The sequence below is a fragment of the Shewanella sp. SW1 genome (genome assembly GCF_025653545.1).
Taxonomy (GTDB): Bacteria; Pseudomonadota; Gammaproteobacteria; order Enterobacterales; family Shewanellaceae; genus Shewanella; species Shewanella oncorhynchi.
Genome location: NZ_JAKKSG010000008.1, coordinates 1 through 57,671, shown reverse-complemented (window position 1 = coordinate 57,671; position 57,671 = coordinate 1). Strand labels below are relative to the sequence as shown.

Here is a 57,671-nt window from a genome sequence, read left to right as displayed (position 1 = left end):
AGCGATTTCAACCCTGGTTCATCCCCCATTTGCTCAACCCTGTTGATGCTAAATATGGGCTGCACCTTGTTCCGCTTAACGCCAGAAGAAGCCCTAACTGGACTCACCTTAAATGCCGCCAAAGCACTCGGAATTGAAGACACGGTTGGCAGCTTAGTCGTTGGCAAACAAGCCGATTTTTGTCTTTGGGATATCGCTACGCCTGCGCAGTTGGCCTACAGCTACGGCGTCAATCCCTGCAAAGATGTAGTGAAGAATGGCAAGCTAGTTCACCAGTAGCCTAAGTGCATCAATAATAGGTGCATCAGCAGCAAAAACGGCATAAGCGAAAGGTTAGATAAGGTCGTTAAGTCAAACTTGGCGACCTTATCTGGATTTAAACACTGGCCCCATTTTCTAACTGTTCATCTTCTTGTTTTACCAGCTTATGCTCACCTTCGTTACAACCTATTTTCCAATAGCTCGAGGTATAAAAATGACTCTTAGGCAATGAATGCGCTTGCTTAAAGTGTCTTCTTAACGCGCGCATGCTATTAAATTCACAGGCAATCCATACGGCGGGCTCGCTAGCAAGCCAAGGTAATTGGGCAATTCGCTCGATCAAAGGGCGACCTTCGGGATCGGCCTCAGGATTGATCACCCAATGCAGCTCCACGTGTTCAGGATGTACGAGAGGCTGAATGTCAGCCTCGCTTAGCACTTCAATCACAGCGTAACCCACGGCATTGTTTGGTAATTTTGCCAGATTCACGCTAATGGCGGGTAAGGCTGTCATATCACCTGCGAGTAAAAACCAATCCGCCTCAAAATTGATCAGTTTTTTAAGCCCGGGTCCACCAATTTGAATGAGTTCGCCCACCTGCACCGTTTTCGCCCAACTCGATGCGGGGCCGTCAGTATCGTGCAGCACAAAATCCACATCGATTTCATCATCGCGTTGCTGGCGGATAGTGTAAGTTCGCATTAATGGACGCTCACCCGCTTGTGGGAATAACAACTTGATATAGGCACTCTCTTGATCGACAGGAAATCCAGCCAATCCCGCACCGCCTAAGGTGATGCGTAACATATGCGGAGTGATATAAGTCGCGCGGATCACTTCTAGCTCACGTGGTGCAGGTTTATTCATTATGATTTTCTCCTATTGCGTTTTCTGCCGTTAAGCGCAACTCAATGGCTCCGTTTCCAGCCGTATCTTTTGGCTTACTAGATGGTCTTTTTTGAGTAAGGCAATCAGTTTCACTTTTGGCGGCAGCGGCATCATCCACACTTTTACTGATCCTATTGGCAAGTTTAATAAAAGTATCAACTTCGTCTGAACTGAGCGCCTGCGTCATGCGCGCCACGGTTTTACGTTCTGAGGCATTGATCTGAGTCATGATCTTTTCCCCCTCAGCCGTAGGTCGCAGTAACTGGCTGCGGCCATCCTTAGGGTTATCGATTTTAGTGATCAACCCGCTCTGCTGTAGCTCATTAAGAACACGGGTAATTTGTGCTTTATCCCGCTGCATACGCAGGGCGATAGACTGGGCCGTCGATTCAGGATTACGACAAACCCCCTTCAAGGCACGGATATGAGTGACAGGTAAATCAATCTCTTGTGCAGCAATATCACTACGCAATTGCTTTTTGTAGGCATGCACTAATCTGTGTAAGGTTTCACTGAGTGACAATGACGACATAGAAGGCTCTCGATATAGTTGACTGTATCAACAATATCGAGATTAGTTGATTGTGTCAACTAATCTACTCCCGCACCTTTTTAGAGAGTGTTTATAACGGAACATAAATCAAAGTTTATATTTCGCTCTAATCTCATTCAGCAGTGCTTGCCACTTAGGGTAAATCGCTAACTCATTATTCCATGGCGCCATGGTCTGTGCCATGTTGGGATTTTGGCCTTGTTTTAACTGATATAAATAAGCAAACGCTGAGGCTCGATAATTAGCGAGACAATGCACTAATACATCTTTCCCCTTATGCTGATCCATAGCCGCAAAGAAGGCTTCCACATCTTCGACCTTTGGATTTTGCCAGTCCACGGGAATATACACATAGTCCATTCCGGCCTGAGTCACGAGTTTACCTTCATCAGGGTGGGCATCTTTACTGCTGTCCGGCATAAGATTGATCACCACATCCACACCAGCTTGTTTAAGCAGTGAAAATTGCTGCTCATTTGGTAAACCTGAGCTTAATAACTGCGGCGCTTGCTGTTGTAATGCACGAATACCCTGAAGATTTTCGATCGATTCTATATTGGCATTCGCCAGTGGAGCCCCCAAAAACAGGGCAAGAACAAGGCTTGAAAGTACGGGATTTCTCATCAATAACTCCTTGGCTAACATAAAAATCAGAGGCTTGCTTAATCCTCTGATAATCCTGTACCACCGAAGTTCAGCAAATATCATCCCAATCCACCACAAATGCACAAACCTTTGAGCTAGCACTCATTTTTCGCGCCGAATTAACGATGGTTGCGTTTCATCTTGGGAGATTTAGCAATCGGTTGCAAATATCGATGACTTACCTCTCAACATTTTTAAAAGCAACGGGCTAAAACATATTAAAAATCAACCATAAAAACAAAATAGAAGGTATTACCATCAGCGTGCTCACAACCACATATACCCAATGTTTGAAATAGATAAAGATCCCGATACCCACAATATTGGCAACAACAATAGAAATCACCAGCAGCAAAGGGGAGGCAATATGTGCAATATTATTCAAAACTCGAGATGTTGGGATATGGATTATCACTCCCGTAGAATTCAGCACAATCAACACTGCCAGTAATGAAAATGCCATCAGTACCCAAAAAAACTTACTCATTGTCCCTATCAACCTGTTATCCCTACATCCATCAGGATTATAAAGGTTCGTACCCCTATATGGCATACACTATTGAGTGTAATTATCTGTTTTACAAAGCACACCACCGAAAGCAACAGACAGGCATAAATCATCATCTTACCCAAGGTAATAAATTCGATGACTAACCGTCAACCAGAAACGCTGCTAAATTACAGTCCTAAACTCGCACGATTAAGGAAGCTGCATGCTCAATCCTGAACACAGTTACTGGCATGACACGCTTAAAGCCATTCGTCGCTGCGGTAGAAAACTCATTGAATTTGAACTGTTATTCACCTTAGTGTCGGCGGGTATTGTCGTCCCGTCTTTTGGCTGGCTACTGCGCCATCTGATTGCCAAAACGGGCAATGTCACCATTACCAATTACGACTTAATCGCCTTTGCCATGTCTCCCTATGGCTTGCTGTTTATGGTCATTACTCTATTCAGTAGCTTTACCGTGTTTTTTACCCAACGTGCTGGAGTCACAATTCTCGCAGCATCTGGCTTATATGATATTCCCATTGGCCCAGTGCGGGCGCTGATTTTCGCGACTGCGCGCTTACCCGTATTTATTCGCCTTGGTAGCATTTATGCGGCTTGCTTGTTGCTGCTCAGCGTACCTTTTATCGGACTAGGATATCTGATTTTCAGCGTGTTTCTACAGGGACACGACATCAATTACTACTTGTATTTTAAGCCTATAGACTGGTATCTCGCCTTAACGAGTATGGCCTTCTTAGCGATAATCTATGTCCTTGTTGCCTTATATCTGTGGGCCAAAGCGGCCTTTTCACTGACGATTATTGTGAGTGAAACGACCGATGCTTTGACGGCACTCAAACGCAGTTGGCAATTAAGCGCAGGCAATGAACGCCCGATTATGTGGCACGCTGCGGGTTGGTGGTTGAGGATAGGTGCTTTGGTGTATCCCTTAATACTGCTGATCTCCTGGGGAGCCGATACTTTACTCGATAGGGTTACGCTGACACTTTCGGCAGAATTAGCCATATTGGCCCTCGTTTCTGCACTGATTTTTATGCTCAGCGCGGCATGGTCCTTACTCGGAATGTTTGGCGAAGCCTTTATCATATTGCTGTTATACCGCCAGCTGGGAGAAAAACCCGCAGGGTTAGAACGCCTTGGGCGACAAACAGTAAAAAGAACGTCTGAACTGTCGCTTTATACAATAAGCGGGGTGTTGGTCGGCACTTTTTTAATCATGTTGGGATTAGGGGTATATGCCCTAAATAGTGAACCTCAAAGGGATGACATCCTGATTACTGCCCACCGTGCTGGTGCTGCTAGGGCACCAGAAAATACCCTTGCGGCTTTGCGTTTAGCGATTGCAGAAAAGGCGGATTATGCCGAAATCGATGTGCAAACGGCATCCGATGGCACCTTAATGGTATTGCACGATGCTGATTTAATGCGCATAGCGGGCGATCCAAGGCGAGTTGCTAACCTCAGCGCGAGTGAAATGCAACAGCTTGATGCGGGGAGCTGGCACAGTGCTGCCTTTGCAGGGGAATCCGTACCAACACTACTAGAGATGCTTAATGAGGCACGCAACAAAATCGGTTTGAACATTGAGCTTAAATATAATCAAGCCGATCCCAGCTTAGCGCAGGCCGTTGTCGCCTTATTGCAACAAGAGAAAATGACACAACAAGTGGTGATTACATCGCTCGAAGCAAGAGCCATTGAAGAAGTGCAACGACTCGACCCTTCCATTCACACTGGCCTTATCGTCACTCAATCCATTGGCGATCCCATTAAGGCAAATACACAATTCTTAGCGGTCAATCAATCGATTACTAACGAAAAATTTATCGCCAGAGCACACAAAGGAGGTAAGCAAGTGCATGTATGGACAGTAAATAATCCACGGCAAATGCTGCGCATGTTGGCGCTGGGAGCCGATGTGCTCATTACCGACTATCCGCAGGAAGCCGTGGAAATCCGAGAACAGTGGCTCGCGCTATCCCCTGTTGAACAAACGGCACTGCGCCTACGCTATGTACTGTAAATTCTGCTTATTTACTCAACCTAGCTTCGAAGCGCTTAGCTCTACGTTGAAGCAACCAAAAGAGGCTTAGCCCCCCAAATGAAGCCGCTAAAGTGGTCAGCGTGAGTGCAAGAAATCCGGCCTCCCAAGTTAAAGCAACATCATTCACTCGGAGTTTAGATTCAAGCAACGACAAGTCATTAGGTCGCAAATAAACCGATAAGGTATAGTTCAAGTGGATGATGGCTAAATAGTGCTATTTAACTGAAAAATAGTGATTTTTAGTCAGAGTCACCCAGCCCATTGTTTGGTTGGCGGTGTAGAAAGGTAAAGCCAATGACTAAGTTTGAAGTCAGCCACTTTGAGGTACTGGCAACAAAGCGCAAAGTGTCATCGTCACTTTTCTAAGTGTTCGCAATGATTATCTGAATCTGAGGTAAATTCTTGCAAGGTTTCAACAGGGCCATGAAACAACTTGCCAAGCTCAGCGATGGTCATAGTTTTTAGCCGAAAAAGCATCATTACCCCATACCCCATACCCCTTATCTACAAAAGAGTGCACGCCAAATGACACGACTGCAGTAATGATAGAAATGGGGGATATTAAATAAGCAGTTCGACACTCATCTGAGTTCTTCTTGGGCGCGGCATAGCAAGTCCTCCACATCAAGACTTTTGTTGAGTCGAGGATCCTAAATAATGCGATTTAAGCTGAGTAGCTCGATTTTCGGCGCGGACACAGTCAGATAACTGCGCACACATAAAAAACCCCGCAACAAAGGCGGGGTCAACAATAGAAAGCTGCCAGCGACTAAAACTGTAATTTGCCAGCAGTTAACAAGATCAAAAATGCCACTGAATACCGACAGCGGTCAGATTACTGACTTGTGGTGATGTCTGATAGCTACCATAACTAAGCTGAACGGACCATTGTTCTGACAAGGTCCAGCTTAGACCCGCGGTGTAGGCAGCTTGCCAATTTTGCTGCGAGCGTGATTCAGCAGCAGTATCAAATAACTGCTGCCGCTGCATTAAATACCAGCCACCAGCAGTGCCAAACACGGAAACCGGGCCAGCCAGAGGATAAGACAAACGCACCGCCAATGTTGGACCATAACCTGAACCGCTGACCAGTCGTGCAACATCAGGCAACTCAGTCTGTTGCAACACACCAGGCAGGCGCACCGTTAACTCACCAGCATCCAACCAACCGCCTTCCAGCGCCAGGTATGTATTTAACTGATAGCCCCCATGCAGTTGCCAGGCCAGCCGCTGCTCCTGCTCCGCGCTGAATTGCTGACCTTGTAACTGAAAACGGCTGTCGGTATCCATCTGACCAACAGTCGCACGCAGATACATCTTATCCAGCGCCATGGGCTCTGCGACCACAGGTGCAGAACCCGCCACTAGCAACAGCAGTCCTACCCGACGCCGCAGCACCAATGCCAACAAACCGACCAAAGACCACCAGCCGGTGCTGCCACCCGCAGTGTTATAGACTTTATCGGTCCGTACTACCTGCGCCAGTACTCCGGGATCAACAATGACACAATTGGCTTTACCATCAGCATCATTTGGACCGCCATCTTCAATAATTAACCGCACACATTCATCCTTCGCAGTTAAACCCGGTGTCCACACCACATCTGACACCAACGGACAACGGCCTTCACTATTTTTGCCTGCACTAAACAACTGATTACGGCTGTTTTGCACAAAATCAAACCAGCGGCCATTGTGATGTTTACGCCAGACACTTTCAGTATTGATCTGACGGCCTTGCGGCAACGGGATCACAACAGGCACACTTTCACCCTGATTATTCAGGTTTCGGATCTCAAAATCGACCAACTGGCTTTGTTGCTGGTAGCCTTGATCAGGTAAAGCGCCGTCATTCAACGCCACGCCAAACTGGCCACTGGCCCAGGAACTGGCCTCACTTTGTTGACCCAGCGTCAGTTGATATTGCGCCGGAATTTCCAAATAACTAACGCCTGCTTCGGCCGGGGTACAGCTACTGACTCGGCCATTCTGGTCCTGTTCAACTTTTGGACAAAGCGGTAACCGGCCAGGCTGGGCAGTGAATAAATTCGCTGCCGCTGGCAAACCGCTCTGGTCAAGCTCGCTGCCACAATGATCATGCGCGCAACCAGCCACCACCAACAACACCAGATCCGTTTCCAGAGTTTGATTATTGTCAGTCGCTTGCAGCTTAAACTGATAACGGCCTTGTAACTTGGCAGGATCCAGCATCACCACATCAGCTTCCACCACAGCAGCGGCAGCTAACTCGCCTAACTCCCAGCGATAATCCAGCACTTTGTCGTGACTATTGCCTGCCTGCAACCTGATCAAACCAGCTTCCTGCCGGACGGCATAACCAGATAAACCGTCCTGTTCTATGCTGACCTGCAACGCAGCAGTGCTGGCCATAGCGCCAGTCTGCAGTTGATGGATCGCCGGTGTGCCCAAAACCGCATTGCCTGAACTGACTGCGGTCAGCTTGATCGTGGCATTATTACTGGTTTGCTCCGATAACTGATAACTGCGACGCCGCTCGTCCTGCAGATCAATCAACAACTTCTCCTCGCTAAGCTGAACGCCTTCAGCGCTAAACTCTACCGTCACCGGATAGCTGATCGCTTCATCACTGAGCCAAATACTGATTTTGGCTGCCGTTTGCTGTGCAACCTGTTGTGAGGCGGCAGTAAAAGCAACAAATGGATGCACTTCCAGCGTCAGTATCTGAATTTGCTGGCTTTGTTCATCCTGCAACTGCAACTGATAACGACCGGTTTGCTGACTGCTAAAGATAAATTCAGTGGCGGAAACCGCCTTGAAGAGAGTGCTGACTTGTTCTGGCGATAGCTGCTGCAGCTGGTTCGCTCGCAACACCTCACCACCCAACCAGCGGAACTGGCCACTGCCACCGCTGACAGTTACCGCAACAGACTGATTGGCAGTGACCAGATTCGTCTGGACGGCTGCTTGCACCGCAAAAGCAGCGAAACTTTGCAATTCGACCATACAATCTGCCGTAATGGCGGCGGTGTGGATGGTTTGTTGTCGCAGCACAGCACCGCAACCACGCACTTGCAGATAAAGCGCCGGATCGGTTTGCATCAGACTAAACACCGCAGATTGGCCATGGGGAATTGCTTGTTGCGCTGGGCTGATCGTCACCCCTGCGACCGTATTGACACTGACCTGATACAGACGCTCTTTGTACAGGGCATTTACCGTTAAGGCGGCAGTGACTTTGCTAAAGTCCGCATCCCAGCCAGTGAAGGTATAACCTTCCCGCTCTGGTGCCGTTGGTGCAGTCGCTGCTTGGCCATGAGTGATTTGCTGAGTCGCAATCTGCTTGCCATCGGCATCAACAAAGCTTACGACATACACATTCTGACTGTATTGCGCTGTCACTGTTAAAGCTGAAGTGATATTAGCAAAACTGACATCCAACCGGTGAAGGTATACCCTTCCCGCGCTGGCACAGCTGGCGCTGTTGCCGACTGACCATGAGTAATTTGCTGGGTCGCAATCTGCTTGCCATCGGCATCGACAAAGCTGACCACATACATATTCTGGCTATATTGCGCCGTCACTGCTAAAGCTGAAGTCACGTTAATAAAACTGACATCCCAACCGGTGAAAGTATACCCTTCCCGCGTCGGCACAGCTGGCGCTGTTGCCGCCCGGCCATGAGTAATTTGCTGGGTTGATAACAACTGACCTTCAGCATCAACAAAGCTGACGACATACACATTCTGGCTGTATTGAGCTGTCACGGTTAAAGCTGAAGTGATATTAGCAAAACTGACATCCCAACCAGTGAAGGTATACCCTTCCCGCGTCGGCACAGCTGGCGCTGTCGCCGCTTGGCCATGAATGATTTTCTGGGTCGATAATAACTGACCTTCGGCATCAACAAAGCTGACGACATAAACATTCTGGCTGTATTGCGCCGTCACTGTTAAAGCTGAAGTGATATTAGCAAAACTGACATCCCAACCGGTGAAAGTATACCCTTCCCGCGCTGGCACAGCTGGCGCTGTTGCCGCCCGGCCATGAGTAATTTGCTGGGTCGATAATGACTGACCTTCGGCATCAACAAAGCTTACGAAATATACATTCTGGCTGTATTGCGCCGTCACTGTTAAAGCTGAAGTGATATTAGCAAAACTCACATCCCAACCGGTGAAGGTATACCCTTCCCGTGTCGGCACAGCTGGTGCTGTCGCCGCTTGGCCATGAGTGATTTGCTGGGTCGATAATGGCTTGCCATCGGCATCGATAAAACTGACCTGGTAAACAGGAGCCTTCACGTGAATAGAAAATGCTGCTAATGACGCACTCAACAATCCATCACTGACACTGATTTGGATATTGGGATAGTCACCAACATGCTCAAAATCTGGACTGCCGGATAGGCCGCCAGTGGCAGTATCAAAAGTTGCCCAAACGGGTTTGTTGGCAATGGAAAATGTTAGTCTGTCTCCCTGAGCATCCAACGCTGTTGGGGTAAAACTATATAAACTACCTGCAAACACCGTTGTTGCTGGCTGACCTGAAAGAATCGGTGCTGTATTCTCAGGCTTTGGAATAATACCAAAGCCTTTGAGGTAAACCTCGGCGCCCTGACTCAATTGAATTGATAAGTCGCCAGTATAACCATGAGCAGCGCTCAAACTTAGTCCATTAGTCCCGGGCTCAATCGTAAAATTTTCATGAAAAATTTCATTATTATCTTTGTCCAGAGAGGTAACAGTAGCAACGAGTTGCTTATCTGCTTTGTTAACTAACAGAATACTTTTCGGGATAAAAGTGGCTCTGGAATTTTCGATGCGAAATCCAGTTGTATTGAACGCATTTGCATGACTCACCAACCCTTCTTCATTGATTGCACAATAACCGCCTGGTCCCGATAGCGCCAAAATTAAAACCCCGCCGCCCGGGATCGAAGGATAGAAACCGCTGGAACAGTAACCGTTTACGGCGAGCGGACCTTGAAAAAGGTAACTATCAGGCAACAGCATGATTAATTTACTTTCTTTGCCAATGTTGTAATCAGCTAAAGTGTAAACATCGTTTGCCATTTTAGTTTGCTTAAAAAACAAAGCATAACTGTCAGGCGGATAACCCTCTTTATCCTGAATTTTAGCTTTCACGTTTTCAGTGGTGTCAGAACCTTCCACATCCAGCGTAATAGTTTTACCGGTCAGCGTTGTGACAAAAATTTGCATCGCCCAGCCGGGCCATGCGGTCAGGGCAATACACAAAATAGCTAACTGCAAGAGGCGAATCATATCTGCTCCATAGCAAAGTAATAATCAGTGGTGAGTCATTCACCAGAATAAAAAATTGCCGGATGCTAACATGTTGGTTCCAATTTCTGAACAAAAAGGCCGGATGCTGTGTAACGTCATGTAACAGCTGTCGATGATGTAGCAGTCGGGAAAGTAGAAAAGTAACGGCAGCGCTGGTTTGTTATTAAACCCGCAATAGGTACGAAAGTTACCCTATGATTCCTCACTAAACAGGGTAAAATAGCTAGGTTGTAGTAGTCAGAGATGCCGATTGAAGGCATTCCAGGTGTGGTAATGTTGGATCCGCTCGCGCATTCGTTAGCTTCGGTCATGGTGACTTTGGCCTGTGCTTTATTTATCTGGCCGTTATATCTGCTGAATAAAGATTTTGCTGGCCCGAAACAGTGGGCGATTGGCAATAGCCTGCTGCCGCTAGGGTTGTTATTACTCAGTACTCAAAGCAAGACACCGGTTTGGCTGGGAGTGGTGTTAGCCAACCATATTTTGCTGGCCGCAGTGTTAGCCATTTTATGGGGCACCCGCTTATTCTTCGGCTACCAGCGCAACAAAAACTTGTTAACCTTACTCACGCTCAGCTTTAGCCTGACTTTTTTGTATTTCACCTATATCACGCCTTATACCGATGGCCGCATTATCCTGGTCAGTCTGATGTTTTCCCTTTGTAGCTTGCTGAGTATCCGGGTGCTGAGAGCCAAGCAAAAAACAGGGTTTTCGTTAGGAGTCAAACTGTTTCAGGCGGTCCTGATGTTATTAATCATGCTGATGAGCTATCGTATTGCATATATCCTGTTGGTCGGTGACTTAGGCGGCATCTTTCGCCTCAACCTGTTAAATGTGGCGGTGGCGGCTTTATCATATTTTGTGGTCTATGGTTTGACACTGAGTTATTTTCTGCTCTGTTCCGAACGACGCATTCAGATGTTGGATACTTTACAACAGCAAAGCAAAGCCGAAGCCGCGTTAAAAAGCCGCTTTCTGGCGTCATTGAGCCACGAATTACGAACCCCGTTAAATGCCATTGTCGGCAAAGCACAACTGATGAAATTGCGGCAACAGGATCAGCAATTACAGCAGGACTGCAGCATTATTATTGACGCAGGCATGGCATTATCGACGATGGCGCAACAAGTGCTGGAGCATGCCAGTCTGGAGCATGGTCAGGTGCAAATCCAATCAAAGGACACCTTATTAGTTCCCTGGTTGCACAGTATCGTCGACAGTATGCAGCCACTGGCGCAATCACGGCAATTACACTTGAGTTTGCAAACAGAACAGCTGAGTTCGCAGCAAATCTATAGTTTTGATCAGGGCAAAGTACGGCAGGTGCTAATCAATTTGCTGGGGAATGCCATTAAATATACTGATCATGGCTTTGTCCGGCTGCAGATGCAACTGACGGATCAGACCGGACCACAACACAGCATCCACTTTGCGGTCGAAGACAGTGGTATTGGCATCAACCCTGACGACCAGCGCGATATTCTGACGCCTTTTATCCGGGCTTCGCAGCAGGAACTGCGGGAAGGTACTGGCCTGGGTTTATCTTTATGTCAAAAAGCACTGCAATTATTGGGGGCGGAATTAAAATTTACCAGCCAGCCCGGTGTTGGCAGCTGTTTTTACTTTCAGTTGCCGCTGACACCGATCAGCGCTTCGGATTCCATAGCGACTGTCGCCAGCAGTACCATACCACCTCTGCATATTTTGCTGGTAGAAGATGTTGAATTAAATCAGCAGATCATTAAAGCACTGCTACAACACGATGGTCATCTGGTTTTGGTGGCCGCCACTGCGGCAGAAGCGCTTGGTCTCTGTCAGCAACACAGCTTTGAGCTGATATTGCTAGATATGAATCTGCCAGACAGTGATGGCCTGAGTTTGTTCCGGCAGTTGCAACAACAGCTGGCTGGCCCCCTGCCAAGCACACTGCCACCTGTGCTGGCATTAACCGCCGATACCAGCCGGCAATTGCAGCAGGATTGTTTGGCTGCAGGCATTAAACAAGTGCTGACTAAGCCGGTAGAGCTGGCACAGTTACAACAAAGTATTCGTCAATTGTTGCCCTGGCCGTTAATAGCCAACAGCCTGACCTTTCAAAGTTTCGCCTGTTATTTACCGGCGCAACTGGTGCAACAAAAATTAGCCGGGCTGGCTGCCGAATTACAACAGCAGATCAGCCAGTGGCCCAGTTTGCATGGCGCTGAACTGCAGGCCAATCTGCATCAATTGCGTGGTATGGCAGCTACTTTGGGATTGGAATTGCTGGCGGAGCGGCTGGCAGCACTAGAAACCCAGCTCAGTCGAGTGTCCGCATCACAACAGCCATTAAGTCAGCTTGCCAGCCGCAGTGCGCAGTTGCTACGGCAAAAAATCGAAGGAGTGCGGCATGACTGAACAAATCCGGGTGTTGTTGGTTGAAGACGACGAATGGCTTGGGTTGGCGCTCAGTGCCTTCCTGCAACAACAAGGTTTCCAGGTCAGCCTGGCACATTCGCTGGCTGCCGCCATGTCCATGTTGTCACAACCAGATTTACGACTGCTGATCGCCGATGTGCAATTACCGGATGGTTGTGGTATTGAACTGTGCCGCCAGCTATGCAAACCCCACATCGGTAAAATTTTGATCTCGTCCAACGCGTCGGAACAAAGCCGGGTGCAAGGGCTGGGCGCTGGTGCTGATGACTACATTTGCAAGCCAGTATTTCCGCAGGAGTTATTGCTTCGCATCCAGGGTTTATTGCGTCGCTTGCCGCCGCACGCTGTGACTGTACCCGATCTGCGGTTTTTACAGTTCCGGCTTAATCTGGAAAATCGTCAACTGTGCTATCAACAGCATGCACTGCAATTGAGTGAAAACGAGCAACAGTTGCTGATTAAACTGATTGCCCATCAGGGAAAAATTATCAGCCGAACAGAATTAGCGCTGGCATTGGGTGAAACAGATACTTATCTGGCAGGCCGGGCACTGGATATTGCCATCAGCCGGTTGCGGAAAAAGTTAGTGCAGCTGAGTGGTCAAGCGGAAGAACTGCTGGTGACTTACCGTAATCAGGGCTACTTATTAGTGCAGGAATGGCCGGAAGTAGGCATCAAAGAAGGAACAGCACGCTAAACCAGTCGTGCTGCTACGATAGCGCTTAAATCAGCTTATTTTTTGATTTTGACCAGTCTTTGCCAACCGCTGATATGCCGTTGTTTGGTCCGTGCGACCACCAATTCGTCGGCAGCGACGTCATGTGTCACCACAGAGCCAGCGCCACCAGTGAACTGTTGGAACCCAAAAACACACCATCTTCAATCGTGGTCTGGAATTTGTTGGCGCCATCGTAGTTACAGGTGATAGTGCCAGCACCGACATTCACTTTACTGCCGATAACCGCATCCCCCAGATAAGTCAGATGATTGGCTTTAGAACCTTAGCCTAACACGGTTTTTTTCAGTTCAACAAAGTTACCGACATGGCTGGATGGGCAGTAGCGATTTCAACGCCATCCCGATGTGCCATCGCAATAATATCGGTTAGATAAAACTCACCCTGGGCATTGTTATTTTGCAAATTCGCCAGCCAATGTTTCAGCTGTTTGCCCGGCACCGCCATAATGCAAAATTATATCGACACCACACCTTATATGTACAACATTGTCGATGGTCAAAAAGTACCAGCTTCCCCAACAGAAGCCACACATAGAGATTATTCCAGTAAAAATATTGGCATGCTCTATTCGAGCGGTATCGAAGCAGAATTAACCCATCAATACAACAGTCTTGATCTATTTGCTAATTACAGCCAAGTGAAAATGGATGTCGAGGGCATGCCCAACTTTTACCTTGGCACTATTGAAGATATTCGCCAGCCCTATAACAGTACTCCACAAGATAAAATCAATCTTGGGATCATCTGGCAACTGATCTCAGCATTACGACTGCCATGGATATGACCCGTCTTCCGGAGGCTCAGCTCAAAAGAGGAATGGATGCAGAAGGCTATCAACTTCACAGCGTATATCTTACATATCAAGCCCCTTGGTTAGCGAGCCTAGAACTCAGGATGAGACTTACTCGGTTTGGCCTGATGATGAAGAAAAAACCTTACCGGGACGTAACTACAAGCTGGCCCTCAGCTATCAATTCTAGAACATACATCAACGAACACTCTCTACTGACTAAATTGTAAATTCACAAAATCAAGGCCATTGAAAACAACTTTAATGGCCTTATTTTTTGGTCTTCTCAATTTTTTAGCTCAACCTCGCCTCGAAGCGCTTAGCTCTACGTTGAAGCAACCAAAAGAGGCTTAACACCCCAAATGAAGCGGCTAAAGTGGTCAGCGTTAGTGCAAAACCTTTGAATGAAAAAAGGTTTAAAGTAAAACCATCTAACACCAGTACCGCCAAGCCAAGCGGCATTTGGATAAGCACAGCGGTAAACCAATCGAAGGGAAGTTTAGGAAAGATCCTGTGGTAAGCATAAAGCACTAAACCTGCAAGCAATATCAGCAAACTCGCATCGTGAGCCGCCAACAAAAGATACTCCACACTGTTATGCGAGATGTGAGGCACCGCACTCAACATGTCCAACATATAACCCGCGCTGGCAACCAATGAGAAGCTGATAAAACTCAATAAGGCTAATAGGATACCAAAGCCAAGTGCGGGTAAATATTTCATGTAAGGTCTCTCTATTCGCAGGTGAAATATGCTGTCTCGTCTCCCGAAAACCACAGCATGCAAGGTATAAAGGAGTAAAGAGACTTTAACTACAATAGCAGCCTAAATTTCCCTTAGCTATTAAGACCATAGTCTTATGTCTACCACAAACTTGTGCGCAATAAACGAGATGAAATCCAGTATCAAGTTAGTGTTTTCTCGGATAATCAGTGGATAAGCTTTTAAAATTACTAGATTAATCAAATTTCAATCTTATCGCTTAGTGATATCACCCACAATTTGCCCATGTGTTTGGGTGAAATAGACTAGCCAATTTCACCAATAACGCTTAGGATCGGAGTTGCATTTTTTAGCCAACATATTGTGGAGTATCAAAACATTATGGGTATCAGAGCCATAGTCGTAGACACAGCAGGCACCACGACAGACCTAAACTTTATCCAAGATGTACTATTCCCCTATTCTGTCAAAGCCTTGCCAGACTTTTTAGAACAGAACCAACACAATGTATTGGTTGAAAACTGTATTTGTGACACTAAAGATATCGCCCTAGAGCCCGAGGCTGACTTAGCGCGTGTAACTGAGATCCTGCAACAGTGGGTCAACGAAGACCGTAAAGCTACGCCACTTAAAACCTTACAAGGGTTAATTTGGAAACAAGGCTATGCCCATGGCGAATTTAAGGGCCATATCTTCCCGGACTTTATTGAAGCGGTGAAACGTTTTAGCGCACAAAATCTGCGTATTTACAGTTTTTCATCCGGCTCTGTCGACGCGCAAAAACTGTTGTTCGGCCACAGTGACGGCGGCGATTTAACTGAAATGTTTAACGGCCATTTCGACACTCGCACGGGCAACAAATTAGATAAGCAGGCTTACTGCAATATCCTCAACACCATCAGTTTAAGCCCCAAACAAGTACTGTTTGTGTCTGATGTTATTGAAGAATTAAAGGCTGCCGACGCTGCGGGCATGATGACCTGCCAAATGGTTCGCGACAGCAAGCAACGCACTGGCGAGTTCCGCAAAATCAGCAGCTTCGATGAGCTGCTGATTGAATAATGCGATTGTTGAATAACGTGATGGTTGAATAACGTGATGGTTGAATAACACGATAGTCAGCTCAAGCTAGCCGATAAAACGAAAGCGACCTTGTGGTCGCTTTTTTATTAATTGACTCAATTGCCCTTCACCGCCAACGGAAACGCGGCCGAGATACATTTTTCCACCTCAAAACGATAACCATAATCCGCATTCTTATCGGGTGTGATCAACAAAATCTCGTAATCATTTAATTCAATCACATTCGACTCGGCAGGCTTTTTACAACGCGAGCGGCCATTGGCTTCAAGTGAAAATGCGAACGTAGCTAGCCATTGCCGCACTAAGTACTGATATTGAGTTCGCACCGAGGCGTAGGCCTTTTTGCGCTCTTCCTCTTCCAGCTCGCCGTCATCATTACTATTCTCAGCCTTGCTCGATTTATCGCTTTCAGAGTCAAGAGCAGTCTGAGTTAGCTCTACAATCGGTACCGTCAGCACATCGGTCGCATCCGGCAACCGTCCCGATTTAGGCTCGCGAGGCGCATGCTTAGCGGCTTCTTGGGGAGAGGTAATAAAGTTGCCAAATGAGGTTTCAATGCGCGTCTCTAAATCAATTAACAGGCTCAAGTGATACAAAACCACAGTCGCTAGCACGATACGGATCAAAAAAGTCGTTTTACGGAATGAAGTATGCGAGGTAAGCCGTAACGATTTGACACCTAAAGGTTTAAGCAAAAAGATCAATATTAAATAGATAGGAATAATCAACTGTAATGCCAGCAGCACGATCGCGCTTACCATCAAAAACCAAGCGGGCATATAGAGTAAAATCGCTAAGTTATGGGTGTAATTGAGATCGCTTGCTGATACCCCAACCACTTCGTTAACTATCGCGCCAGACCAGCCCAAAGCAAAGTTGGCAATCATCGCATAAAACAGCAACAACACAGCTTTGCCCGCCAAACTGTGCCAAACCCGCTCGAACACAGGCCAAAACTCGATGGCCATAGCGATTACGGCAATCACAGCGACCAACCCCATTAACTCGCTACTAAAAGCCAATATCAAAGCAATAAGATACAGCTTTTGCGCAAAGGATAACTTAGCAACCCCTAGGATAAGACAGCGCCAGAACTTGCCCAAACCTAAACGGATGTCACTCAGTGATGGTAAGCTGAGCTTTCGCAAGTATTGGCGAGCTGACCCAATGTAACCGATTAAATTCATTATTATTTTACATTCCATTGAAATAGTAAGACGGGCAACATTTGCCACTGTAATGTGCAAAGCACAGTGATGGCAACTGTGCCACTCAATCTCGGTATATTGGTCACTTTGGCTATCTCTAGCCAAAGTCGAACGTTCTGTTTAGAGTCGAATGAAAGCTCTGCAACACCCCATCGCCCGTTTAAATCCAACTAAAATGAACTTGAGAGAGGAAATCAAAGCGGCCTTATGGTCACTCTTGCAAATCGATAAACCTGACTCAGGACTAACTAAACGACGCTTAACTCCCGCTCAGAAAATACGGTTTTAGCGACAAACATGCCATTAAGTGCAGCAGGAAAGCCAGCATAAACCGACATTTGCAATATCACCTCAACAATTTCCTGCGGCGTACAACCCACATTCAATGCGCCATTAATATGTACGTTTAACTGTGGCTGGCAATGCCCTAGCGCCGTGAGTGCGGCAACTGTCACTAGCTCCCGCGTCTTAAGGTCGAGCCCTTCACGCTGATAAATATCCCCAAAAGGATATTCGATAATGTACTTGCCTAAGTCAGGGCAAATATCGGCAAGACTGCGGATGACTTTCTCCCCCGCCTCACCGTCGATTTCAGTCAGTTTAGCGAGGCCCTGCACATATCTTTGATTACTCATTTTTAGCTCCTGCTGGATTAAATCACAGCAAGCAGCCTAAACCTTAGAGTTAACTCTAAGTCAATGGTTCATTGATGCATGACACAGGCAATGCGGATCAGTAAGACTGCCCCTCTACTTAACTCGCTGGCTAGAGGCACAAGCAAGCAAATAGAAAAGTAAATAATATTAGCTTTTTAGCATTTAACCACAAATGTTAGCGACTGAGCTTAGCCACTAAAAATGAGTTTGGTAATAGTGAATTTTTTGCTTAAGAGCAGCCAAATGCTCCTGCTCTTGGCGAATACGCTCAGCCAATTGTGTTGCATGTTGCTCGAGCAACTGCTGTCGCTGGCCAGCGGTTACATCGCCTTGGGCACGCAGCTCGGCATAGGTCAATATCTGCTTTAACGGCATGCCCGTTTCTTTTAAGCGATTGATAAACCCAATCCATTCCGCTTCTTTCGCCGCATAATCACGATGCCCGCTGCCATTTCGCACAACAGACTGCAGTAGGCCAATTTTCTCGTAATACCTGAGCGTATGCGCCGACAGCCCTGTGAGTGCAGCAAACTGACCTATGTTCATAATCTAACGATCCGCAGGATGGTTAACGCCATCATTCGTGGGCACATTTTCGAGATCGAATGGATTGACCCCTTCGAGGCAACCAATGTTGTAACCATACTCATGGGGATTGGAACGCCGCTGGTGATGGGTGTAAATACCGCAGATAGAGCAGAAGTAGTGTTTGGCAGTTTTGGTATTGAATTCATAGAGTTTCAGCGCATCCTCCCCCTTGAGGATCTTAATCCCCGCCAGCGGCACAGAGCCAACCATTGCGCCCTTACGGCGACAGATAGAGCAATCGCAACGGCGTGGATTTTCGATGCCATTAGACAATGACAGCTCCAATACCACGGCACCGCAATGGCAGGACGCTCTGTGTTTTGGCTGAATAAGAGTATTGCCCACTTGTTTAATCACACCCCACTCCTTGTGTCGCCTAGATTCTATAAACCTAAATTCCCCAGCCGCTGCACCAACGCTCGCCATTGTTGCAATTGCGGCTCCTTAGCACTCATCACTGGTCCCAACATATTGGACTTAGCCCGCTTAAAACCACTAAATACTAAGGTGGCGGTATCAAGCTGTTTGAGCGCGGGAGCGCCTTGAAACCACTTGTAATACCAAGGCGGCGTGTCCATAGTCATGATAATTCGCGAGGTTTTATGGCGCAGCAACTTAGCGGGTATCAATTTACCTTTCTCATATTGAAATGCAAACCCAGATAAAAATGTCCTATCGATTAAGCCTTTAAACTTAGCAGGAATACCGCCCCACCAAATCGGGGTGACAATCACCACATGCTCCGCCCACTGGATATTCGCTTGAAACGTCTGCAAATCGGCTTCGAGTGGCTGAGGTTGACGATAACCATAGCTCAAATTCGGGTCAAAATTCAGCTCAGCTAGTTTGACGATTCTCACTGAGTGTTTATCTGCCGCCGCTTGGGCATAGGTTTCAGCCAGATGCTCACAAAAACTCTGCGCCTTAGGATTACCACAGATCACTAAAATCTTTTTTGCCACGATGAAACTCCATAACAGTCAATGTGACAAATAGCATAAACTCTGCCCCTAAGGGGAGAGTCAAGACCTAAGGTAACAGCTGCGACTCACAGGAGGTGAGCCCATCAATACAGGCATCTAACTGAGTGACTTTATGTTCTAACTCACTTATCTGGCGTAAAAAATCCGCTTTTATACCCAACAAAAAAGCCTGCACTGTGGCTAACTGAGCATGCTTATCGCCTTGTTCGAGTAAATCTTTTAGTTGGACAAGCTTAATGCCGAGGGCTTTGGCCTCTTTGATCAGCAACAACAGCCTAATATCCGCCGCACTATAAATACGATAACGCCCCTGACGTGCGGGAGTGTCGATTAGCCCCCACTCCTCATACAAGCGAATCGCTTTTATCGACAGCCCAGTTTGCTTTGCCGCTTGTCCAATATACATAGCTCAACCTAACCCTTTAAAGACATTACTCATATCGGCATTGCTTGCCATTATCAGCCACAGTATCAGCTTAGGCCAAGACTTGTCGCAGCAATCTTATGCTGCTAGTCTGGCCGCTTAAACGAGCGTTTTAACTTGGGATTTTTATCATGGGATTTAAACAACAGTTGCAAGAAGGTGTACAAGAACAGGCAATGGAAAAGTTTCTCGCACAGCACCCTATCGTTACCCAAATCCCCGTTGCTTGGGGCGAAATGGATGCCTTGCAGCATGTTAATAATGTGGTGTATTTCCGCTATTTTGAAACGGCACGTATCGACTTTTTCAATCGCCTCTTCCCGCTAGATACCCTGTATAAATCCGGCATTGGCCCCGTAATCAGCGAAAATCAGGCTCGCTATAAACGCCCAGTGACTTTCCCCGATACTTTATTGGTAAGTGTCAGCATTAGCGATATTCACAGCGATAGATTTACCATGCATTATCAGGCTTTTAGTAAACAGCAGCAGGCAGTAACCACCTTAGGCACTTCAGTCGCGGTGATGTTTAACTTTAAAACGGGCAAAAAAGCCGAGTTACCGGCAGAACTGCTGGCGATTCTCAAACAACACGAAGTCGCTTAAGCTATTCAAATCAATAACGAATTGCCAGCACACTTTAGGCCATACCTTGAGGGAAGCATGTATGCCAGATAACGAAAATATCGAGATCGCCATTGAACATCAACAGGATAGACAGCGTTTTATTATCCCTGTCGACGGCTATGAAGCCGTGTTGGAATACCGATTATCAGGCAAGGATATCGATTTTAGCCGCACCTTTGTCCCCAACGAACTGCGCGGTAAAGGCCTTGCCGAACGCTTAGTGCGCCACGGCTTAAAGTGGGCTAAAGGCCAAGACTTTACTATCCAAGCCAGCTGCTGGTATGTGCAGAAGTTTTTGAAATAGGCAGATTTAAGAACGAGTTCGCTAAATCCAATAAACAGGGTAATGGCGCTTGGGATCGGTGGAGAGGTTATTGACCACCAGCGCGACCAGTAAGAGTAATACTGAGCCGAGGAACACTGGCATTAACGCGTAAAGAAAGCCGAGTTGATGCACGTTTTCACCGCCAATCACGGCAATCAATGCCGTTGCGCCGCCCGGTGGATGAAGAGTGCGAGTCAGGTACATGAATGCGATAGACAGGGATACCGCTAAGGCGCTCGCCAGCACCACATAATCGCCACACACTTGGTACACTGCGACCCCAATTAAGGCCGATAACACACTGCCACCAATCAAGTTACGCGGCTGAGAAAACTCCGCCAGCGGTGCACCGTACACTAGCACAGCCGACGCGCCGAACGAGCCAATGACAAACATAGTGTCGACAAGGTTTTCACTCATATAATTTGCGAGACTCGCAACCAAGTAAATGCCACAGAAAGCCCCAACCCATGACCACACAATCTTTTTAAGTGGCTGTCTTGGTGGACAAATGTCCTTCGATCGCATGCGGGTAAAATAGAATCTCATGGTTAATCCGAACCGATAAAAATTAAGCGATACAGACAAGTGATCTGCATCACAGTTAGCGGGTCGACAAATTAACCCTTCAGCAGCGCAATTGCAATTACGCTGACCGAAAGAGTAAGCAGACTAAGCGCTTTCACCACTCAGATTAGCGAGCATTTCGCGGATATCTTCAGGAATCGGGCGGCTTTTTTCACTGCTGTAATCGTAATGTACGAGTGTGGTTTTCACTTCGGCGGTCTTGTTACCCGCTTGCCAACAGGTTTGGGTCAGCTCGAAACTGCTATTACCAATACGGCTGACATAGGTTTTTACTGTGACACTCTTGCCATAGTAAGTCGGCGCGATAAATGCCACGGTAAACCCCGCTACGATTAAGTTCCACTGATGTAAATCCAGCTCAGGATTAAAAATCTCAAAGATTGGCGTGCGCGCCGCTTCGCACCATACGGGGATAACAGTGTTGTTGATATGACCTAGGCCGTCGGTTTCAGTAAATCTTGGATTGATTTCGAGACTGTATTCTGTGGCTGACATGCAAACTTCCTTTTTATTATTTTATGAATGGAAGAGCGTGGTGATTATCGCAATGAAACCACCAAACTCATCCATTATCCTAAGCCAAACAGGTTCTAGCCACTAGCCCAAACCAGCATTTTAAAACTGGCAACTCGCCGTTTCTGGGGTTTGCTTGCCGTTAGCATCGTACTTTTTAAGGCATCCAGCCTTACCCATATCATACATTTTCTCGTATTCTAACTTGCCATTTTTATAAGACTTATACACCCCATGAGTTTTTGGGTTCTCTAAGTGATAAATCTTACGGCCCTTAGTGATATGTGAGTAATCGGCAAAACCCGGCTCTTCGGAATAGATGACACCGTTAATGTAGCGCTTGTGTACCACATGCTGTTCATCGATACGCAGCATTTCATTCGCTATCTTGCCATTCATGTCGTAACACACTTTATCCACGGCATAATTGCTATCGAGGTCTTCAATACAACTCACGGCACCATTATCAAAGTACTCGCGCTGTATACCGCAGCGCGCAATGGCGTTATCCCAGAAATAAGGTTCACCGTTCCAGGTTTCGCCTTCTTGCTGGCAGTAGTTCCACAGGCTTCTTAATTGGCCATTAGGATAGAAACTGTAATGGGGGCCAGAGACACGGTTATTCACTTGGTGACCATATCGGGAGAGTGAGTAACCACCATCAGTGGAATAACTGATACTTGGGCCGTATTCCTTACCCGCTTTGTACGTTTTTAAATTTAATAAACGGCCATTGGAATCAAACTGATATTCTTTATCTACAGCGCCATTGGTGTAATAAGCCAATTTATACAAGGAGCCGCTGCTATGATATTCGCGCTGCTCACCGTGTTTTATCGATGAAATTGCTTCATTTTTACCATTAATCACCCCTTCACAATCATCTGAGTAGGGATTCTCACGCATAATACATTCATCGTGCGAAGGCTTAAGCGTCACCGCTTCATTGAATTTATAACTCGTTAGTTCAGTCAGCTCACCGTTCTGGGGATTAAAGCGCATTTGCTGACCATCCAACTCTCCTTGGCGGTAGTTAGCGATATCCACCACGACATTCGGACTTGAATACCAAATACTCTGACCATTAAGGCGACCCTGCTCATAATGACGGGTATTAAACATCAGATTATTTTTGTCGAATGATTTAGACTCTCCTTGACGTAAGCCATTGACATAGTTCACTTCGGTACGAGTCCCATCTTCGGCTTTAAATACCCAAGGGCCAGTGCGTTTTCCTGCAAGATAGGCGCCTTCACCTACTTGATCACGGAAATGTCCGCTCGTCACTTTATCGACCCAAGCGCCTTGCTTCACACCCTTTTGATACTGGCCTTTGCTACCATCAGCCTCAAGCCACTCGCCATCTTTTACGCCATTGAGATAAATGCCTTTTGCCACTAATCGCTTATCGCCTTCTGCACTGGAGTCATAATCGGGCTCATAGACTTCGTAGGGGCCGTCGAGCACATCCTGATTGTAATGGGCAAAACCAAAGCTATCGGCCTCATCGAACATCGACTGTGCAATCCATTTACCTTGCTTTTTACCGTCAAGATATTCGCCTTCCCAATAAATGGCTTGGTTCTCTGTCTCCATCCACTTACCGACTTTTTTGCCCTGTTTGTAGTTACCAGAGTAAACCACGCTACCATTGCGACCATCGTAGGCCGCATATGGGCCATCAAGCACGCCTTGGGCATAATGACTTTCACTGGCAAGCCCTGCCCAAGTACTCGCCATGCTCATACTCATAAAATCGTAGGATGGGCCAGTTTTAGGGATCACGGCACCACCACTTTTAAGCCAATCAAAGTCATCGGCCTCAAAGGCCACGCTCACCAACACAAAACTGCCATCTTCTTCACTATATCCACTGCGATCAAAGGTGGTCACTAAGCTATATTGGCGCTCAATCCCTTGGGCATCTTTATCTTTGCGAGTGAGTGGATAACGTAATTTATATTCGACGGCTGTCTTCACATCGACGGGTGAACCTTCGGAATTACGATAACCCACTAAGGTCGGCTTGAGCTTAGTAGAACCATCGACAACCGCTTTAATGGTGGAATCTTCAATCGCGTCAACATCATAGGTCATACGGTATTGTTGCGGCGGAATTTGGCTTAACACTTTACGAACGCTACCCACGGTAAACGAGGTTAAGGTTGGTGCCACTTCATCGAGCACAACCTGTAGACGGGGGAGTTTTGTGAGATCATCCCCTTCAAAACCATAGCCCCGTAAATGCTGACCATCGGCATCTTTCAGCATGACAACCACTTCTTTGGTGCCACCTTTATCAAAATCGAGGTAAAAAACCGCAACCACTTCAGCAGAACCATAATCATCAAGACGCACGCCGGGCGCATCGCCATAGAGCATTTCGCCCCACACTTTATGATCTTTTTGATAGAAATTGAGCCATTGCCCGTTAGGTAAGTCCACTGGGCCATGGACGATTTTGTCGTAATCCTCAGCATCAGCTGCAGGAATGACAGTTAAAGAAGATAACAACACCGCACTCACTGCAGCGAATAAACTACGAATCGAAAGTTCCATTTAACTACACCTTTTATACCGACGCCTCGCGCCTCATGCGCACCAGTAAACGGGGCGAATTTTAAGCGAAGAAAAGCACTTCAGGAAGTAGTAGATAAAAAAAAGGCCGCTTCTGCGGCCTTTAGCAACAACAAGTTAACAATTAGTTGTTGTACATAGCATTTATTTCATGGGCATATTTATGGTAAATCATCTTGCGGCGCAGCTTGAGCGTTGGGGTGATTAAACCCGCTTCCATCGAAAACGCTTCAGGCAACAGAGTGAACTTTTTAATCTGTTCAAAACCGGCCAACTCATGCTGTAACTGCTTTAAGCGTTGCTCAAAATGCTCAACCACATGACTATGGCGCAGCAATTCTAAAGGTGACTCATACTTCAGCCCTTTGTCCTTCGCCCACGCTTCCAGTGACTCAAACGCTGGCACAATCAAAGCGGTCACATAATTACGCGCATCGGCAATAATCGCCACTTGCTCGATAAAAGGACAACAGCCCACGGCGCCCTCAACCCTTTGCGGCGCGATATATTTACCGTTAGAGGTCTTCATCAATTCTTTAATACGATCGGTAATAAATAAATTGCCGTTCGCATCGAAACGCCCTGCATCACCGGTTTTTAACCAACCATCTTCAAACGCAGCGGCGGTATCTTCAGGACGGTTGTAATAGCCGCGCATCACAGTCGCGCCGCGGACTAAAATCTCATCGTCCTTACCTAGCTTAATTTCGGTTTCCAGCAAAGGTTGTCCATTGGAACCTGGCACTCGATTACCTAAGGTATTGCAGGTCACAGTCGCGTTAGTTTCTGTCATACCGTATCCACAAAGTACTGGAATATTAATCGCATGGAAAAAACTACCGACATTCACATCTAAGGCTGCGCCACCGCAAGGCATAAACTTCAAACGGCCACCGAGCACGGCTTGCAGCTTGCTATACACCAGCTTGTGCGCCAAACGCCATTGCAGCGACAACCACAATCCGCCCTTAGCACGACCTTGGCCAACTTCGAACTGATGTTGGCCGACGCGCATCGCCCAAGCAAACAACTTCTTACGACCGTCGGCTGATTTGGCGACTTTATCTTGTACGGCGCTATACACTTTTTCGAGGAAACGCGGCACCACACACAAGGTATGTGGACGCACGGCGCTAATCGCCTCTTTCACTCTTTGGGTATTTTGCAGATAGACGTTATGGCCGCCACGGCACAAGACGTAGAAACTCCAACTGCGCTCAAATACATGGCTCAATGGCAAAAATGCCAAAGACACATCGCCAGAATGGAAGGCCAGTTTTTGATCGTGCTGGCGTATGGTAGACGCCATATTACGGTAATCCAGCATCACGCCCTTAGGATCGCCCGTCGTGCCGGAGGTATAAATTAAGGTCAGTAAATCATCGAGATTTGCAGCTTGTAAACGCTGATTAAGCTCGGCTTCTTGCTCAATGTTTAACTGAGTGTCACCCGCCAGTAGGGTATCTAGATGCCAATGCTGATTGGCCTTATCGGCAGCGAGTGTCACGCTGGCATCGAATACAATCACATGCTCTAGGCTTGGGCATAAGGCTTGCAACTCACACGCCATGGCGTATTGCTTAGCATCGTCGACAAAAATCACTTTAGCTGTGGCGTCGTTAACGATAAAGCTCGCCTGTTCGACGGTACTGGTGGGATAAATTGGCACCACAACGGCGCGAGTTTTGAGAGTGCCGACATCGGCACAAGTCCACTGCGGGCAGTTTTGCGCCAGAATAACGCAACGGTCTTGCACTTGTACGCCAAGTTCGATCAACACTTGTGCAATTTTACTGCTGATTTGGTCGAAGGCTTGCCAACTCACCTGATACCAAGGAGCGGCCATTTCAAAACCTTCCAGCGCTACTGCGTCTTTTAAAGACTCGCTCTGCTGCTGTAGTAGTCGAATAACATGATATTGATCGAGAGACATAAGAGACTCACCTTTTTAGCTTACAAGTGTACCGCTTTTGCAGCATTCTACCTGAAGGCCAAATAAAAACTAAGAGTTTTTGCTCTAATGTTGTGCAAATGTCGCCCAAATCACGCTGTAAATAGGCTTTAGCGGCGTACCACTCTTAGTTTCACTTACTTGCCAGAGCGAACAAAATTTAATCTCGGAACGTCAACATGCTCTCATAACATCGCCCTTCCAGAGGGTTTTCTTGCCCCAAATCAGTACCGCTTGCCCCAGCAGTATTAAGAGTAGATCCCATAGCAACCAATTAGTTAAATTGCCGCCATCACGTAAAGAGGTAAGGCTGATGGACACCCACAGGGAATGCCCCGCGACGACCATCATAGTAAGCGTGATATGCAAAACTCGGCGACACATACAGCCAAAACCTAACGTCAAAGCGCAGGCCCAGTAAGTGCTGAGCACGAGATGACCCACTAACTGCATATTCAGATCACCATTGAGCCAGCCCAACAGCAGACTACACGTCAGCATAATGCCGACGACCACATTCAGGAGTCTTTGCTGTCCAAGGCAAAATGCCGCTATGAGTCCTTTTCGACCATCAAACCCTGGCATCAACAATAAGGTTTCTGTCGAGCGTGAGCGTTGCACTCGGCTCCAATGCACCAACGAACAACTAATCACGCTGAACTGCGCCAAAAACAATAATACAGGGGCGTTCCAATGAAATTGATGCGACAACAGCCCAAGCACTAAGGCTAATATAGGCAGTAATAACAATAGAATGGTGAGCATAGGGCCAATAAAGAAATTGGTCGGATGCAAATAACGCTCGAAGCGACTCAAGATACGCATGGATTGCAGATTGGGCAGCCAAAACCAGCCCATTTCGAGACCATTGAGATATACCGTCCTCGCCTCAGCACGCCAAGGTAAAACACGGCATGCACGCGCAATCAGCATACCTAAAATCAGCAGGGTAATAGCACTTAGCCAAAGGGGAATGTGCCCTGTAATCAATGGGATAAATGGCATTAAGACAAAGAGCAAAAACGAAGCATAAAACCACTGAGTGCTGAGTAAACAAAGCCAAATAAAAGTTAAACTCATCACCAAAGCCAGCACTAAGCTCGCTAGGCTAGCCGTCAAACCTAAAGCCAAACAGAACAAGACTCCTATGCCAAAAACGCTGACTAAAACAATGACACTTTGAATGTAGATATGGCGACGATAATGGGGAATTAACTGTGCACATTCATTCGCCATCAGACGTATGAGTTGCCATGCAACCGCCGCCGAGCTTGAGATAATACCCATAGAAAACAACAGTTCAGCACTATCATTTTTACCATAAACCGCAGCGATACAAGCTAAGATCACCCCCAGTATAGCCGTACCTAAAAAGCTCACACTGCCGATATCAAAACACCAAAAGCGCAGCATGCCCTTGAAAGGATTCATTCGTTGACTCGTTCTTTTGCCCTTCGCGACTTGTATCTGCTTATGGTGCGCCGCACTCATCTGTGTAGCTCCATAAACAGTTGCTCCAAGTTTAAGGCTTCATTCTTTAACACGCCTGATATTGACGCGCTGTGCTCACCTAAATCCACCAGCACTGAATCGCCAACACGGCTCAGCACTGTAATTGACTCGGGCAAAACAGCTTCAGGCGCGAGAGTGAGTAGGCGCACTTCTTCACGCAGGGCATCGATTTCCTTAAACAGCACTAACTCACCCTGTTTTATCAGTGCGACATGGCTAGCGACACGCTCTAGATCTGAAGTGATATGGGATGAAAACAGCACGGCAGAACCAGATTCGAGGGCGAGATCGAACAAATCGACCATAAATTTGCGCCGGACTATAGGGTCGAGGCTGGCAACGGGTTCATCGAGGATTAACAACTCAGGGCGATAGGCCATCGCCATAATTAACACTAATGATTGCCTTTGCCCAACTGATAAACGCTGCACCTGTTGGGTCACATCTAACTCGAAACGTACCAACCAATCTTGCTCTAATTGCATGTCCCAATTGGGATAAAAGCTGCGGTGTAAATCGAGGGCGCGTTCAATGGTAAAACCTTCATAACCAAAGGGTTGCTGCGGCACATAACCTAAACGCTCCTTTGCCTTTGAGGTTAAATTTTCGGGCGTTTCGCCTAGGGTAACAATACTGCCAGAATCCGGTGTGAGCACACCCAAGGCACAGCGCATTAGGGTCGATTTACCCGCCCCATTTTGCCCCAATAACCCCACCACCATACCCGCCGACAAAGTTAACGATAAATCCTTAAGCGCCCACTTTTCACCTGCGCCTTTACCGCGAAAGACTTTATTCACTCGGTTAAATTCAAGTATTGGCGTGCGCTTTTGGTCCATCGAATTTCATCCTTTTTATTCTATTTATCGTTTCTAATCTTGCCAGCGCTCATTTAGCAGTTGCAGCAACTCTGGCAAGCTGACACCTAACTGCTTTGCCTGCGACAACAGGGCATAGATCTGGGGTTCGAGCAGGCTAATACCCGATGCCATAGTCTCAGTTCGCAACGCGACTTTTGTCGCTTGGCCACGGCGGCGTTCGAGCCAACCTTGGTCAACCAGCTGTTGAATGGCGCGGGAAACTGTCATGGGATTTACCGCTAAATGCTCGGCAATCTGGCGCACTGAGGGTAATACGTCTTCCACTTGCAGTTGACCGCCCACAATTAAACGCACGACTTGTTCGTGTAATTGTTTGTAAATGGGTTCACCACTGCTGGGGTTGACATTTAAAAGTTCTAACATTAGCCTTTACACACTGTATTAATACATTGATACACCGATACACTGGTATTTAAATTAACACACTCGTCCTGAAATGCAAAAAGGAAAGCGCGCATGATACATAGCATGACACACAGGAAGTTAAGCAACACAGTTCAACGCCTTGTGCCAACTCAGCCACGGCATGGTGCCACATGGCGCACGCGTACTTTGAGAATGAGCGCCCTCATACTGGCAATGGCAAGTACGGCGACGTGGGCGAGTGAGGTGAAAAGCCAAGAGACACAAGCGACGGCAGATATCGCGAATAAGACCGACACTTGTTATGTGGAAGGCGTATCCGATCGCCTAAACTGCGGTTTTATGACTGTGCCAGAAAACCCTAACAAACCCGATGGCAAACAGATCCAAGTGCATTACGTTGTTTTGCCTGCGGTGAAAAATGCCAACCATGAAGAAGCCTTGCTAGCGATTGCCGGCGGCCCAGGACAATCGGCCATAGAGAACGCGGCAGGTTTCGATGCCATGCTGAGCAAAGTCCGCCAACAGCGGGATATTTTACTGATCGATCAAAGGGGCACAGGCCGTTCGAATGTGCTGGCCTGCGATGAAGGTGCTCAATCTCCACTGTCCTTCGATGACGATAATGTCGATACCTTAGCCGAAACGCAAAAATGCTTAGCCAAAATTGATGCCGACGTGACCCAATATGGCAGCCTCAATGCGATTAAAGACTTCGAAGCCGTACGTGCGCACTTAGGCTATAAAAAACTGCATATTTACGGCATCTCCTACGGCACTCGCATGGCGCAACTTTACATGCGTTTATATCCAGAGCACTTAGCCACAGTGACCTTAGACGGCATAGTGCCCATGCAGCAAAGCGTATTAGAAATCGGCTCTGCGATTGATCGTGGCTTCGACTTATTGTTTAAGGATTGCCAAGCAACCGCCGCCTGTAACAGTCAATTCCCCCAGTTAAAGGCAGACTTTGAGCGAGTCGACGCTAAGCTCGCCACAGGCCCTGTGATGGAAAACGTTTACGATCCCGTCACGGGCGAAAAAACCATGTTAACCATGACGCGCGGTAAATTCTCTGGCTCGATCCGCATGGCACTGTATCAAGCCAATGTGCGCGCCCTCTTGCCCCATGCGATTCATCAAGCATCGAAAAACAACTTCCAACCCATACTCGGCCTATATGCCCTCACTATCGACAATGCTGGCATGGCGATGGGCATGCACGCCTCTGTGGTCTGTGGCGAAGATATGCACCGCATTACCCCAATCATGCGCGAGCAGGCCAAAAAATCCTTTATGGGCAGAACCATGCTCGAAGGCTTAGAGGCGACTTGTTCAGTATGGAAAGTCCCCGCGGTCGATGACAGTTTTAGCGAACCTATCAGCAGCGACATTCCGACCTTGTTGTTATCCGGCGAAATCGACCCCGCCACCCCACCAAGCTGGGGCGAGTTAGCCATGGAAAAACTCACCAATGCCAAACACTTTATTGCGCCCTACGCGACCCACGGCGTGGCCTATCAATCCTGCGCCAATAACCTGATTGCCGATCTCGTCCGCTCGGGCTCAGTCAACAATCTCGACGGCGAGTGTTTAAACAAAGATGTGCGCCGCAGCTTTTATTTAAATGCCAGCTCGGTGGAACCGCTTAATACGACCAGCACAAAAACCACGACAACAGATGATCACGCCAGCACTGGAGCTAAGGAATAAGCCATGATTAAAGTATCCCATCTTTCCAAGCGCATCGGTGACGTGCAGGCGCTGAATGACTTAAGTTTTGTCGCACAAAACGGCCAAATCACAGGATTACTCGGCCCGAACGGGGCAGGTAAAACGACCTGTTTACGCACTATCTTTGGCCTGCTGAAACCCGATAACGGCAAGGCTGAAATCGAAGGCATAGATGTCGCCATCGACCCTATTGGCGCTAAGCAGCAACTCGGGCTATTCCCCGACCCTTTTGGTTTGTATGAACGCTTAACACCACGGGAATACATTCGCTATTTTGCCGAGCTAAGCGGCTTATCATCCAAGGAGGCCAAGGAAGCCACCAGCCAAGTGATTGCGAAATTGCGCCTCGAAGACATTAGCGATCGCCGCTGCAAAGGCTTCTCCCAAGGACAAAGAATGAAAACCGCTCTCGCACAGGCAATCGTCCACAGCCCGAGCAATATTATCCTCGACGAGCCGACCCGTGGGCTGGATGTGATGAGCACTCGCCTGCTGCGTGACATTCTTATCGACCTTAAAAATCAAGGACATTGCGTGCTGTTCTCGAGCCACGTGATGCAGGAGGTCGCCGCACTGTGTGACCAAGTGATCGTTATGGCCCAAGGCAGAGTCGTCGCCATTGGTAGCCCAACAGAGCTTTGCATTCAAACAGGCAAAGACTCGCTCGAAGAAGCCTTTATTCAACTGATCGGCACGGATGAAGGGATAGCGGCATGATGACTCAAACTAACAAGAATGCAGGCAGCATCAATGATGTACAAGCTCAGATAGATAAGATCATGGATAAGGAAATGACAGCATGAATAAAATAATCGCTATGGTTCGTAAAGAACTCATCGATGCCGCCCGCGATAAGCGCTCTGTGATGGCGGGTCTGTACTACGCCATAGGCACACCGTTGATCATGTGCGGCCTATTTATGGTGTTAATTGGCCAATTAACCAGCCCCGATGATTTGAAAATCACCATTACAAATCCCGAGAAAGCACCTGATTTAGTAAGATTTTTATCGAATAAAGGCATCACTCAAGGCGCAGCCGATGGCTCTGACGCCAAAGACCTTAAAGCAATAGAACTGATCATCAGCACCGACTATGCCGCGCAAATGAACCAAGGCAAAAGCGCTGAGATCACTATCGTGGCCGATAACTCTGAGGAGAAACTGCAGAACTCGATTCGTAGACTCGAGAAACAACTGCAGGCCTACAGCGCTGAAATGGGCAGTTTACGTTTAATTGCCCGCGGTATCGACCCGCGCGTGGTGCAGCCACTCAAGGTGAATGTGCAAGACAAAGCCACCACAGACTCTAAGGGTGGGATGATCTTAGGTATCGCCATTTTCACTATGATTTACTCGGTATTTATCTCGGGCATGAACCTCGCTATCGACACCAGCGCGGGTGAACGTGAACGTAACTCGCTGGCTTTGTTACTTAGTCATCCACTGACGACGCGCCAATTAGTGCTGTCGAAAATCATCGCCGTGAGTCTGTTCGCTTTGCTCGGTTTAGTGCTGATTTTGCTGGTGTCTAAAATCGCTTACACCTTTGTGCCTTGGCAAGAACTCGGCTTTAGCGTCAACATCACCACGAAATTTATGGCGCTGATGTTAGTGGTCGGCATCCCCGTCGCGTTAATGGCCGCTTGCCTACAATTGTTTGTGTCTTTCATGGCGAAAACCTTTAAGGAAGCACAATCCTACCTGACCATGGTGTTGTTTGTGCCCTTAGCCCTGTCGATGGCCGCCAGTTACAACATAGCGCCAGATATGCTGCAGTGGCTGCCAGTCTCGGGTCAGCAACAGGCATTAATGGACTTTATCAAAGGTAAAGACTTGCCCATGTTGCAGTTACTGGTTTCGACCTTAGGCACACTCGCCATTGCGGTATTGCTCGCCTTTGGCATGGAAAGGTCGCTCAAGAGTGAAAAAGTGATCTTCGGTTTATAGGTCGCTTCGATTGATAAACTTGGGGACGATAAACTTAAACCGACAAACTTGAGGAGCGATAACTAAGTCGCTCCCAAGTTGAAAACCTCAATAGCTACGGGAGTTTGTTATGGAAAACGAATTTGTCTTAATGGTGATTATGGTCAGCTTCATTATTGGCCTCAGCGCTACTGAGATGTTTAAGCACTATTTAAAGGCGCGCCAACTTGGAGTGGGCACCGCAGACGATAGGCACCTTGAGGATAAAGTGACTCAACTCAGCCTACAAAACCAAACACTAATCGAGCGAGTACAAATACTTGAAAAAATAGTGACAGAGCCAGAGTACGAGCTAAAGCAGCAGATTAATCAGTTATGAACCCTAAGCTCCTCAAACAACAAAGCCACTGGATTTTCAGTGGCTTTATTTTTTTACAGGCTCGATAGCAAGATTACTTAGCCTTAGGCCTGAATGGTTTGATAACCGACTCATTGCACTCTAAATACGGGCCTTCCATCAAGTCGATACAGTAAGGGATAGCGGGGAACACGGCATCTAAACATTCGCGAATCGATTTTGGTTTGCCGGGCAAATTCACAATCAATGAATCGCCACGTAACCCTGCGGTTTGACGAGACAAAATGGCGGTAGGTACAAATTTTAATGACTCGGCGCGCATCAACTCACCGAAGCCTGGCATCATGCGATCGCAGACGGCTTCTGTCGCTTCTGGGGTGACATCGCGTTTCGCAGGTCCTGTGCCGCCCGTAGTGACAATCAAACAGCAATCCTGCTCGTCGGCCATTTTGATCAGCGTCGCTTCAATCACATCCTGCTCATCGGGGATCACTTGATAAATCGGCTCCCACTCGCTGGTGAGATAGTCGTTGAGCGTGTCGATAATCGCCTTGCCTGAGATATCTTCATAAATTCCCGCGCTGGCGCGATCGCTGACCGTCACAATACCGATTTTTGCTTTGCTCATAGGAAATCCCCAATGATGTTGAAATGAAACATGCCGAAGTGAAAATTGTCGACATCAAGCATGGAAGAAGCCGCTACAGCTTCGACCTTAAGCCGCAGCTAAAATAGCATAAATGCTCGGAAAAGGGGGCGACTAAAACGTGATGGGGTTCGCGCAACACCGTTTAAACACTCGGAATTTAAAAATTGTTCATTGATGACAAACGCCTTCCCCAAAGCAAAGCAGCATTGGGCCGATAAAAACATGACATAAAGGGAGATTGGCTCAGGCACTCTCACTGCAAGTTGAGCCGTTCAAAAGATAAAAACGATCAAAGGGTTAAATCCGCCGTGCATTCCAATACTTAGACGCCCAATAACTGTTATGCAGGCTCGAAATCTTCACCCCTTGGCTAGTGGAAACGTGGAGAAAATTATCGCCTCCTACATAAATGCCGACATGGTGTGTGCTCCAGCCCGTCTTGAAAAATACCAAGTCACCCTTGCGCAGTTGATTTCTCGGCACCGGTTTACCTAAGGCTTGTTGCTCTTCAACCGTGCGCGGTAAGGTCATACCCAACATCTTCTGATAGGCGACAGACACAAAGGCCGAGCAATCTATGCCACGCTTAGTGCCACCACCAAGGCGATAAGGTACTCCGCGCCATTCAGAATGCAGTTCGGAGATATTGCTATCATTCCAAACCGTGGCGGGTTCAACTTGCTTTACCACAGGCTTAGGTTCTGGCGCGCTAGCACAAGCGCCAAGGCCTAAGGCTAAGATAACTATCAGTAATCGTTTCATAGCTTCAAACTCATTGCAGGCAGGTTTCACAGTAACGTAATTTTGAGTTTTTATCAGGTAAATTCAGGCGGCTGGGGATCAAAACGCCCCAACACCCGCGCACTCTAGCAGACTAATATAACCTAAAGCTTAAAACTATAACGCCGTCCACAATAAACGCACACCCACCAGCACCATTAAAATCAAGATGATGCGTTTAAATAACCTATCGTCAATTTTATCTTGAATCAACAAACCTAACTTTACCCCTAACCATGCCAGCGGCACCAATAACAGAGAAACGATAATATTCTCTTGGTTGATCTGCCCAAGCAAACTGTAAGGAACAAGTTTAACCAGATTCACCACCGCAAAAAACACCACGGCAGTGGCTAAAAACTCCGTCTTAGCTAAACGCAATGGCAACAAATAAGCGTTGAGTGGCGGCCCGCCCGCATGGGCAACAAAGCTCGTAAATCCGGCGGTTAAGCCACACAAGCGCCCAACCAAAGGTGAAGGTGATGATTGAGTTTTATCCCCAAGGATCAAACCATACAAACCAAAACCGAGGGACACACAGCCTAGAATCGCCCGTAAGTAATCTTCGTTTAATCGATCGAACAACCAATAGGCTATGACTATGCCCACAATCGCCGCGGGTAAGAGGATCCATAAATGACGCGGATTATGTTGCCCCCACCAGGAACGAACACTTAAAAAATCCATATAAATCAGCAGTGGTAACATGACTGCCGCAGCTGTAGCAGGGCTAATGGCCAGCGCCAATAGCGGGACAGTTAACCCGCCCACGCCACCCGCAAAACCGGATTTAGAAATCCCAGTAATCAATACTGCGGGTATCGCCACCAACCAAAAAAGAGGGTCCGTTAACATCAACACATCCTGAATAACGCTTTAAGGTTATCAAGTTACCTGTTGTTGGTGTGATAAAAAAGAGGCTGCACTTAGCTAACATCAAAAGTGCAATCACATAGATAAGTCAGTGAGCCTTAAATGAATAACAACCTCGCCCATAAAACACGGGATAAAAAGTAAAAAATCCGCAGTCATTTGGCTGCGGATTTTTTGTGTTAGCTTTTGGCTAAAAAGGAAAAGCTTAGCTTGCGCCTATGCCGATTCTGCCGTCATGTTCACTAAGCGCGGTGTACTCTTAGTCGCTTTCTTGGCTGACACTGGGGTTTTAGGCTCTGGCATACGTATGGTTAATGACATCACTAACGCCACCACCAGCAGCACTAAAATCACGTTGAAGGTCGCAATAAAGCCACCGAATAACGAGGCGACAATCGAGCCGATAATACTGCCGACACCAAAACCTAAGTAGATAACCCCATAGTTTTTAGTCAAGTTATTCAGGCCGAAGAAGTCGCTCACCAATGATGGATAAACAGTGATAGTACCGCCAAAACTAAAGGCAACGCAGGCGACCGCGACGAAGAACAGGTTAGCATTCAAAGGAATGAACAACAGTAACACCATACCGACTAAGGTGATGATCTGCGCCAGCGAAATAACGCGAATGCGGGGGATTTTGTCCGACAGAATACCCAGCACTAAACGACCACTGAGGTTCGCCATAGCAATCACAGCAACAGCATTGGCGGCGACCAGTACAGGCAAGTCGACCATCTTCTCACCGATATCTTTAGCCACACCAATCACATACAAACCACTCATACAGGCAGACAGGAACATCAGCGCCAGCATCCAGTATTGCGGCTTACGCATGGCTTCTGCGAGGGTGAAGTCGCGGCTTTCGGCCTGCTGACTTGCAACTGATTGTGCAGGCGCATCTTTCATCAACATACCGCCACATAACACCAGCGCCATGGCGATCAGGCCCCACAGTTGGAAGGTGGTTTCAAGGCCAGTGTTTTCGAGTAACAGCACGTTAATGTACTTAAATCCGAGGCTACCTAGACCATAAGCGCCAATCGCTAACGCCGAAATCAGCCCTTTGCGCTCGGGGAACCACTTCACGCAGTTAGACAAGGTCATCAAGTAGCCAGTGCCATCGGCAAAGCCCACTAAAATCCCTGCGCACAGGTAAAGCATCATCAAGTTGCTGGCTTGGGCAGTGAGTAAGAATCCAACGCCGAGTAGCAGGCCTGCGCCTAAGGTGACATTACGTACGCCAAAGCGTTCCTGTAATTTGCCCGCCATGGAAGATGCCACGGCCAAAGACAAACTCAGCAAACCAAACACAAATGCCACTTGGCTGACGGGTTCGTCGAGTTTAACGGCCAACTGCGCATTGAACAGGCTCCAAGTGTAAACTGAGCCGAGTGCAAACTGGGTGATAATAGTACCAACTAAGGTCAGGTACCGAGTACGGTTCATCTCTTTAGTCATGATGCATCTCGCTTTAGGGGATCAGGAATTGAGCCCACTATAAGAGAGATGCGATTCGCGCCGATCAATTAAGGCATGAAATACAGATCTGCAGGAATGAATGACAATTACAGCCTCATCAGCTGTCGAAAAGCCTTAATATTACTACGGCTAACGGGCACCTCGAACGACAAATCATGCAACCTAATCAGGTAAGTACTATTGAACCAAGGCACGATTTCGCGGATTTTGTTGATATTGACGCAATAGGAACGGTGACAGCGGAAAAAGCCCTCGGCGGGCAAGCGGCTGACAAACTCACTGATGGTCATCTGCATCACATAACGGTCGGTGCGGGTGTACACATAGGTGAGTTTTTCATCGGCCTCAGCATAATAAATTTGCTCGCAGGGCGTGACGATAATCCGCTCACCTTTGACTAAATTCACGGTTCGACTGGTGTTACTCGCGGCCTCATGTTGTGGCTTTGGTGCTTGTCGTCCCACCTGTTCAATCTTCTGCAATAAGCTAATGATCCGCGGTTCATTGTAGGGCTTGAGAATATAATCGAAGGCTTCGAGCTCAAATGCTTCTACTGCAAATTCTTTATAGGCGGTGACAAACACTACATGGGGAGGATGGGTTGATTTATGCAGATTCTTCGCCAACAAAAGGCCATCAATGGACGGTATTTGGATATCCAAAAACACCACATCGACCTCGTGATCCTGCAAATATTTAAAGGCCTCTAAGCCATCCTCGAAGCTAGCCACTATGTCTATCTCACTGTGACTCTTCACTAAATACTCTAGCTCCTCACGGGCGAGATATTCATCTTCAACTATGATGGCTTTTAACATACTTGCGCCTCATTTTCCGGTAAGTAAAAACTGACTTCAGTCCCCGGCTCGAGCCGTTTAAGCTGCAAACCTTCGCCGTACAATAACTTCACTCTCTGGTGCACATTCATCAGCCCAATACTGCTACTTTCTACACGGCCAGCAGCTACGCCATCAATCACCTCTTGGCGGATCCCATAACCAGTATCGCGTACGGCGACGCGAATGCCTGCATCGAGTTTTTTCACTTCTATGGTCACTCTGCCCGGTGCACTACGCGGTTGAATGCCGTGCAAAATCGCGTTTTCCACCAGCGGCTGTAACAAGAGGCAAGGTACACAAAAATGCACATCGTCGACATCGAAGATCACTTCAAGCTTGTCGCCAAAACGCGCCTGCTCAATCGCCACATAATCACGGACTTGTTTCACTTCTTCTTGGATATCAATCAGCTCATCGCCTTTAGCCAAGTTATAGCGCAGATAATCGGCCAGATTAGCAATCAACTGCCGCGCCTGCTGTGGCCGAATACGGATCAAAGAAGAAATCGCATTGAGGGCATTAAATAAAAAATGTGGATTAATCTTGCTCTGCAACGCCGTAAACTCCGCCTTGCGGGTCATCTCTTGCAGTTGCTCGATACGCGACACTTCCATCTGGGTCGAAATCAGCTGCGACAAACCCACAGCCATCTCCCGCAACGAGCTAGTGATACGATAGGTATTGCGATAGTAAATCTTCAGCGTGCCACTCACAGTGCCGTTTTCGCGCAGCGGGATTATGATGACCGAATGAAAATCCGATAAATGATATTGGCGTAAGTCATTGTTAATAATGTTTTGATCTTGCTCTATCGCCCTTTGAGTCATTTCGCTAATCGCTTGATGACCATCGACCTCGTAGTAATCTTTGCCAACGCCCATATAGGCTAATACATCGCGAGTATCGGTAATGGCCACGGCATCGGCGTGGATTTCATTACGGATCACTGAGCACACTTGCTCTAGGGCGTGGCGGTCAATTTTACGGAAAAAGGGTAAGGTTTTGTTGGCAATATCCAGCGCGAGTTTGGCCTGCTTGGCGGCAATCAACTCTTTCTCATCGTCGAGGTCCTGCACTAGCTTGATGATTAGCCCGATACACACAGTGCCCGCAATCATGGGATAGGCAATGTGATTCACAATATCGACACCCACCTCGTGTGGCTCTGTCAGCAATAAAATCAACAACATGGTCAGTGTTTCGCACAACATGCCCGCCACAATCCCATAAATCCACAACTTAGATTTGGGGCATTTGTAATAAATCCACGTCGCCATAAGGCCGGCAATAATGCTGGCGATTAAACATGGAATAGAGGTATCGCCATCCATATCAATCAGATATCTATGTAGCCCCGACAGCACGCCCGCAGGAATGCCAACCCAAGGGCCAAATAGAATCCCGCCAGAAATAATCGCGATAATCCGCACGTTGACCAACGCGCCTTCAACCTCAATACCGGTATAAGTACTAAACACTGCAAATAAGCAAAATATCGCCGCCACAGAAACCAACTCTGCGGGGGTATGATTACGCTTTTGGAATAAACGCTGAAACGGTCGAGTGCGAGTTAAAAAGAACAAGGTCATCAGCATCAAGGCCGCCCGTTCAAATACCGCCAGTAACATCATTTGATTTTCGAGCACGCTTTCTCCTTGATCTATCACGCTGAATCACAGTCCAACGTTATATTTACCAATGATATATTTATGAGTGTTAAGCCTGTACGCTGAATGGATTAAGGTGAAGACAGGCTTTGCCGCCAACACAAGCTCCCATAAAAGATAGACTCGATTTTGCAGATCCAACGTAAGACATGGATGATAAAAATCACCGAGCCCCAAACTTGTCAAACACTCGTATTTAGGCTCGAGTAAAACATCAAACGCTAATGCCCACATAAATACAGGCTTGCTAAAGTAAAGGACAGATAAAAGTCCCATTCACGCGGGCTCAGTCACACATTCGTACTTGAATTAGGCTATCAAAGCGTATCGAAGGACAATTTGAAGATCCTAAAACACGTTAAGTTAACCACTAAAAAGTGCAGTTGCCCTCTATCAGGTCACTGCCACAATTTGCAAAATCGACTGGAATACCCGAAGCTAAAACCTTCGGCTCGAATGCAATATGAGATCACCCCCATGCGAGATTCTAGGTTCACACTTAGCTGCGCTGAACCGAGCCAAACTGAACTGAGCATGCCCTAGTAATGGAATAAGGAGCGAACATGAGTGAACTACAAGCACAGTTTTATGGCGGCCCTAAGGAATGTCCTATTGAAAATGGCCGCATTCAAGCTCAACGGATTGCCCCAAAAATCAGTGATGTCGGCGGCATACCTGTCGCACGGGCTATTCCACAAAAAGAGCGCCGCCTTATCGGCCCTTGGTGCTTTCTCGACCATATTGGCCCAATCACCGACGGCCCGCAGTTAAACGTCGGCCAACATCCACACATTGGATTGCAAACCTTTACTTGGATGCTCGAAGGCGAAATCATGCACAGGGACAGCCTCGGCAGCGCCCAAGTGATCCGCCCAAAACAAGTGAACCTGATGACAGCCGGACACGGCATAGCCCACACCGAAGAGTCGATAGCGGGCCATCACACTATGCACGCAGCCCAACTATGGATTGCCTTACCACTGGAACACAAAGATACCACTCCGAGATTCGATCACTACCCAGAGCTACCGACTTGGCACGAGTCAGGCGTCGAATTCACCCTACTGATTGGCAGTTGGCATCATAAACAGGCGCCCACATTACACTTCTCACCTATCGTTGCCATCGATCTGTTTGCCGCCCATGACGCTGAACTCACCCTGAATCTCGACCCTAGTTTCGAATATGCCCTCATGCCACTGGAAGGCCGCTTCCAAATCGAGGATGACAGTTTTGATAATAACCACCTCGCCTACCTTGGCATGCTACGCGAAACCATTACCATAAAACTCGAGGCGGGTTGTCGCATACTTCTGATTGGCGGCGCGCCATTGGCTGATCCTGTCAGCATTTGGTGGAACTTTGTTGGCCATAGCAAAGATGAAATAGTCAAAGCACAGGCAGATTGGGAAGCCGAAGATCCCCGCTTCGCCGCCGTTACTGGCTATAGTGGCAAACGCTTAGTGCCCCCACCAATACCTTGGTGATGCTTAGCTCAATGACGGGCAAGTCAATGACTCAGGGTTAGTGGTGGATAAGCGCTTTGGCAACATACGTAAGGGCCTGCGCCAGGGTTAAGGCTTACAACATAAGTGTATGCGGTAAGCCTTATCATTTACCCAAAGTGTGATGTGAACAAGCTCGATTTGCCTAAGCTAAGTGCAAGCTAAGCCACTCACAAGGTTACAAATTTTACGGCATTTTTACGCGCTATCTTAAAATGCCTTTGCTAAAGTACAGGCACTTTCTTTATATGCGTCTTTCTATTCATGACTTCATCCATAGCGGCTCCCATGACACAATACTGGCGTTCGCACCCGACTTTATTTACCTTCATAGTGCTAGTGACGGCCATTTTCAGCAGCGCCTTTATCGATCACTTTTCAAACTCGACTATCGCAGTACTGCTGATTTTACAATTGGCCGTAGTGGCCGTAGCCCTACAATGCAACGCCAACTTGGCCTATTTTGCGGCAGTATTTGAGGCGACCAGCTTTAATTTTCTATTTACCACACCACGTTATTCACTACAGATGTTTAATCTTGAGGACATTCTCAATCTCAGTGTGTTTCTGCTTGTCGCCCTCACCACCAGCAAATTAGCCGAACACTATCGACGTCAGCAAGATGCTCTCGAACAAGCTCAGTTACGCAACAGTATTTTGCTGTCGGTTTCCCACGATTTACGCACCCCACTCGCCACTATCATAGGCACGCTCACCACCTTAAAGGAATACATGCCTAAGCTCAGCCCTGACCAAAAGGATGAGCTGATTGATAGCGCGGCGGCCGAAAGCCATCGCCTGCACCAATATATCGAAAACCTGCTGCAAGCCACTAAGTTACAACACGGCGCACTCAAGTTTAGCTTGAGTGAAGACGCCATAATGAATGTATTGCACCAAGCTATTGCCCGTTTTCCAGCCACGCAGCCGCGTATTATCATCAAGAGTGAGGCCGATCTACCGTCACTGATGATCTGCAGTTCATTGATTGAGCAAGCTATTTTTAATGTATTGGATAATGCGCTGCGCTATTCGCCTTCTGATAAGCAAGTCATAGTAAAGGCGTATCAGCAGGGCGATGCATTATTGTTAGATATCCAAGATGAGGGTCTTGGCATAGAACCCGCTCAAGCGCAGGCAATTTTTGAACTCTTTTATCGCCAGCATCCCTCAACCGATAGCGGCTCGGGCCTTGGGCTTGCTGTTGCTAAGGGCATAATTACCGCCCATGGTGGCCAGATCAGCGCCGAACCTGTCGCTCATGGCAGCCTTATTCGTATCGCATTGCCGATAAAAAAGGGAGAGGAATAAATGGCTTATAAGGTGCTGGTCGTCGATGACGAAGCGCAAATCCACACTTTTATGCGGATATCGTTAGAAGCGGAAGGATTCGAATATCATGGCGCCGCCTCGATTGCGTCAGCCCTAGCGCAATATCATGCGCAGCAGCCACACGTGTTAGTGCTCGATCTTGGCCTACCCGATGGTGATGGCATCAGCTTGCTGCAAACCCTACGTCAGAGTGACAAAGTGCCTGTGCTTATCTTAACCGCCCGCGATCAAGAGGAAGAAAAAATTCGTCTTTTGGAAGCTGGCGCCAATGACTATCTCAGCAAGCCATTTGGGATCAGAGAGTTAATCGCGCGCATCAAGGTTTTAGTCCGCGACTTAGTCGATGAACCGCCATTAAGTGATTTACTGCAGTTTGGCGCACTTAAGTTGCAAAAAAGTACCCACCAGCTTTGGCTCGATCAGCAAGAAATCGCCTTAACCAAAAAGGAATTCGCCCTGATGGAGACCTTAATGTCTCACCCTGGTCAGCTCGTTAAACAAACTGAATTACTGCGGGATATTTGGGGTAAAACCCATCAAGAAGACAGTCATTATCTGCGGATCTTAGTCAGTCAGTTACGTAAAAAACTCAATGACAGCAGCGAGCAGCAGCTCATTAAGACGGAAGCGGGCCTAGGTTATCGCTTAACAAACAATAGATAAGCATCTGTTATAAATTAGAAAAGGATATTTTAATGGCACATTTTACCGTTATTGGCTTAGGGCGATTTGGTGTCGCCGCTAGCCTAGAATTGATCCACTTAGGCCACACGGTCACTGGCGTGGATAGTGACCCTAAAATGGTGGAAAAATACGTAGAAGACTTAACCGAAGCGGTTATTTGTGATTGTTCCGACGAAGCCGCACTTCGTGAGCTAGACCTCGCAAACAGTGAAGCCGTACTGGTCGCAATTGGTGAGGATATGCAATCAAGTTTGCTGTGCACCTTGGCGCTCAAGAATCTAGGCGTAGAAGTCATTTGGGTCAAGGCCAGCACTAAAGCGCATCACACTATCGTCTCTAAACTCGGCGTCGCCCGCATCATACATCCAGAGGAAGAAATGGGCATACGTGTTGCCCAGTCACTCAACTATCCTATGGTGAACAATTTTCTGCCGATTGGTGATGGTCTCTATGTGGTCGAAATCCATATCAAGCCTCACCTTGATCAAACCACTGTCAGCCAACTCCTCGGCGCTGCACAGGATGATGTTAAAGATGATGCAAAAAGCAATGTGATACGCAATCCTAAAGGCAAAGTCGCCGCCATTATGGTTAAGCGGGATCTGACGGTTTTCAGCAAAATTGATAGTCAATTTATCCTGCAAACGAATGACGCCTTACTGCTCTGCGGTAGCCGTACTGAGCTCAAATACCTAGCGCCAAGGTTGGTGTAACTTGGTTCAATGGCATCCCTCCATCATGGCGATTGAGCATAAACCCAAATCGAGTAAAAAGCTGTTAGGCGCACCGCCCTTTATCCTAAGCGTGAGCTTTGCATTGTTGATCATCTTAGGCACTTGCTTACTCAAACTGCCGGTAGCAACCGAATCTTCTATTACTTGGCTACAAAGTCTGTTCACGGCCACCTCGGCGGTAACAGTGACAGGGCTGGTTGTTGTCGATACTGGCACTGTTTTTACGCCCTTTGGGCAAATCGTCATAGCGCTGTTAATCCAATGCGGTGGACTTGGGCTGATGACCTTCGCCATTGTCACCTTGATCGCCATTGGCGGTAGAATTGGTTTTTTACACCAAACAGTCGCAAAAGAGGCTTTTAATCAAACAGATACATCGACTCTAGTGTCAACGGCAAAATCAGTGTTAGTGTTTTCTCTGCTGGTTGAAGCCGTAGGCATGGCCATTCTTTCCGTGCACTGGAGTCAGGAACTCGGTTGGCAAACCAGCTTATTCCACGGTTTTTTCTACACCATCAGCGCCTTTAACAACGCAGGTTTTGCCCTCAGTGCCGACAGCCTAATGCCCTATGTTGCCGATCCTGTCATTAATCTCACCATCACGGGCCTGCTCATCATAGGTGGCCTTGGATTCTCGGTGTGGATAGATCTTCGTAGGAACAAACGTTGGTCAAAACTCAGCGTTTACAGCCGCATGATGATCACAGGCACTATGATTATCAACGCCGTCGCAGTGATTGCGATTTACTTTATTGAGTACAACAACCCCAATACCTTGGCGCCCTTAAGCGAACTCGGTAAATGGTTAGCCTCATGGTTTCAAGCCGTTACACCGCGCACCGCAGGCTTTAATACACTAGCAATTGACCAACTCGAAGATGGTACAACGCTACTCATGCTGGTATTGATGTTTATTGGCGGCGGCTCATTAAGCACCGCCAGTGGTATTAAGGTGGTCACCTTTATGGTGCTCATCTTGGCAACTTATGGTTATTTACGCCGCGATGAAGCTATTTATGTATTTAAGCGCGAGATCCCCAAAGACACCGTCAGCAAAGCCTTGGCGCTAACCATGATCTCCATTGGCGTCACTTGGCTAGCCATCTTCGCACTGGTATTAAGTGAAAACGCACCGTTAATTGATATCGTCTTTGAGGCAGTGTCAACACTGGGCACAGTCGGTTTGTCCCGAGGTCTGACAGGCAACTTAACGATTCTAGGCCAAGTCATCATCATTTTTATAATGTTCATGGGTCGCCTAGGCCCACTTGTACTCGCCTACTTCCTCGCCAGCCCAAGGACCAAGAAACTGCGCTACGCAGAAACCAAACTGGCGATTGGGTAAATTAATTAGTTGGACGGCAGGCACTGCAAGTCAGTGCCGCCCTTCGAGTCTGTTCACCGCTATAACACCCGTCCGTTTCTTTTAAAAGAACTATTCCGATAGGCTATTCGATGGCTTCATGCCATCGAAAACCATATCAGTGGCACTCTATCTCAGAATTCCCCCAACTGAGTCATTCTTTCTAAGCCACCCATTGTGATCACCTTGAAAAACGACGAAAGCACTCCCGCCATATATCTAAATATCTGATGGCATAAGCTATCCATTGATTACCCACTTCAACCTTTATCCGCTATAGTGGATGTTGCATAATATTCCATTGACCAAACTCCAGCTAACTCATTGCCAATGAATAAAAAACTCACCTTCGCTCTATCAAAGTTCGACTTTTAGACCTTAGCAGAAATACGCTTGGTGATAGCACGAAAGATACTGTAGGTTATATTCCATACTATCAGTGGCTTTGTTTTTATTTGTAGCAGTTAAACCCATTAGTAGAATAAGAAAAGCTAAGGTTTGAATGAAGACTGTTGCTAATTAAGCAAGAACTTTGAGTTGATCAATAACTGAAGCTAATAAGTATGTTTATTAACTAAAAAGTCGGGTGGTAAGCGATAGATATGTTTCAAATACAGGATTTAGTCGACCTTCAAGCCTTATCAGAGTCAGCGGAGTTGGAATTTAAATTGGCTCAAGGACAAGATGGTAAAGGTAAATTACCTGATGATTTTTGGCCAACTTACAGCGCAATGGCCAATTCTCGTGGTGGCTATGTTGTTCTCGGTGTGCGTGAGAAAAAAGGACAACTGACATTAGCTGGGATTGAAGATATAGAGATTGTTCACAAACAATTGTTTGATATCGCAGGGAATAATGCCAAAGTAAACATAAACTTACTGACAAATGATAGTGTTCAAACGGTGAACATTGAAGGAAAATCACTACTAGTTATAGAAATTCCAACAGCTCGTCGTGACCAAAAGCCTATTTATCTGAAAAATCAGCCTATGAAGGAGACTTACACTCGTCTACACGAAGGTGATCACCGCTGTAGTGAAGAACAGGTTAAGCGTATGATGGCAGAGCAGGTAGAAGATAGCCGAGATGATAAAATTCTCACTGGTTTTGACTTCTCTGATATCGACATGGACAGCCTCAAAGCATACAAGAACTTATTTTCAGTTGCTAAACCACAACATCCTTGGCTGGAATTAGACCTTTTTGAACTGTTTAAAAAGCTAGGTGGATGGAGAAAAGATCGTCAGACGAACGTTGAAGGTATAACGTTAGCTGGAGTATTGATGTTTGGTACTTGGGATGCCATTCAAGACGCTGTTCCGAATTATTTTGTTGACTATCGCGAACGAGATGAAGCCAGTGTTGAGCGTTGGGTGGACCGCCTGTACCCCGATGGATCTTGGTCTGGAAACGTGTTTGATTTCTATCGTCGTACATACCGGAAATTGGTCACGGACTTAAAAGTACCATTTGAACTTCAAAATGGTATTCGCTTGGATGATTCAAAAGCCCACGAAGCTATTCGTGAAGCATTAGTGAATACGCTTGTTCATGCAGATTACACAGGACGAAGCTCCATCCTTATCGTAAAGCGACCTGATTTATTTGGTTTTCGCAACCCAGGGTTGATGCGTGTCCCCCCAGAAATAGCAGTAAAAGGTGGTGAAAGCGATTGTAGAAACCGCAGGATGCATCAAATGTTTCTGATGATTGGTGCGGGAGAGCGTGCTGGTTCAGGAATTCCCAAAATATATAGTGGATGGGAATGGGCAAAGTGGCGAACCCCGAAGTTGTACGAAAAATATGAACCGTCAGAGCAAACTCTCTTAGAGTTATCGACCGCAAGCCTTATTCCAGAAGAAGTAACTCAGTTGTTAGCGGTTAAGTTTGGCAACACCACCTTTTATTCACTCAACGAACTTGAGCAGATGATTGTTGTAACCGCAGCAATTGAAGGCTGGGTAAACCACGAACGAGCTTGTCAGCTAACCAGCAAGCATTCTCGTGATGTTACGCTGGCTTTACCTAGACTAGTCGATAAGGGCTTTCTTGTCGCAAGTGGAAAGAAAAGAGATAAGTCATACAGCTTACCAGGAATGGAGTTGCCATCCCCAGAGGAAGTTTTCTCTAATGCGTTAACTCCTATAAATAACTTAACGCATAACGCCAGAAGCTTAACGCATAGCATTGGTAACTTAACGCATAACAACAGTAATGCTATTGATTCGAACGAAACTAGAGATGATAAAGGCAGGTTTATCAGTTCTTTAATTGACAAACCATTTGTCGATAGCCTTGATGTGCTAAGCAAATCATTTCGACAAGAACTTAACGCTTTAGCTGCTCCTGCAAGAGAACAGCGTCGATTAGATACAGTTACGATGAAGTCACTGATTTCTGGCCTCTGCCAAGAACATTACATCTCTGTTTCTGTTTTGGAAATGATATTAGATCGTAAGCCTCAGAGCTTACGACAAAATTACTTGAAGCCTATGATTTCAGAAGGGTTGCTAAAAATGGCGTTTCCTCATAAGCCTAATTCACCAAAGCAGGGGTATACCACGGCGGACTAATTGTACGTTAGGAATCGACTTTTAGTATAAGTAGGTTTATATCTCTAACATCAATAGGCGGAATTACAACTAAGTAAATCTACTTTGTCTTCGTTCTAATTCCCTACTTAAACTATACAGCTTGCCCTGCGGCGACGCCGGATGCCCAGGCCCATTGAAAATTAAACCCGCCTAACCAACCACTTACGTCCATGACTTCACCAATAAAGTAGAGCCCTGCGACTTTGCTGGCTTCCATGGTTTTGGATGATAGCTCATTACTATCAATACCACCTAAGGTCACTTCGGCGGTGCGGTAGCCTTCAGTACCGTTCATCAATACTGTCCAGCGGTGGAGATCATCCACCAGTTTTGCGCGCTCGGCGTGCACTAGCTGATTTAACGCTTTATTCAACAGGGCTTCATCGAATAGCACTTCAACCAGCCGTTTAGGCAACCATTGGCTTAAGGTATTACGCAAACTCTGTTTAGGATGCGTGGCGAGCTGTTGCTCTAGCAATTGCGCCAAATCCATATTCGGCAAGAGATCGATTTCTATGGTTTCGCCCGCCTTCCAATAGTTGGAAATCTGCAAAATAGCAGGGCCAGATAAGCCGCGGTGAGTGAATAACAGCGCTTCGCTGAACGCAGTGCCATCTTTAGCGGTAATGCGGCTCGGTACGGCAATGCCTGACAGAGGTTCGAAACGAATTTTATCTTCACTGTGCCAGGTAAACGGCACTAGACCCGCGTGAGTTGGCAATACTTTAAGGCCAAACTGCTCGGCCAGTTGATAACCGTAAGGCGTAGCGCCGAGTTTAGGCATGGATAAGCCGCCCGTGGCGATAACCAGTGAGTCGCAGCTCAGTTCGCCGTTAGAAGTGTTGAGCTCAAAGCGCCCTGCCTCGGTCTTTTTAACGGCCAGAATATCGCTGCGCAACTTAATCGTCACGCCTGCCCATTCACACTCGGTCAATAGCATAGTGACTATCTCTTTGGCCGAGTCATTGCAGAACAATTGGCCGTGATCGCGTTCGTGGTATTCAATGCCGTGGCGCTCGACCAGTTCAATAAACTGCTGCGACGGATAACGCGCGAGTGCCGACTTAACAAAGTGGGGATTACCACAGAGAAAGTTAGCGGGCTCGACTTTAAGGTTGGTGAAGTTACAACGCCCGCCGCCGCTGATGAGGATTTTACGCCCAGCTTGCTTGGCATTGTCGAGTACGAGTACATCACGGCCTCGGTAACCTGCGGTCGCTGCACACATCAATCCCGCGGCGCCGGCTCCGATAATAATGACATCATGATGTTTCACGCTCTTACTCCACACAGATAAATTGATTGGTATTGACTGCCAACAGGCAGTTTGCTGACTAGCTAACCTTTAGCAAGCAAGTCAGCAACCGCGAAACGGAGCAAAGATAAGCTCAAACGCTAGACACAAATCCCCTCTTTCACCACCTGACCTCCAGGGATGGAGGAAATGCTCGTCTGATGTCGGGAACATCAAGGGCCTTGGCGACCGGGGATACATCTTGCACACCAGAAGTCCGGGCACAAAAAAGGGCGCTATTTTAGCACCCTTTCCTTTATTCGGCATTACAGCATCATCACGGCTCGCGGTTTATTGCGTCGGCGTTTCTGATTTCTTTTCTCTGCTGAGCAATTCTTTCGCAGCATCGACCGGCGCTTTGCCTTGATACAAGACTTGGTAAATCTGCTCAGTGATTGGCATTTCAACCCCGAGGCGTTTCGCAAGCGTAAACACTTCTTTGGTATTGCGATAACCTTCAACCACTTGGCCAATTTCAGCCTGTGCTGTCATCACATCACAGCCTTTACCTAAGGCTAAACCGAAACGACGGTTACGGGATTGGTTGTCGGTACAGGTCAACACTAAGTCGCCTAACCCCGCCATGCCCATAAAGGTGGCTGCATTGGCACCTAAGGCTTCGCCTAAACGCGTCAATTCGACTAAACCACGGGTAATCAAGGCTGTTCTGGCATTGGCACCAAAGCCGATACCGTCGGACATGCCCGCGCCAATCGCGATCACGTTCTTTACCGCGCCGCCCAGTTGCAGTCCGGTAAAGTCGTCATTGGCGTAAACCCGCAAACGTTTAGGGCTATGTAACAGCTCGACGAGATCGTTAGTGAACGTAGGACAAGTGCCCGCGACCGAAATGGCCGTAGGTAAACCCATGGCGAGTTCTTTCGCGAAGGTCGGCCCAGATAACACCGCCAGCGGATATTGCTCACCTAACACATCACGGGCCACATCTTGCAGCAAACGTCCGGTTTCAGGCTCGAGCCCTTTCGTTGCCCATACGATGCGCGCATCGCTACGGAGTAACGGTTTAGCTTGCTCAAGCACAGTACCAAACACATGGCTTGGCACGACCACTAACACATTGTTGCTGGCGGCTAAGGCTTTAGCTAAATCGGCTTCGATCTGTAAACAATCAGGAAACGCAATACCAGGCAAAAAAGCTTGGTTGCACTTGTCTTGAGCGAGCGTTTGCATGTGGACAGGATCGTGTCCCCATAACAAGGTCTTATGACCGTTGCTGGCTAAAGAAATGGCAAGGGCGGAGCCATAAGAGCCCGCCCCTAATACCGTGATATCGGCAGAGTTTTTCATGTAATTAAGCGTTAGCTTCTTCGGCAGCTGGTGCAGTCGCAGCAGCTTGACGTTGTTGCACGTATTGGGCAAACAGCGCATCGAAGTTAACAGGTGCTAAGTTCAGTTGTGGGAAAGTACCACGACCAACTAAGCTGCCCACGGTTTCGCGAGCATATGGGAATAGGATGTTAGGGCAGTATGCACCTAATGAATGGGCCAGTTGTGGCTCAGTCAGACCAGTGATAGAGAAGATACCGGCTTGTTGAACTTCACATAGGAAAGCGGTATCGCCACCGTTTTGTGCAGTCACAGTTAAAGACAGGACAACTTCATACACATCATCAGCTAATTTAGCGCTGCGCGTGTCTAAATCTAACTTAACTTCTGGGTTCCATTCTTTTTGGAATACCGCTGGGCTGTTAGGCGTTTCGAAAGACACATCTTTAGTGTAAACACGTTGGATGTTGAATTGTGGGGCTTGTTGTTCGTTGTTTGCTACTTCAGCCATAATTTCCTACCTATCCTATCAATGTTGTATCGGCTTTTCGTTGAAAGCCAATTATTATTTGAAAGCCAATTACTATATGAACGTAAATTGGCTCGGGGCTTATGTTACTCAAGGCCTATATCAGATCTCGGTATCATCCCAACTTGTACCCATATTCGGGTATCGATCGAACCAGTCTAAAAACTTACATTAAGCCCTTAGCGACCGTAGGATCAGTATGCCAAACAATGATGACTTTATTACTGCACTATCCACTGGATTGAGTGCAGCTTAAATCATAACTGCCGCCGACAACTTATCTTTTGCTTTTTGAAACAGGCATATTTGCTGCCTGCCATTCACCCATACCACCTTTCAAGTTGTACAGGTTTTCAAAACCTTGCTTACTCAAAAGCTGAGCGGCTTGAGACGAGGTCATGCCAGCATTGCATACCAATATAATGGGACTGGCTTTATACTTTTCAAGGGCTGAGATCTGATTATTTTTAATATCGGCGAGCGTAACGTTAAGTGCATCAACAATATGGCCCTTGCGGAACTCGTCATTCGAGCGCACATCAACCACTTTAGCATCCTGTCTATTCACCATAATCGTTAATTCTTGATGAGAAATACTTTTGATTTTTGACATGCTCGATTTGATGATACTCGCGACAAGCACAACAAATAATCCCACCCAAGCCAGACTGAGCATTGAGTGAGCTTTAAAAAATTCGATATATTCTTGCATGATGATTGCCCGCATAAATGGCGAAAATTCGATAAGGGCACAGAGTATACCGATTGCCTTGGCAGAATGCAGCAGTTTAGTCACAGTTCGAGATCGCACTTTTAGTGCAATTGACTCTGTACTTGTCACAAGCCACTCACAGAATCGGGCGAATTAGTGATTCGATGACCTTAATCGGGGTAAAGCGCTTTTTCATACCCCGCTAACGTAGTAATATTTGACCAATTTCAGATTTCTATCGCTTCTATAAAACTTAAAGGTATCACTATGACGACAGCTAAACGTCCGCTCGCGTTGTTGATCCTCGATGGCTGGGGCTACCGTGAAAACACGCATAATAATGCGATTTTCCACGCCAAGACTCCGGTACTCGACCGTCTCAACGCTAAATATCCCCATAGTTTGATTTCAGGTTCTGGCTTAGATGTTGGCTTACCTGATGGCCAGATGGGAAATTCTGAAGTTGGCCATATTAACTTAGGCTCTGGCCGTGTGGTTTATCAAGAACTCACTCGTATCAGTAAAGCCATTGCAGATCATGAGTTTGAAAAAAATCCTGCGCTATGTGATGCGGTAGACTCAGCCATCAAAGCTGGCGGAGCTGTGCACATTATGGGCTTGCTTTCCCCCGGCGGCGTCCACAGCCATGAAGAGCATATCGAAGCTATGTGCCGTATGGCCGTTGCGCGCGGTGCAACTCAGGTTTATCTGCACGCTTTCCTCGACGGACGCGATACGCCACCGCGCAGCGCTAAGGGCAGCTTGAGCCATTTTGATGATCTGTTTACTACATTAGGCCATGGCCGTATCGCATCGATTATTGGTCGTTACTTTGCTATGGACAGGGATAATCGTTGGGATCGCGTGTCGCAAGCCTACGATTTAATCACCCAAGGCAAGTCAAAATTCCAATACGACAATGCCGTTACAGCATTAGAAGCGGCTTACGAGCGTAACGAGAACGACGAATTCGTCTCTTCATCGGCGATCACAGATGCCAACGGTCAAGTTGCGACCTTAAAAGACGGCGATGCCCTGATTTTTATGAACTTCCGTGCTGACCGTGCCCGTCAAATCACCCGTAGCTTTATTCACCCAGACTTCGATGGTTTCGAACGCGCTGTTATGCCGAAAATGTACTTCGTCACTTTGACTGAGTATGCTGGCGACATCACAGCACCTATCGCTTATCCATCTGAAAACTTAGTGAATACCTTAGGTGAAGTGCTGCAGAAACAAGGTCGTACTCAGCTGCGTATCTCTGAAACTGAGAAATACGCCCATGTGACTTTCTTCTTTAACGGCGGTAAAGAAGAGCCATTCGAGGGAGAAGATCGCATCCTAATCAACTCGCCTAAAGTGGCAACTTACGATCTACAGCCTGAGATGAGTTCAGCTGAGCTGACTGACAAGTTAGTCGCAGCAATTGAATCAACTAAGTACGACGTGATCATCTGTAACTACCCCAATGGTGACATGGTTGGCCACACAGGTAATTTCGATGCCGCCGTTAAGGCTTGTGAAGCTGTCGACGCTTGTATCGGCCGTGTGGTTGATGCGCTGGCGAAAGTGGGCGGAGAATGTATTATTACCGCCGACCACGGCAATGCCGAGCAAATGACCGACGAAACCACAGGTCAGGCTCACACGGCCCACACCAGTGAACTCGTGCCTTTCGTCTTTGTTGGACGCGATGCGACCATAGATGAAGGTGGTAAACTCAGCGATGTTGCACCAACCATCCTGACCTTGATCGGCGAAGCCATTCCAGCTGAGATGACGGGCAAACCCTTAATCCACATAAAAGAGTAACCGTTACCTAGTGAGCACTCGACTCCTTGTTAAAGCCAGCATTATTGCTGGCTTTATGATGTTATCTTTCTCGGCACACGCTTCTGATTTGGAGAAGCGTAAGTCCGAGTTAAAATCAATCCAAACGCAAATAAATCAACAACAAAGCGCATTAAAAACCACCAGTAAACAAAGAGAAAAGCTGCTGTCATTGCTGCGTAGCGATGAAGAAGCGATTGCGTCAGCTGCCAAAAAAGTCAACAGCACCAAAAATAGCTTAGCGCAAATCGACACTAAACTTGCCGAGCTAAAACAACGTCAAGATGAGTTAGAAACGCTTAAAGTGACTCAACAACAAACACTGTCGAAACAGCTGTCGAGCGCCTATCTTGCCGGTAATCACGATTACACTAAGATGATGCTTAATCAGCAAAGTCCCGCCACTATCGAGCGTATGTTGGCTTATTACCAATACCTCAATAAAGCGCGGATGAAGTCGATCAACGAATTAAAGCAAACCTTGACCGAGCTAGATGAGATCAAGGTGTCGCAAACGAGTAAGCAAAAGCAATTAACGAAACTAGTGGCCGAACAACAAGTACAAGCTAAACGTTTGAGCCAAGAGCAAGATCAGCGTCAACTGACCATCAAAGAGCTGCAACGCACCTTAAATTCTAAGGGTGCAGAGCTTGAGCAGTTGCAAATTGAAGAGGCCAGCTTAAAGCGCGTCGTTGAACAAGCGCTCCGGGCCATGAAAGATAACCCCTCGATGGAAGGCTTTGGTAAACAAAGTGGCAAACTTAAATGGCCAACTAAAGGTCGTGTGAGTGCTAGCTTTGGTAGCCAACGTTCCGGTCAAGTAGTATGGAAAGGCACTATGTTGTCTGCACCAGAAGGGCAAAATATTCGAGCAGTTTCAGGTGGTAAAGTCATTTATGCCGACTGGTTACGCGGTTTTGGTCTTGTCATGGTCATCGATCACGGGAAAGGTTATATGAGTCTTTACGGTCATGCTCAAACCCTACTAAAAAGCCCTGGTGAGATGGTAAAAAGCGGTGAAGCGATTGCTTTAGTCGGACGTTCAGGTGGACAGAGCGAGCCTGGCCTATACTTTGAAATAAGGCATAAAGGGCAAGCCGTCGATCCAGCGAAATACTGTCGCTAATCATAACGGTCCCCTTATCACAGGGGACCGTTATGAAATACATGATCCGCTATATCAGTTGCGTTGGATTAGGTCTCACTTTAGGCCTATCCATCAGCCTCTCCAGCCAAGAGAATGCAAAATCCTACCGCGACAACTTTGACTATCCATTACTACAAGATGTACTTGAAACGGTTGAAACTTACTATATCAAAACCGTTCCCAAAGAAGAGTTAGTGCAGGCCGCCATCAAAGGCATTTTTGAACATCTCGACCCCTATTCCAGCTTCCTAAATCATCAAGAATTACTCGATCTTAAAGATTCTAATCGCGGCGAGTATTTTGGTTTCGGTTTCGAAGTCGCGGCCCAAAAAGACCACATCAGCATCATAGCCCCCTTTGCCCATTCTCCCGCAGAGCAAGCGGGAATACGTGCGGGCGATATTATTATTAAACTTAACGACACCCTGGCGACTGAAACGAATCTAGCCGATATCCTTACTGAAATAAAAAGACATAGTCTCAATAATCAGAGTATTAACTTAGAGCTAAAACACAGTAATGACGATGCCACCTTTAAAGTGTCACTCAAGCCAAGCAATATCACTATAGAGTCGGTCAGCACTCAACTGCTTGATGGCAATATTGGCTATGTCAGATTAAGCAACTTCCAAGAAAACTCGACCGAAGATATGGTGCGCTCGCTCAGCCAATGGCAAAACAAACCGCTCGCCGGACTCATCTTAGATTTACGTAATAATCCCGGCGGCCTGCTCGACCAAGCGGTTAAAATTGCGGATCTCTTTCTCGCTAAAGGACGCATAGTCTCAACTTCTGGCCGCTTCTTCGACGCCAACTCTGACTACTATGCCTCACCGCAAACCATGCTGACTAACGTGCCTATGCTAGTGTTAATCAACAAAGGTTCGGCCTCTGCATCCGAAGTTCTCGCCGCCGCATTACAAGAAAATGGTCGTGCCAAACTCTTAGGTGAGACCAGTTTTGGCAAAGGTACTGTACAAAGCCTGATCCCCATCTTAGAAGATGGTAACGCGATTAAACTCACAATTGCCCAGTACAATACTCCTAGAGGTGAAAACATTCATAACATAGGGATCATCCCTGACATAAAAATTGCCGCCGAAACTGGTCCCAGCGTTGGTAATTTAGCTATAATCGACGCCCTATCAGCCCATGCATCACTGGCCCAAGATCATCAAGTGACCTCTGCCATTGCATGGATACAGCACCATGACGAATAAGAAGAAATTGTGCGCTTACTTTATTCCTTGGCCCTATTGGCCCTAAGCATTTCTCAAAGCTATGCTGCCCAGCTTGCACTCATTATTGATGACATAGGTTATCGTCATACAGATAAAGCCGTACTGGCACTGCCCAATACAGTAACACTCGCTGTATTACCCCATACCCCACTTGGCAAAGAACTCGCTAACGCAGGACACCAAAAAGGCCACGAAATTATGCTACATCTTCCCATGCAGGCGCTTAATGGTAAGACATTAGGGCTGGGGGGGTTAACCAATACGATGACTGAGGCACAAATTCGCACCAGTGTTATTGATGCGATTAACAGCGTTCCCTTTGCCAAAGGTGCCAATAACCACATGGGGAGTCTATTAACTCAACTGGACGATCCCATGCTATGGGTCATGGAAACACTCAAACAAAAGCAGCTATATTTTGTCGATAGTATGACAACACGATTCACTAAGGCAGGGGATAACGCAGATAAGCTAGGCATTCCTTTACTAAAACGCCAACTGTTTCTAGACAATGATACCAGTGCCAATGCACTCGAGAGACAATTTAACTTAATGATAAGTCAGGCACATACCCAAGGTAGCTTGGTGGCGATTGCCCATCCCTATCCAGAAACTATGCGCTTCTTAGAGGCTAACCTACACAGACTTAAAACCGAGGGGATTGATCTAGTGCCAGCATCGAGTTTGCTCCCCATCGGTATTGCACTTAAAAGTGGTACTAATCCAGTTGCAGTACTGAAATAGAAAAGTCTGGCAGCAAGGCAACTAACTCATCACGGTTACTCACAATATCCAGCAAAGTATATTGATCCAGCACATTCAAATAAGCTTCAACAGCCTGGGCTAACACGCCTTTAAGCTTACAGGCTGGTGTAAATCGGCAGTAAGGTTTGCTGCAATCAATCGGTGCGAGTGAGTTTTCTAATACTCGAACTAACTGGCCTAGGTTAATCTCACTCGCAGGCTTACCCAAACGGAAACCGCCCATCTTACCGCGGATGGTTTCAAGGTAACCCATCTTGCCTAAATGATGCACTATCTTAGAAACATGATTTGGTGACAGATCAAACACCTGCGTAATTTCAGCAATCCTAAATAAAGTTGTTCTATCTGGCTGAACCGCTAAATACATCAGGGTACGAACGCCAAAATCGGTATAACGAGTTAACTGCATATTTCACCTGTCAGCGATAAACTTAATGAGAGGTCTGAGATTCGAGTTGGGTAATCAACCAAAGCGCCTCTTCGTTCGAATGACCACAAACATCTTCAGATGCATCGAAATCACTACAAACCGCAGGACGATCGGGCGAGCCGAAAATCAAACATAAATTGGCATCGCTCAATTGCACACAACGCTCACCCGCCGCCTTACCCTTTGGCATACCGGGAATACTGCTGCTTATTGAAGGCGCAATACAACAAGCACCACACCCAAGACGACAATTCATTTTCGTTACTCATGAAAGACATAAGGCATTATACCGTTTAATTTGTCCGAGATCAGTGTCACAGGTCAATACTGCCAAGTCGCGCACAGGAGGTTTTCAGAACGTGAAAGAAACAATATCGATAAAGTGGAATAAAGATCGGCAAAAAAGTAGGTTTTGATTTTTAACATTGAAGCGAAAGCTTCATATTCTGATAAGGATGTCATCTACATGATGGCCGAGTATGAGGATAACCACATGCTTCGAGCCCGAAGCATTAGCGTCACTGACACGAATTATCCGCGACGCCATAACGAAAAAAGCCTCATCTTTCGATGAGGCTTATCTCTTAATGTTGGCGGAGCGGACGGGACTCGAACCCGCGACCCCCGGCGTGACAGGCCGGTATTCTAACCAACTGAACTACCGCTCCTTTAGCTTAACGTCTACACGTTAACCTAAATTAGGCGCTTGGCGATGACCTACTCTCACATGGGGAGACCCCACACTACCATCGGCGCGTTTGCGTTTCACTTCTGAGTTC

General features: G+C 47.1%; 54 protein-coding genes, 1 tRNA gene and 1 pseudogene (1 of these 56 running past the window's edge). 22 read left to right on the top strand and 34 right to left on the bottom strand.

All coding sequences use genetic code 11. The annotated features are described in order from the left end of the window. A protein-coding gene (gene hutI / locus L5M71_RS08900) for an imidazolonepropionase (protein ID WP_263206997.1) crosses the window boundary here: on the top strand, positions 1-279 show its 3' end. The gene continues 948 nt to the left of window position 1, outside the view; only the last 279 of its 1,227 coding nucleotides appear in the window; its start codon lies beyond the left edge, outside the window; the stop codon is at positions 277-279. Positions 280-376: 97 nt separating this feature from the next. Here hutI and L5M71_RS08895 read toward each other — a convergent pair whose 3' ends face one another. The 4 genes from L5M71_RS08895 to L5M71_RS08880 form a co-directional block, all read right to left on the bottom strand. Then, entirely contained in the window at positions 377-1,129 is a 753-nt protein-coding gene (locus L5M71_RS08895; RefSeq protein WP_263206996.1) for a siderophore-interacting protein, read from the bottom strand. Continuing rightward, positions 1,122-1,682 (bottom strand): MarR family winged helix-turn-helix transcriptional regulator, encoded by a 561-nt coding sequence (locus L5M71_RS08890; protein ID WP_263206993.1) that lies wholly within the window; start codon positions 1,680-1,682, stop codon positions 1,122-1,124. The genes L5M71_RS08895 and L5M71_RS08890 overlap by 8 nt, the downstream gene beginning before the upstream one ends. A 108-nt stretch (positions 1,683-1,790) precedes the next feature. Further along, on the bottom strand, positions 1,791-2,327 hold the full coding sequence (locus L5M71_RS08885; protein ID WP_263206991.1) for a protein tyrosine phosphatase family protein: 537 nt from the start codon (positions 2,325-2,327) through the stop codon (positions 1,791-1,793). A 229-nt stretch (positions 2,328-2,556) separates the two neighbouring features. Further along, positions 2,557-2,835, bottom strand: a complete 279-nt coding sequence (locus L5M71_RS08880; RefSeq protein ID WP_263164109.1) for a hypothetical protein — start codon at positions 2,833-2,835, stop codon at positions 2,557-2,559. Between the two features lie 226 nt (positions 2,836-3,061). On the opposite strand from L5M71_RS08880, the gene L5M71_RS08875 reads away from it, so the two are divergent. Then, positions 3,062-4,885, top strand: coding sequence for a glycerophosphodiester phosphodiesterase (locus tag L5M71_RS08875; protein WP_263206988.1), 1,824 nt, complete (start codon positions 3,062-3,064; stop codon positions 4,883-4,885). An 822-nt stretch (positions 4,886-5,707) separates the two neighbouring features. Here L5M71_RS08875 and L5M71_RS08870 read toward each other — a convergent pair. Next, a complete protein-coding gene (locus tag L5M71_RS08870; protein WP_263206986.1) occupies positions 5,708-8,287 on the bottom strand; it encodes an outer membrane beta-barrel protein in 2,580 nt (859 codons plus the stop codon). A 2-nt stretch (positions 8,288-8,289) separates the two neighbouring features. After that, complete coding sequence (locus L5M71_RS08865; RefSeq protein ID WP_263206984.1) at positions 8,290-10,170, bottom strand: InlB B-repeat-containing protein; 1,881 nt, start codon at positions 10,168-10,170, stop codon at positions 8,290-8,292. Positions 10,171-10,464: 294 nt separating this feature from the next. On the opposite strand from L5M71_RS08865, the gene L5M71_RS08860 reads away from it, so the two are divergent. Then, positions 10,465-12,585 carry an ATP-binding protein gene (locus L5M71_RS08860; RefSeq protein WP_263206981.1) on the top strand — a complete coding sequence of 707 codons (2,121 nt, stop codon included), beginning with the start codon at positions 10,465-10,467 and terminating at the stop codon, positions 12,583-12,585. After that, positions 12,578-13,303, top strand: coding sequence for a response regulator transcription factor (locus tag L5M71_RS08855; RefSeq protein WP_168826873.1), 726 nt, complete (start codon positions 12,578-12,580; stop codon positions 13,301-13,303). Before L5M71_RS08860 ends, L5M71_RS08855 begins: the two co-directional genes overlap by 8 nt. Positions 13,304-13,338: 35 nt before the next feature. Here L5M71_RS08855 and L5M71_RS08850 read toward each other — a convergent pair. Beyond that, positions 13,339-13,792: pseudogene (locus L5M71_RS08850) on the bottom strand (hypothetical protein); the annotation flags it as partial. Here L5M71_RS08850 and L5M71_RS08845 point away from each other — a divergent pair. Then, on the top strand, positions 13,791-14,129 hold the full coding sequence (locus tag L5M71_RS08845) for a hypothetical protein (RefSeq protein ID WP_317630041.1): 339 nt from the start codon (positions 13,791-13,793) through the stop codon (positions 14,127-14,129). The pseudogene L5M71_RS08850 and the gene L5M71_RS08845 overlap by 2 nt on opposite strands. Before the next feature lie 300 nt (positions 14,130-14,429). On the opposite strand, the gene L5M71_RS08840 is transcribed toward L5M71_RS08845, so the two are convergent. Next, on the bottom strand, positions 14,430-14,858 hold the full coding sequence (locus L5M71_RS08840; RefSeq protein ID WP_168826872.1) for a hypothetical protein: 429 nt from the start codon (positions 14,856-14,858) through the stop codon (positions 14,430-14,432). A 381-nt stretch (positions 14,859-15,239) separates the two neighbouring features. Here L5M71_RS08840 and mtnC point away from each other — a divergent pair, with 381 nt between their 5' ends. Next, entirely contained in the window at positions 15,240-15,920 is a 681-nt protein-coding gene (mtnC, locus tag L5M71_RS08835) for an acireductone synthase (RefSeq protein WP_105253037.1), read from the top strand. A 116-nt stretch (positions 15,921-16,036) separates the two neighbouring features. Here mtnC and L5M71_RS08830 read toward each other — a convergent pair whose 3' ends face one another. The 6 genes from L5M71_RS08830 to L5M71_RS08805 all read right to left on the bottom strand — a co-directional run bounded on the left by L5M71_RS08830 (position 16,037) and on the right by L5M71_RS08805 (position 19,782). Next, positions 16,037-17,128 carry a hypothetical protein gene (locus tag L5M71_RS08830; protein WP_263169374.1) on the bottom strand — a complete coding sequence of 364 codons (1,092 nt, stop codon included), beginning with the start codon at positions 17,126-17,128 and terminating at the stop codon, positions 16,037-16,039. A 269-nt stretch (positions 17,129-17,397) separates the two neighbouring features. Further along, positions 17,398-17,784, bottom strand: a complete 387-nt coding sequence (locus L5M71_RS08825; RefSeq protein WP_263142254.1) for a carboxymuconolactone decarboxylase family protein — start codon at positions 17,782-17,784, stop codon at positions 17,398-17,400. Between the two features lie 216 nt (positions 17,785-18,000). Beyond that, positions 18,001-18,351, bottom strand: coding sequence for a MerR family transcriptional regulator (locus tag L5M71_RS08820; RefSeq protein ID WP_263169376.1), 351 nt, complete (start codon positions 18,349-18,351; stop codon positions 18,001-18,003). Between the two features lie 3 nt (positions 18,352-18,354). Next, complete coding sequence (locus L5M71_RS08815; protein ID WP_263202567.1) at positions 18,355-18,750, bottom strand: GFA family protein; 396 nt, start codon at positions 18,748-18,750, stop codon at positions 18,355-18,357. A gap of 26 nt (positions 18,751-18,776) precedes the next feature. Next, positions 18,777-19,355, bottom strand: a complete 579-nt coding sequence (locus L5M71_RS08810; RefSeq protein ID WP_263202565.1) for an NAD(P)H-dependent oxidoreductase — start codon at positions 19,353-19,355, stop codon at positions 18,777-18,779. Positions 19,356-19,422: 67 nt separating this feature from the next. Beyond that, on the bottom strand, positions 19,423-19,782 hold the full coding sequence (locus L5M71_RS08805; RefSeq protein ID WP_105250930.1) for a MerR family transcriptional regulator: 360 nt from the start codon (positions 19,780-19,782) through the stop codon (positions 19,423-19,425). A 194-nt stretch (positions 19,783-19,976) separates the two neighbouring features. Between L5M71_RS08805 and L5M71_RS08800 the strand changes: the two genes are divergently transcribed. Together L5M71_RS08800 and L5M71_RS08795 are read left to right on the top strand one after the other, a co-directional pair. Further along, positions 19,977-20,405 (top strand): acyl-CoA thioesterase, encoded by a 429-nt coding sequence (locus L5M71_RS08800; RefSeq protein WP_105253036.1) that lies wholly within the window; start codon positions 19,977-19,979, stop codon positions 20,403-20,405. A 61-nt stretch (positions 20,406-20,466) separates the two neighbouring features. Next, a complete protein-coding gene (locus tag L5M71_RS08795; protein WP_263202563.1) occupies positions 20,467-20,730 on the top strand; it encodes a GNAT family N-acetyltransferase in 264 nt (87 codons plus the stop codon). Between the two features lie 21 nt (positions 20,731-20,751). Here L5M71_RS08795 and L5M71_RS08790 read toward each other — a convergent pair whose 3' ends face one another. The 7 genes from L5M71_RS08790 to L5M71_RS08760 all read right to left on the bottom strand — a co-directional run bounded on the left by L5M71_RS08790 (position 20,752) and on the right by L5M71_RS08760 (position 29,136). Next, the gene (locus L5M71_RS08790; RefSeq protein ID WP_131524567.1) at positions 20,752-21,300 is read right to left on the bottom strand and encodes an HPP family protein; all 549 of its coding nucleotides are present in this window, start codon (positions 21,298-21,300) and stop codon (positions 20,752-20,754) included. A 123-nt stretch (positions 21,301-21,423) separates the two neighbouring features. Further along, positions 21,424-21,834, bottom strand: coding sequence for an acyl-CoA thioesterase (locus tag L5M71_RS08785; protein WP_173497266.1), 411 nt, complete (start codon positions 21,832-21,834; stop codon positions 21,424-21,426). A 120-nt stretch (positions 21,835-21,954) separates the two neighbouring features. Then, entirely contained in the window at positions 21,955-24,411 is a 2,457-nt protein-coding gene (locus L5M71_RS08780; RefSeq protein ID WP_263206978.1) for a toxin-antitoxin system YwqK family antitoxin, read from the bottom strand. Positions 24,412-24,553: 142 nt separating this feature from the next. Beyond that, entirely contained in the window at positions 24,554-26,362 is a 1,809-nt protein-coding gene (locus L5M71_RS08775) for an AMP-dependent synthetase/ligase (protein WP_219251699.1), read from the bottom strand. Positions 26,363-26,554: 192 nt separating this feature from the next. After that, positions 26,555-27,871 (bottom strand): ABC transporter permease, encoded by a 1,317-nt coding sequence (locus tag L5M71_RS08770; protein WP_263206974.1) that lies wholly within the window; start codon positions 27,869-27,871, stop codon positions 26,555-26,557. Next, positions 27,868-28,731, bottom strand: a complete 864-nt coding sequence (locus tag L5M71_RS08765) for an ABC transporter ATP-binding protein (protein ID WP_263206972.1) — start codon at positions 28,729-28,731, stop codon at positions 27,868-27,870. Before L5M71_RS08765 ends, L5M71_RS08770 begins: the two co-directional genes overlap by 4 nt. 33 nt (positions 28,732-28,764) lie before the next feature. After that, entirely contained in the window at positions 28,765-29,136 is a 372-nt protein-coding gene (locus L5M71_RS08760) for a GntR family transcriptional regulator (protein WP_131524556.1), read from the bottom strand. A gap of 93 nt (positions 29,137-29,229) precedes the next feature. Here L5M71_RS08760 and L5M71_RS08755 point away from each other — a divergent pair, with 93 nt between their 5' ends. From L5M71_RS08755 to L5M71_RS08740, 4 genes are all read left to right on the top strand, one after another. Then, positions 29,230-30,849 carry an alpha/beta hydrolase gene (locus L5M71_RS08755; RefSeq protein WP_263206970.1) on the top strand — a complete coding sequence of 540 codons (1,620 nt, stop codon included), beginning with the start codon at positions 29,230-29,232 and terminating at the stop codon, positions 30,847-30,849. A 3-nt stretch (positions 30,850-30,852) separates the two neighbouring features. Continuing rightward, positions 30,853-31,587, top strand: coding sequence for an ATP-binding cassette domain-containing protein (locus tag L5M71_RS08750; protein ID WP_063881864.1), 735 nt, complete (start codon positions 30,853-30,855; stop codon positions 31,585-31,587). 82 nt (positions 31,588-31,669) lie between these two features. Next, positions 31,670-32,818, top strand: coding sequence for an ABC transporter permease (locus L5M71_RS08745; RefSeq protein ID WP_263206968.1), 1,149 nt, complete (start codon positions 31,670-31,672; stop codon positions 32,816-32,818). A gap of 109 nt (positions 32,819-32,927) precedes the next feature. Continuing rightward, a complete protein-coding gene (locus tag L5M71_RS08740; RefSeq protein WP_263175907.1) occupies positions 32,928-33,176 on the top strand; it encodes a hypothetical protein in 249 nt (82 codons plus the stop codon). Between the two features lie 73 nt (positions 33,177-33,249). Here the strand turns inward: L5M71_RS08740 and mog are convergent, their stop codons facing one another. The 6 genes from mog to L5M71_RS08710 form a co-directional block, all read right to left on the bottom strand. After that, positions 33,250-33,783 (bottom strand): molybdopterin adenylyltransferase, encoded by a 534-nt coding sequence (gene mog, locus L5M71_RS08735; protein WP_106648670.1) that lies wholly within the window; start codon positions 33,781-33,783, stop codon positions 33,250-33,252. 318 nt (positions 33,784-34,101) lie between these two features. Then, positions 34,102-34,566 (bottom strand): NlpC/P60 family protein, encoded by a 465-nt coding sequence (locus tag L5M71_RS08730; RefSeq protein ID WP_105250911.1) that lies wholly within the window; start codon positions 34,564-34,566, stop codon positions 34,102-34,104. Positions 34,567-34,701: 135 nt separating this feature from the next. Next, entirely contained in the window at positions 34,702-35,439 is a 738-nt protein-coding gene (locus tag L5M71_RS08725) for a sulfite exporter TauE/SafE family protein (RefSeq protein ID WP_263206965.1), read from the bottom strand. 234 nt (positions 35,440-35,673) lie between these two features. After that, a complete protein-coding gene (locus L5M71_RS08720; protein ID WP_263206963.1) occupies positions 35,674-36,918 on the bottom strand; it encodes an MFS transporter in 1,245 nt (414 codons plus the stop codon). 107 nt (positions 36,919-37,025) lie between these two features. After that, the gene (locus tag L5M71_RS08715; RefSeq protein ID WP_105250908.1) at positions 37,026-37,757 is read right to left on the bottom strand and encodes a LytR/AlgR family response regulator transcription factor; all 732 of its coding nucleotides are present in this window, start codon (positions 37,755-37,757) and stop codon (positions 37,026-37,028) included. Continuing rightward, complete coding sequence (locus L5M71_RS08710) at positions 37,751-39,424, bottom strand: sensor histidine kinase (protein ID WP_317630040.1); 1,674 nt, start codon at positions 39,422-39,424, stop codon at positions 37,751-37,753. Before L5M71_RS08710 ends, L5M71_RS08715 begins: the two co-directional genes overlap by 7 nt. Before the next feature lie 584 nt (positions 39,425-40,008). Here L5M71_RS08710 and L5M71_RS08705 point away from each other — a divergent pair. The 6 genes from L5M71_RS08705 to L5M71_RS08680 all read left to right on the top strand — a co-directional run bounded on the left by L5M71_RS08705 (position 40,009) and on the right by L5M71_RS08680 (position 47,636). Then, positions 40,009-40,932: a pirin family protein gene (locus L5M71_RS08705; RefSeq protein WP_198573897.1), complete on the top strand. Its 924-nt coding sequence runs from the start codon at positions 40,009-40,011 to the stop codon at positions 40,930-40,932. Between the two features lie 282 nt (positions 40,933-41,214). Continuing rightward, the gene (locus L5M71_RS08700; RefSeq protein WP_105250906.1) at positions 41,215-42,261 is read left to right on the top strand and encodes an ATP-binding protein; all 1,047 of its coding nucleotides are present in this window, start codon (positions 41,215-41,217) and stop codon (positions 42,259-42,261) included. Beyond that, entirely contained in the window at positions 42,262-42,945 is a 684-nt protein-coding gene (locus L5M71_RS08695) for a response regulator transcription factor (protein ID WP_131524531.1), read from the top strand. A 32-nt stretch (positions 42,946-42,977) separates the two neighbouring features. Further along, positions 42,978-43,679: a potassium channel family protein gene (locus tag L5M71_RS08690; RefSeq protein WP_105250904.1), complete on the top strand. Its 702-nt coding sequence runs from the start codon at positions 42,978-42,980 to the stop codon at positions 43,677-43,679. A 1-nt stretch (position 43,680) separates the two neighbouring features. Then, the gene (locus L5M71_RS08685; protein ID WP_263206961.1) at positions 43,681-45,045 is read left to right on the top strand and encodes a TrkH family potassium uptake protein; all 1,365 of its coding nucleotides are present in this window, start codon (positions 43,681-43,683) and stop codon (positions 45,043-45,045) included. A gap of 620 nt (positions 45,046-45,665) precedes the next feature. Next, the gene (locus L5M71_RS08680; protein ID WP_263206959.1) at positions 45,666-47,636 is read left to right on the top strand and encodes an RNA-binding domain-containing protein; all 1,971 of its coding nucleotides are present in this window, start codon (positions 45,666-45,668) and stop codon (positions 47,634-47,636) included. A 112-nt stretch (positions 47,637-47,748) separates the two neighbouring features. On the opposite strand, the gene L5M71_RS08675 is transcribed toward L5M71_RS08680, so the two are convergent. The 4 genes from L5M71_RS08675 to L5M71_RS08660 all read right to left on the bottom strand — a co-directional run bounded on the left by L5M71_RS08675 (position 47,749) and on the right by L5M71_RS08660 (position 51,479). Continuing rightward, positions 47,749-48,933, bottom strand: a complete 1,185-nt coding sequence (locus L5M71_RS08675) for an NAD(P)/FAD-dependent oxidoreductase (protein ID WP_263206957.1) — start codon at positions 48,931-48,933, stop codon at positions 47,749-47,751. Positions 48,934-49,242: 309 nt separating this feature from the next. Beyond that, positions 49,243-50,259: an NAD(P)H-dependent glycerol-3-phosphate dehydrogenase gene (gpsA, locus tag L5M71_RS08670; protein ID WP_105250843.1), complete on the bottom strand. Its 1,017-nt coding sequence runs from the start codon at positions 50,257-50,259 to the stop codon at positions 49,243-49,245. A gap of 4 nt (positions 50,260-50,263) precedes the next feature. Beyond that, positions 50,264-50,749, bottom strand: coding sequence for a protein-export chaperone SecB (secB, locus tag L5M71_RS08665; RefSeq protein ID WP_006083777.1), 486 nt, complete (start codon positions 50,747-50,749; stop codon positions 50,264-50,266). A 295-nt stretch (positions 50,750-51,044) separates the two neighbouring features. Then, positions 51,045-51,479, bottom strand: coding sequence for a rhodanese-like domain-containing protein (locus L5M71_RS08660; protein WP_105253030.1), 435 nt, complete (start codon positions 51,477-51,479; stop codon positions 51,045-51,047). A 267-nt stretch (positions 51,480-51,746) separates the two neighbouring features. Here L5M71_RS08660 and gpmM point away from each other — a divergent pair, with 267 nt between their 5' ends. Genes gpmM through L5M71_RS08640 form a run of 4 tightly spaced genes read left to right on the top strand, consistent with a single transcriptional unit; the run spans position 51,747 to position 56,441 of the window. After that, the gene (gene gpmM / locus L5M71_RS08655) at positions 51,747-53,291 is read left to right on the top strand and encodes a 2,3-bisphosphoglycerate-independent phosphoglycerate mutase (protein ID WP_263206955.1); all 1,545 of its coding nucleotides are present in this window, start codon (positions 51,747-51,749) and stop codon (positions 53,289-53,291) included. Positions 53,292-53,301: 10 nt separating this feature from the next. Further along, complete coding sequence (locus L5M71_RS08650; protein ID WP_113941204.1) at positions 53,302-54,435, top strand: murein hydrolase activator EnvC family protein; 1,134 nt, start codon at positions 53,302-53,304, stop codon at positions 54,433-54,435. 32 nt (positions 54,436-54,467) lie between these two features. Next, positions 54,468-55,676 carry a S41 family peptidase gene (locus L5M71_RS08645; protein ID WP_263142301.1) on the top strand — a complete coding sequence of 403 codons (1,209 nt, stop codon included), beginning with the start codon at positions 54,468-54,470 and terminating at the stop codon, positions 55,674-55,676. Positions 55,677-55,685: 9 nt separating this feature from the next. Further along, positions 55,686-56,441, top strand: coding sequence for a divergent polysaccharide deacetylase family protein (locus L5M71_RS08640; protein ID WP_263149110.1), 756 nt, complete (start codon positions 55,686-55,688; stop codon positions 56,439-56,441). Here the strand turns inward: L5M71_RS08640 and L5M71_RS08635 are convergent. The 3 genes from L5M71_RS08635 to L5M71_RS08625 all read right to left on the bottom strand — a co-directional run bounded on the left by L5M71_RS08635 (position 56,416) and on the right by L5M71_RS08625 (position 57,560). Next, the gene (locus tag L5M71_RS08635) at positions 56,416-56,871 is read right to left on the bottom strand and encodes an Rrf2 family transcriptional regulator (RefSeq protein WP_105250838.1); all 456 of its coding nucleotides are present in this window, start codon (positions 56,869-56,871) and stop codon (positions 56,416-56,418) included. The genes L5M71_RS08640 and L5M71_RS08635 overlap by 26 nt on opposite strands. A gap of 22 nt (positions 56,872-56,893) precedes the next feature. Further along, complete coding sequence (locus L5M71_RS08630) at positions 56,894-57,148, bottom strand: YkgJ family cysteine cluster protein (RefSeq protein ID WP_173242460.1); 255 nt, start codon at positions 57,146-57,148, stop codon at positions 56,894-56,896. 335 nt (positions 57,149-57,483) lie between these two features. Beyond that, positions 57,484-57,560 (bottom strand) — tRNA-Asp (locus L5M71_RS08625). Positions 57,561-57,671 lie beyond the last annotated feature (111 nt).

What these genes read in the sequence shown, in the direction of transcription:
- L5M71_RS08700 (WP_105250906.1), top strand. Translation starts at nt 41,215, where the DNA reads ATGACTTCATCCATAGCGGCTCCCATGACACAATACTGGCGTTCGCAC.
- L5M71_RS08730 (WP_105250911.1), bottom strand. Translation starts at nt 34,566, where the DNA reads ATGAAACGATTACTGATAGTTATCTTAGCCTTAGGCCTTGGCGCTTGT.
- L5M71_RS08840 (WP_168826872.1), bottom strand. Translation starts at nt 14,858, where the DNA reads ATGAAATATTTACCCGCACTTGGCTTTGGTATCCTATTAGCCTTATTG.
- L5M71_RS08760 (WP_131524556.1), bottom strand. Translation starts at nt 29,136, where the DNA reads ATGTTAGAACTTTTAAATGTCAACCCCAGCAGTGGTGAACCCATTTAC.
- L5M71_RS08715 (WP_105250908.1), bottom strand. Translation starts at nt 37,757, where the DNA reads ATGTTAAAAGCCATCATAGTTGAAGATGAATATCTCGCCCGTGAGGAG.
- L5M71_RS08895 (WP_263206996.1), bottom strand. Translation starts at nt 1,129, where the DNA reads ATGAATAAACCTGCACCACGTGAGCTAGAAGTGATCCGCGCGACTTAT.
- L5M71_RS08770 (WP_263206974.1), bottom strand. Translation starts at nt 27,871, where the DNA reads ATGAGTGCGGCGCACCATAAGCAGATACAAGTCGCGAAGGGCAAAAGA.
- L5M71_RS08755 (WP_263206970.1), top strand. Translation starts at nt 29,230, where the DNA reads ATGATACATAGCATGACACACAGGAAGTTAAGCAACACAGTTCAACGC.
- L5M71_RS08845 (WP_317630041.1), top strand. Translation starts at nt 13,791, where the DNA reads ATGCAAAATTATATCGACACCACACCTTATATGTACAACATTGTCGAT.
- L5M71_RS08800 (WP_105253036.1), top strand. Translation starts at nt 19,977, where the DNA reads ATGGAAAAGTTTCTCGCACAGCACCCTATCGTTACCCAAATCCCCGTT.
- secB (WP_006083777.1), bottom strand. Translation starts at nt 50,749, where the DNA reads ATGGCTGAAGTAGCAAACAACGAACAACAAGCCCCACAATTCAACATC.
- L5M71_RS08885 (WP_263206991.1), bottom strand. Translation starts at nt 2,327, where the DNA reads ATGAGAAATCCCGTACTTTCAAGCCTTGTTCTTGCCCTGTTTTTGGGG.
- L5M71_RS08750 (WP_063881864.1), top strand. Translation starts at nt 30,853, where the DNA reads ATGATTAAAGTATCCCATCTTTCCAAGCGCATCGGTGACGTGCAGGCG.
- L5M71_RS08695 (WP_131524531.1), top strand. Translation starts at nt 42,262, where the DNA reads ATGGCTTATAAGGTGCTGGTCGTCGATGACGAAGCGCAAATCCACACT.
- L5M71_RS08705 (WP_198573897.1), top strand. Translation starts at nt 40,009, where the DNA reads ATGAGTGAACTACAAGCACAGTTTTATGGCGGCCCTAAGGAATGTCCT.
- L5M71_RS08660 (WP_105253030.1), bottom strand. Translation starts at nt 51,479, where the DNA reads ATGCAAGAATATATCGAATTTTTTAAAGCTCACTCAATGCTCAGTCTG.
- L5M71_RS08775 (WP_219251699.1), bottom strand. Translation starts at nt 26,362, where the DNA reads ATGTCTCTCGATCAATATCATGTTATTCGACTACTACAGCAGCAGAGC.
- L5M71_RS08795 (WP_263202563.1), top strand. Translation starts at nt 20,467, where the DNA reads ATGCCAGATAACGAAAATATCGAGATCGCCATTGAACATCAACAGGAT.
- L5M71_RS08805 (WP_105250930.1), bottom strand. Translation starts at nt 19,782, where the DNA reads ATGTATATTGGACAAGCGGCAAAGCAAACTGGGCTGTCGATAAAAGCG.
- L5M71_RS08890 (WP_263206993.1), bottom strand. Translation starts at nt 1,682, where the DNA reads ATGTCGTCATTGTCACTCAGTGAAACCTTACACAGATTAGTGCATGCC.
- L5M71_RS08785 (WP_173497266.1), bottom strand. Translation starts at nt 21,834, where the DNA reads ATGTCAGCCACAGAATACAGTCTCGAAATCAATCCAAGATTTACTGAA.
- L5M71_RS08680 (WP_263206959.1), top strand. Translation starts at nt 45,666, where the DNA reads ATGTTTCAAATACAGGATTTAGTCGACCTTCAAGCCTTATCAGAGTCA.
- L5M71_RS08740 (WP_263175907.1), top strand. Translation starts at nt 32,928, where the DNA reads ATGGAAAACGAATTTGTCTTAATGGTGATTATGGTCAGCTTCATTATT.
- L5M71_RS08690 (WP_105250904.1), top strand. Translation starts at nt 42,978, where the DNA reads ATGGCACATTTTACCGTTATTGGCTTAGGGCGATTTGGTGTCGCCGCT.
- L5M71_RS08645 (WP_263142301.1), top strand. Translation starts at nt 54,468, where the DNA reads ATGAAATACATGATCCGCTATATCAGTTGCGTTGGATTAGGTCTCACT.
- L5M71_RS08830 (WP_263169374.1), bottom strand. Translation starts at nt 17,128, where the DNA reads ATGAATTTAATCGGTTACATTGGGTCAGCTCGCCAATACTTGCGAAAG.
- L5M71_RS08820 (WP_263169376.1), bottom strand. Translation starts at nt 18,351, where the DNA reads ATGAACATAGGTCAGTTTGCTGCACTCACAGGGCTGTCGGCGCATACG.
- L5M71_RS08865 (WP_263206984.1), bottom strand. Translation starts at nt 10,170, where the DNA reads ATGATTCGCCTCTTGCAGTTAGCTATTTTGTGTATTGCCCTGACCGCA.
- L5M71_RS08630 (WP_173242460.1), bottom strand. Translation starts at nt 57,148, where the DNA reads ATGAATTGTCGTCTTGGGTGTGGTGCTTGTTGTATTGCGCCTTCAATA.
- L5M71_RS08860 (WP_263206981.1), top strand. Translation starts at nt 10,465, where the DNA reads ATGTTGGATCCGCTCGCGCATTCGTTAGCTTCGGTCATGGTGACTTTG.
- L5M71_RS08635 (WP_105250838.1), bottom strand. Translation starts at nt 56,871, where the DNA reads ATGCAGTTAACTCGTTATACCGATTTTGGCGTTCGTACCCTGATGTAT.
- L5M71_RS08880 (WP_263164109.1), bottom strand. Translation starts at nt 2,835, where the DNA reads ATGAGTAAGTTTTTTTGGGTACTGATGGCATTTTCATTACTGGCAGTG.
- L5M71_RS08725 (WP_263206965.1), bottom strand. Translation starts at nt 35,439, where the DNA reads ATGTTAACGGACCCTCTTTTTTGGTTGGTGGCGATACCCGCAGTATTG.
- L5M71_RS08745 (WP_263206968.1), top strand. Translation starts at nt 31,670, where the DNA reads ATGAATAAAATAATCGCTATGGTTCGTAAAGAACTCATCGATGCCGCC.
- L5M71_RS08875 (WP_263206988.1), top strand. Translation starts at nt 3,062, where the DNA reads ATGCTCAATCCTGAACACAGTTACTGGCATGACACGCTTAAAGCCATT.
- gpsA (WP_105250843.1), bottom strand. Translation starts at nt 50,259, where the DNA reads ATGAAAAACTCTGCCGATATCACGGTATTAGGGGCGGGCTCTTATGGC.
- L5M71_RS08720 (WP_263206963.1), bottom strand. Translation starts at nt 36,918, where the DNA reads ATGACTAAAGAGATGAACCGTACTCGGTACCTGACCTTAGTTGGTACT.
- L5M71_RS08780 (WP_263206978.1), bottom strand. Translation starts at nt 24,411, where the DNA reads ATGGAACTTTCGATTCGTAGTTTATTCGCTGCAGTGAGTGCGGTGTTG.
- mtnC (WP_105253037.1), top strand. Translation starts at nt 15,240, where the DNA reads ATGGGTATCAGAGCCATAGTCGTAGACACAGCAGGCACCACGACAGAC.
- L5M71_RS08765 (WP_263206972.1), bottom strand. Translation starts at nt 28,731, where the DNA reads ATGGACCAAAAGCGCACGCCAATACTTGAATTTAACCGAGTGAATAAA.
- L5M71_RS08825 (WP_263142254.1), bottom strand. Translation starts at nt 17,784, where the DNA reads ATGAGTAATCAAAGATATGTGCAGGGCCTCGCTAAACTGACTGAAATC.
- L5M71_RS08790 (WP_131524567.1), bottom strand. Translation starts at nt 21,300, where the DNA reads ATGAGATTCTATTTTACCCGCATGCGATCGAAGGACATTTGTCCACCA.
- mog (WP_106648670.1), bottom strand. Translation starts at nt 33,783, where the DNA reads ATGAGCAAAGCAAAAATCGGTATTGTGACGGTCAGCGATCGCGCCAGC.
- L5M71_RS08855 (WP_168826873.1), top strand. Translation starts at nt 12,578, where the DNA reads ATGACTGAACAAATCCGGGTGTTGTTGGTTGAAGACGACGAATGGCTT.
- gpmM (WP_263206955.1), top strand. Translation starts at nt 51,747, where the DNA reads ATGACGACAGCTAAACGTCCGCTCGCGTTGTTGATCCTCGATGGCTGG.